A 57671-nucleotide genomic window follows, 5' to 3' on the forward strand; every position below is an offset into this window, starting at 1 on the left:
GTTACGGCACAACTTGCCAAAGCCAATACGGTTCTGGTTACAACTATAATAACGGTTATGCGCAAACTTGCAGCGGTCTTATGTACGGCGCAGGTGGAACACCAGTTCTTTGTACTCCAACGATGACTTGTGGTCAGATCTCTTATGCGAACTACGGTTATCAACAAGTCACTCAAATGAATTGCTCTGGTATGACTCTGAGCCAGATGCAATACGGTACTTCAGGCGTTTACTGCCAATAATTTCCGATCGTTCACTTCCCATTTAAATACTCGGCGTACCCCAGAAAGGTGCGCCGTTTATATTTTTGAAATGCTCATCCCCTAAGCAAACGCGTCACATCTCAAACGCGTCGCAATAAATACGCTCGAAACTTTGCCTTCTTTTTAAGCTTCTGTACTTCTTTTTAGACCCTACAGTTGACATAGTCTCGGACTCCTTGGACAGTGAAATGGGCTTTTGTCTAGCTAGACCAAGGACGGGTGAGGCGCAGGCTGCGCAAGCGAAAGACGTTATTTCGGCAGGGTCGAAATAAAGCAAGCCGAGGGGATTGTACTTTGAGAATTAAGAAAATTGAACTCATTGGTTTTAAGTCTTTTAAAGATCGCACCGTCATTCATTTCGACGCCGGCATTACGGGTATCGTAGGGCCTAACGGTTGTGGTAAGTCCAATATCGTCGACGCCCTTATGTGGGTTATGGGCGAGATGTCCGCGAAAGATCTGCGCGGCTCGCAAATGACCGACGTTATCTTTGGCGGTGCCGAAGGTTACGCCCCCTTGGGGATGTGCGAAGTTTCGTTGACGCTTGAAAACGACGGCGGAGCTTTTCCGGCAAAGTATATTAAACATTCTGAAATCATGGTCACGCGTCGTCTTCACCGAAATGGTGAGGGGGAGTACTTCATCAATAAAGAACCAGCGCGTTTAAAAGACGTGCAAGAGATCTTTATGGATACGGGTGCGGGCTCTAAAGGTTTCTCGATCATCGCTCAAGGTATGATCGGTAAAATCATCACGGCTAAAGCTGAAGATCGTCGTATGTTGATCGAAGAAGCGGCCGGGATTACGAAGTTCAAAGCTCGTAAAAAAGAATCGCAAAGAAAACTTATTTCTACGGACCAAAATTTGGTGCGTTTGCAAGACATCATCGGCGAGTTAAAGCGCCAAATTGATTCTTTGCAAAGACAAGCCCAACGTGCGGAACGTTATCGTAACATCAAAAACCAAATCGAAGATTTGGACCTCTGGTTGTCTTCAGCTCAGTACGTAGAGTTGAAACGTGCGGCGGACGAAGCGCAAAATATCTTCAACGAAGCACAAAGCATGGAAGTGGAAGGTGAAACAAACCTTTCCACTCTTCAGGGGCAATTAGAAGTTTTGAAGCTTCAAATCTTGGAAAAAGAAAAGCTGGTTGAATCGCAACAAACTGAGTTTTTTGCAAAACAATCAACAGTTCAGAAAAAAGAAATGGAAATCCAAGAGCTTCGTTTTGAAATCGAACAGGCTCGTCGTAATGAACAGATGACCGGCACGATCTTGCAAGAACAGCAAGCCCGTCAAGAGTTGTTGGCTCGTGATAAAGCGACTTTGGATTCTCAGGTCGCAGAGCTTAAAGAAGAAGCCGAAACTTTAACGGCTCAATTCACAGAAAAAAATGAAATCTTCCAAAACTCGAACAACCGCATTTCACAAGTCGATGAAGAATTGACGGTGAAACGCCGTGATCTATTCGCGGTCGGTCAGTCTGAGTCTTCCTTGGATGCGCGTGTAAACTCTTTACGTTCGCAAATCTCTGATTTGACGGACCGTCAAGATAACGAGCAATTGGTCCTAAACGAACTTCGTGAAAAACACGTTGAGTTTGAGGGCCGCCGTAAAAAAGTTTTCAACGAGCTAGAAAAAGAACGTCAAATGCAATTGGATTTGGCGAATGATTTCGAATCGTTTGAAGCGAATAAAAAAATCCTGACGGAAAGTGCCGCTACTAAACGTGCTGAGATGGAACAGTTCAAAGACAGCTTGAATGAGGTTGCTTCTCGTTTGTACGGTTTAGAAAACTTGCAAAACAACTTCGAAGGTTTCCAAGAAGGCGTGAAACAAGTCATGCTTTGGCAGAAAACCAAAACACAAGAGTTGATGGCTGATGGTTCGGTGGTCACTCATTTTCAACCGGTATCCGAGGTTGTTGAAGTTCCGGCGCAGTACGAAGTCGCGATGGAAGCGGCCCTGGGCTCACGCCTGCAAATGCTTCTTTCTTCCGACTCTGACGTGGCGTTGGAAGCTGTTGATCATTTGAAAGAACAAAAAACCGGTCGTTCTAGCTTCTTGTCAGCGCAAAGCAGTTCGCAAAGCTTGCACCGTGCTTCGGCGCCTGAAAATGAAACCGGCGTTCAAGCTATTTTGAAAGACGTAGTTCAAGCGGCGGATAAGTTTAAAGGCACTGTGGCTTACTTGCTTGATGGCGTAGCCATCGTGGATTCTATCCGCACGGCGTTGGCTCTTCGCCCACGTTATGAAGGTTGGACATTTGTTACCCTTGACGGTGACACGCTCACAGCTGACGGAGTTTTGACAGGTGGATCGACGGAATCAGCAGATTCAGGCGTTTTAAAACGTCGTCGTGAAATCAAAGAACTTTCTGATCGTAAAGATGAGTACGCGGGTAAATTAGCGCTGGCTCAAGCCGCTTTGAAAAAAACGGAAGAACAATTAACTAACGTCGTTAACGACTTTGAAGGCGCGCAAAAACGTAAGGTTGAGCAAGAAATCAAAGTCACCGAACTTCGTAAAGACCTAGAACGTGCGGAAAACGAACTAGTCAACGCCCAAACGGCCGTTGAACGCCAAGAGCGCGAAGTTAAAAAATTGACTGAACAAGTGGAAGTTCAAGAGCAAAAGATGGAAGAGCTGACAATCGCTCTTCAAGAAGCTCGTGAAAAGAAAACTGTTCTTGAAATGGAAGTTGAGACTTTAAACAAAGAACTTAGCTTCACGCGCACGGGCTTTGATGGCATGCAGGCGGAAGTCACTGATTTACAGGTTAAATCGGCTTCGAAGACTCAAGAATACCAAGGGGTTCTTCGTCAGCTTGAAATGGTGACGAAGTCTTTGAATGACTTAGACGGTCAGTTGACTCGTATGAACGAGGAAGCTCAAGGCTACAGTTCGCAAATGACTGAAAGCCAGATGACTCTGGAAGAAAAGAAAATCGAATTTGAACGTTTGTTAGACGAAGTCGAGACAATGAAATTGTCAGTGGCTCGCACTAAAGACGAATACGAAGTGATGTCTGAAACCGTTCGCCAGTTGGAAGATGAAGCCATGTCTTCACAACGCGCGCGCAACGAAAGACAACACAAAATGAATGACTCTCAATTGAAGCTTGAACAAGCGAAGATGAAAGAGCAGTACTTGATTGATCAAGTGCGTGAACGTTACATGCTCAACCTTCCAGACGTTGTTGAAAAATACGCGGGCCGCGAAGGTGACTTCTTAACCGCAGAAGGTGAACTGAAAGAGCTTCGTGAGAAATTGGCGAAGATCGGCGAAGTGAACTTGTCAGCAATCGAAGAATACGAAGAGACCGCTCAACGTTATGAGTTCTTAACGAAACAACATGCGGACTTAACCGAAGCTAAAGAACAATTGCGTAAAGTGATCGATCGTATCAACCGCATCTGTTCTAAACGTTTCAAAGAGACCTTTGACTTGGTTAACGATCGTTTCACTCGTGTATTCCCAGTCCTTTTCGGTGGCGGGGAAGCATGGCTTGAAATGGTTGAAGAAACAGAGAAGAATGAGGCGGGTATTGAAATCATCGCTCGCCCTCCGGGAAAGAAAACTCAAAACGTCTCATTGATGTCGGGGGGCGAAAAAGCCCTGACGGCGGTGGCGCTTGTGTTCTCGATCTTCTTGGTGAAGCCTTCTCCGTATTGCTTACTGGATGAGGTTGATGCGCCACTTGATGATGCCAACGTATTCCGATTCAACGACTTGGTTCGTGAAATGGCCAAACGTTCGCAAATCATCGTAGTGACGCATAATAAACATACGATGGAAGTTGCTAAAAAATTGTACGGCGTGACCATGCAAGAGCGTGGTGTGTCGACAATGGTGTCTGTATCTCTTCAAGATATTCACTAATCGATGTATTGAAGGACGACGTAAAAAGCCGCTGAGAAATCAGCGGCTTTTTTCTTTTTTAATCTGGGCTAAAATTTGATCGTACATAAGTTTCAGGCCGTTGCGTTCACGCACGGTGAGAACGGGCCAATAGGCTCTTTGGTCCGACAAATACTTGATATCGGACTCCAACTCCATGGATGGTAAAGAGGAGATTTTTAAGGGCGACAGATATTTCTTTTCTAAAATTGTTTGTTGGAATGATTTACCTAAAACAAAATTCGCCCATTCCATCGCTAAAGTCGTAGCAAAGGGATTGCGGCGCACGTTTTTAGTCACCGCTAAATAATCCACCCACATGCTCACTCCCTCTTTCGGTTGGGCCATCCGCCATTTTTGGGCATCAGGACCTGAGATCGAAGTGGAAAGTCCCCAGCTCGTGGTCAGGACAGATTTTTTCAAAGCATCGGAGTGAGGTGTGCCCTGCCAGAAGTTCGCATTGGTTAAGAGCTGTGTGAGCTTGAGGCGGAATTTCTTTGTGTTTAACAAAGAAATGTCGTGCAGTTGATCGTTTTTATATCCCATCGCCAAGGCCGTTAAATAAATATTGGCTTCGTAAAAATCCAATGAAAGCGAATAGCGGCCCTTCATCTCTGGCGCCCATAAAATATTCCAGCTTGTGGGCGCCGTGGCGATTTGGTCGACATTATAAAGAAGCCCGTAAGGCCCGGCGGCCAGTGGCACACCGTAAAGTTTTCCTTTGCTAGTGACGAAATCGTTTTCGATAAAGTGAGTTTGTACGTCTTTAAGATTGGTGACGATTTCTGGATCAATCGGAATGATCAGATTGTTTTTGATAAAATGTGTGCGCTCGTCTTTCAAAAAGTTATGCGACGGTGAAATAATATCCGAAATGCCGGCGCGCACGCGATCATAAAAATCCTCTGGCTTTAAAGTGCGGCGAACATGCAGATCCACGTTTTTGCCATATTTCTTACGGATAAAATCTTTAAACTCATTGATGGGGGCCGAGGGGCCATACGAAGTCCATACGTCCATCGTAAGGACCTCGTCGTAATGGCAGGTGATGACAGTTTCTTGTTTACTTTGTGTGGTGAATTGGGCTGATGCGATATATGTGAAAGAAATCAGTGCTACAGAAATAAAATATTTCAGCATAGGTCCCCGTACTACCTTGATAGCTTAGGTCTTTTCACATAGGAAGGTTTTTCTTTCAATGCTTGTTACATGTGGTCCAAAGAAAAGCCCTCGCCGGGAGGAACGGCAAGGGCTTTAAAAACGCCGATCGGCGTAAATAGTCGAGGGAGGGAGTTCGTTACTTCACGTACTCAATGACTGAGTCCTCTGCGAAACGAACTTTTTTGAGATTCTGAAAGGCATCATCCGTATGACGATAACCAAGGGCTACACTCGCGACGGTCTTCCAACCTGAACCTTCCAATCCTAAGATGTTGTCGTAGGCTGCGGGATCGAAGCCTTCCATGGGGGTGGCGTCAACTTTTAGTAAGGCGGCGGTTTCAAGAAGGAAGCCCATCGCTATGTATGCTTGTCGTTGGGCCCACACCCGAGTTTTTTCTTCTGGGGCCTGGGCGATATTTTGAACCATCATGGCTTTAAAACCTTCCAATGATTCTGGGGTCGCTCCGCGCACTTCGGCGATGCGATCCACGTATTTTTGAATGAAGCGTTCATCCACATTGTCTTTGTATAAGAAGACGACGTAGTGACTGGCATCGGTGACTTGTGTTTGATTCCAAGACACTGTCTTCAACTTTTCTCGCACCGCTGGATTTTCAACCACGATGAATTTATACGGCTGCAGTCCGTAAGAAGAGGGCGCTAGAAGAAGACTTTGCGTTAAGGCCTTCCAGTCCGTCGCCGAAATTTTAGCGTCGGGGTTGTATTTCTTAACGGCATAACGCCAGGTTAAAGCGTCACTCACTGAAGTTTGGCTCATGGAGCTCTCCATTCTTATTAAAGTCTGTTACCAGTCCATTAGGACTTAACGTAACAGACATACGCACAATATACCGATCCTGGATTTTAAATGCAACAGTAAAAAGCACATTTAAAATAAGACCCCCTTACATTTGTCATAAATGCCTCAAAAAACGTCAGCATTGTGTCTGGGGCTTGGCTGTAGTACAGTGGATTCATGGTCGACCAAAGGTTTTCAGTCTCAGTCCATCTCATGACAGTTCTGGCTTATCACAAGCCGGATTTAATGACGTCTGAAGAGCTGGCCTCTAGCATTCGTACTAATCCCACCGTCATTCGCCGGTTGGTTTCTAAGCTTGTTGAGGCGGGCCTTCTTGAAACCTTCAAAGGCAAGGCGGGCGGCATTCGTATGACAAAGTCGCCCAAAGAGATCACGCTGAAAGATATCTATGAAGCCGTGCTTGATAAAAAGTTGATGGCGACTCCATGTAAAGAGCCTTACAAGCAGTGTGTGGTCAGCTGTAATATGGGAACGCTGCTGTCTGAGGTGGCCGAAGGTATTGAACAGAACTCTATGCATTATCTTTCGGGAATCAAATTATCTGATCTTGCTTCTCAAATTAAATAGTTTTTCGCGGACATTTCGACCGCTTCTTAACTGACTCGTCAAAACATTCTGCACTTTCTTGGAACTCTCTTGTCTCAATACGGGATTGAAAAAAAATTGTTCAATTCTCTCGAAACAAACCCAAATTAGTCCTCTCTTAAGACACCGACTCTTCCGAAACTGTTGATAAGATCTTCAAAGGTGGGGTGTTTCGCTATGTCTTTTAATTATAGTAAGAATAAGGAACATGCGTCCAACGACAGCTTCTGGACATCATATTCCGACTTATTCCTTGGATTAAGTTGCATCTTTCTATTGCTTTACGTGACCTCCTCTTTGCGCGCGGGGACGGATGGTCTGCGCACTCAAATAGAAAATGAAAAGCTTTCGATGAAAGTGGAAGAGATGGAAAACCAACTCAAAATGTATGAGTCGGTAAAAAACGAATACATGCAACAACAAGCTTCTAAAAGCGAAGTGCAAGAATACGAAGAGCTGATGGATAAGCTCACTTTGCTTCAAGAAGACGCGAAATCAGAAAAAGAGAAGTTGTTGATGCAGGCTTCGGAAAACGAAGCGAAAGTCAAAGCATTGAACAAATACCAGCAAATGGTTCGTAACGTTTTAAACTCAAACAAGATGGCTAAGACTAAAATTGCCACTCGTGAAGACTTCATCGCTGAACAAGATGTGGAGATCGACGTTAAAGAAGGCCAAATCAACACGCTTAACAAAGACATCAAAAATAAAGAGCAGTTGATTGCGCAAGGTGAAGCCCGTATTGCCCAAACGGAAAAAGCTTTGGACAAACACGTGAAAGACCTGCGCATGGCTTATAAAGCCAATAAGCTTTCTAAAAAAGCTTACGAAGCTAAAATGGCGCAGGCCAAAGCCGAAAGCCAGGCGAAGTTGGATCAGCTGCGTAATATGAATTCCCAATACGAAAACCAGATCCAATCGGCGACACGCCAGTTAGGGCAGGTGCAAAGCGAGCTTGCCAATACTCAAGCTCATCTAGAAAACACCAAAGGGACTTTATCTAAAACCCAAGGGGCTTTGGCTTCAACCCAAGGTCTGTTGAAACAAAAAGAAGGCGAAGTGGTTGGCCTAAGTGGCCAATTGGCTAGCACTAAGGGAGCGTTGGGGCAGACGCAAGGAGAATTGGCCGCCACTCGAGGACGCTTGCAACAAAAAGAAGGTGAAGTCGAGGGTCTCAGTGGTGAGCTTGCCAGCACCAAAGGTGCTTTAGGGCAAACGGTGGGAGAGTTGCAAGCCACCAAAGGTCGACTTCAGCAAAAAGAAGGTGAGCTTCAAGGCATGGGCGGAAAGCTTGCGGGCTTAGCCGCGGAAAAAGCCGCTTTGGCCGGAAAACTTAATAGCACCCAAGGTGAGTTAGCAAAAGCAAAAGCAGAAATCGAAGCACGTAAGCAAGTGGCCCACGAAATTCAAAAAGGTTTTGCGAAGGCCGGGGTTAAAGCCGACATTGATTTACAAACGGGCGACGTGGTTCTGGATTTTGGTCAAACTTACTTTGACAGTGACTCGGATCGCTTAAAACGCGAAATGAAGTCGGTCTTAGAAAAAGCGATGCCAGTGTATTCAAAATCACTTTTTGGTAATCCAAAAATTTCAGATAAAGTTTCCGCGGTGGAAATCATTGGTTTTGCATCGCCCACTTATCAAGGTCGTTTCGTAGATCCGCACAGTTCTAAAGCGGAAGATAAAGCGGCATTAAAATACAACATGGATCTGAGCTACCGCCGTGCGAACTCGATCTTTAGTTATCTATTAGATGAAAAACAAAGCGGGAGCTTCGACCATCAACGCGAATTGTTGGCTTTGATGAAAGTTTCGGGACGAAGCTTCTTAGAAGTGATGAAAGTACAAAATCGCAACATTGCGACGGCAGCCGAATTCTGTAAGCAGAACGACTGTAAAAAAGCGCAACGTGTGATTATCCGATTTAGCATGGATCAAAAGAAATAAAAGAGGTGGGATGTGACAACTAAAGCTTTGGCAGAATATTTTGTAGTAACGCTGCCTTACATAATGTTAAGCGTGTTTTGCTTTGGCCTTTTCTTCCGCTCAATCATTTATTATACGGTTCGCCGTCATGAATGGTTCGCGAAAGAATTCGAAAAACGAGTGAATCGTTTTATCGATGCCGAAGTACCAGGCAAAGTGCAAGATGTGTCTTTTTATTCGCTTTCAAAAAAGCTTTTAGAAAGAACCTATTACGAAGTATTTGAAATTCGTGATCGCATGAAGCGTCGTCGCCCCGACAATATCATGTCGGCCAGCGATCGCTTTTTCTTGGTGCGCCAAGGTTGTGCGTGGTTGGTGAAAGACATTCTTAAACAAGTCAAATTCCTTAAATGGAATGACAACAATCCGAAGCTTTTGAATATCACCAAAGCAACATTGCAACATAATCCTTGTTTCAATCGCGTGTTCGGTGTGATTCCGATGGTGGGGATGAATGACCTGATTTCTATATTGCCGGGTCTTTTCGTTGTCGCGGGGATCTTGGGTACCTTTATTGGTATCGCGGGCGGTCTTGAAGGTTTAGGAACAATGAACTTGCAAGATCTTGAAGGCAGCAAAAATATCATGGACCGTTTCCTTCATGAAATCTCGTTTGCGATGAAGTCTTCAATCATCGGTATTATCTTTTCTTTAGCATCACATGTATTCAACGTGATCCTTTCACCAGAGCGTTCTTATGTGTCGATGGTAGATCGCTTTGAAAGTGCTTTAGATTTATTATGGTATCGCAGTGACAATAACAACTATCCTGCTAACGAGCGTCCGTTTGACGAACACCGTGATGCAGTCGAAGCCTTGGCGGAAGATTCTTTGAATAAAGAAATCAGCAAAACGCCGGTGGCGCGAGGAGCGTAGAGTTTGAGTCATTTTAAGATCGCCATTCAGCGCAAGGACCAGGCGCTCAGCCGAGAGGTGAACAGAGATTCGTTCACCATCGGCCGTTCTGTCGATTGCGACATTACGCTGAATGACAATCACGTCAGCCGGGTGCATCTTGTGGTCACCCGTCGCTGGAATCAGATTTGGATTGAAGATAAAAATTCCTCTAACGGGACTTTTATCAACGGGACACGTATTGTCCAAGGCTCTCCCGTCAATGTGGTGGGGAGTGATAAGATTCAATTTGGTAAGTCCGAATACATCCTGCACATTGATATCGAGCACCCGCTTCCTGCCGAAGAACCGGTGATTGAATCTCCTGCCGCACCTGTTTACGAAGACGAAGATGCCGAGATCGCGGAAACTGTGGCTATGCCCGCTCCACATTTTGCGCAATCTGTGCCTGCATCTGCTTCACCAGCGGCCCAAGCCGCGGCTCAGAATTCATTCCAAGCCGAAAAGCTTTTGCACGATGCTAAACGTCGGGCTGCGCAAATCGTGCTTGAAGGTGAAACTCAAGCTGAAAAACGCGTTCAAGCCATCTATCAAAAAGCCCGTGAAGCGCAAGCTCAAGCGGAAGCCTTTTACCAAACACGTTTAAGCGAGGCCCATAAAGAGGCCGACGCTATTTTGGCGGACTTCCAAAATCAGGGTCGCGAGCTTTTGCAAAGCGCACGCAACATGGCTCAAGAGCTGCGTGAAGAAGTCGACGTCTATGTCCAAGGCTTGCGCGAAAAGGCTCGCCAAGATGCAGAAAACCTGATCGCGGAAAGCACTCTTGAAGGTGAAAAACAAAAGGCGGAGGCTCTCCGTCAAGCCCGAGAAACGGCTGAATACGAAGGCCGCATGTTGATGGAAACCTCGCGTGAAGAGGTCAACCGTGTCTTAGAATTCACCCGTCTGCAGGTTCAAGAAGTGCAAGGCAAGCTTGAAGCGGGTCAAGTGAACTTGGAATACGTTCAAAAAAACTTAGCCGACACCGAAGACCGCTTAAAACATGCGGTCGAAGAGCTAGAAAAAAACAATCAAGCGAATTTGGATCTTCAGCAGGAAATGGCGATTTTGCGCCAGACTGAAGAAGAAAAACTTAAAGCATCGCTAGAGGCTGAAGAAACGCGGGTGAAAACGTGGGCCGAACAAGAAGAAACGCGTGTCAAAACCCTTGTTGATTCCGAAGAATCGCGAATCAAAACGTGGGTGGCCGATGAAGAAAATAAATTAAAACAGAAGATCGAGGCGGAGGAAGTTCGCTTAAAGAACTTTATCCAAGTCGAAGAAGAAAATCTCGCAAAATTGCAGGCCGCTAACAAGGACCTTGAAGGCAATAAAGAGCTTTTAGAAAAAGCGGTCCGAGTCTTAGCGCAAAAGCAGGCAGAGCTTTCTATGGATGTGAACGGGATTGAATCCCGTAAAGATCATTTATTTAAAGAATACGAATCACAAAAAGTTTTTTTAAATGAAAAGTTAGAAAAAGATAAGTCTCAGATGGCAAAATCGGAGGAGCAACGCTTAGAGGAAATGCGTGTCGAAACCTCCAAACGTCTAAAGAAATTAGAGCAAGATCTCATCGAAGATGTGATCCGCCGTAAGGAAAGCATCGTGAAAGAGCTTTTCAATGTGGTGGAAAAAGAAGTCGTGCGCCATATGCAAGCTCCTCAATGGAGAGAAATTTCTAAAGAGCTTGAATTTAAGATGATGGATGCCTTAGAAGGTAAGGTGGCAAATATCTCGCAAAATACGGCGACCATGGCGCAGCCTCAGGATTTAATGAAGCGTCGTAAAAAAGAAAAATTGCAGTGGGCATTTTCAGGTGTTGCGGCCGGTTTAGCTTTATTTTTTGTCGTTCAAGTCGCTTATCAAAAAGTCATCTCTGATAACACGCCGATGCAAACTCTTGTGCAGCGTGAAGTGCAAAGTCGAAAAGATGATCTTGAGCGTCGTCGCTTCAACCCCCCTCAAAGCGAAGAGCTTAAAGAAACGTACACCGACGCTGTCATTTACACACGCAACTTTCCAGAAGTATACGCAGATCAAGAATTTCAACAAAAGCTCTATAAAAGTGTGTCGCAATACATGTATAAGACTTGGCGTGTAGAAGAAGAAAAATCCATCCAGGTTTTGGCGGCCTCAAAAGCGATTGTTAAAGAGCTGCAAGATCGTCGCGGACAAATTCATCCGGACTTCGTGAAAGAAGGCATTCAAAAAATGCGTGATCTTGAACTTGAGAGCTTAGAGCGCATGAAAACGATCTTAGGAACCGAAGTTCGTGTGGACTCCTACCGCCGCTTCGAAAGAAATTTCTATAAAGAAGAAATGCAGCGCCGTCGCATGGCCAGCCATTGACATAATTTAATGATCCCTAAACCTCGACCAATAGACGGTATAAATACACCACTGGTACAATAGCACCGTATATATAGACTTCGGGTGTGGGATCATTGGATTTGAAGTACGATAAACTTCTCATTAGAATTGCAGCTAACATTAAGTCGCTCCGAAAGGCGCAAGGCCTTTCGCAACGTAATATGGAAGCCTTTGGCTTTGATCTCCGCAACTACCAAAGGCTTGAAGCCGGTCATCATTCTCCCAGTCTTTATACACTTCATAAATTGGCCCTCGCATTTCGCGTGGATATTTCAGAAATTATTAAATAAAAGTGTTCCTCGACTCTAGAATCTAAGACTTCCTCCGATAATTGAAGCTCTGTTTACGGTATAAAAACACCACTAGGGGGAAAATTAAGATGTTTGCTAGTTTGAGTTTGAAAACGAAGATGCTGTCCGCTTTTATTTGCTTGTCAGCACTATTAATAGTCGTTGGCGGTATCGGATGGTATTCAAATCGCCAAGTGGTTGGTATCTTCTCTGTTATTTCTAATCAAAACCTTCCGAATGTTCAAGCGGTAGGTCGTTTGCGGTATCGTGCGCAAGAAGCAAACCGTGTGATGCTTCGCTCGACAATGGCGAAAACGCCGGACGAAATCGCGCGTTATTCCCGCGAATTCGACGAGTCTTTGGCTCGTTATGAGGAGTTCACAAAAAAATATCTAGAAACTCCTTTTTTACCGGGAGAAGAAGCGTATTTCAAAAAAACCGAAACGACATGGAATCAGTTCACGGATGTCGCCAAAGAAGTTATCAAATTGGCAGGCCAGCCTGATCATCAAGCTAAACTTGATAAGTTGATTGACGAAGAGATTCCGAAAGTCCGTCGTCCCCATGATGAGGCTCTTTCCGATCTTTTGGCTTTCCATGATGCGCGTGTCAGCGAGTCAAAATTGCAAGCGGCCGCGGCTTCTAGTCGAGCAGAAACTTTGGTGGGCATCGTAATCGGTTTTGGATTTATCGTGGCAACGGCCATTGGATATATGTTCGCAAGCAGTTTGGCGAAATCCTTAGGTCGCATCAGTGGCGATATTTCAAGTGCTGCAGATCAAACTTCAGCGTCGGGTAATGAATTGTCGGCGGCCAGCCAACAGCTTTCTGCCGGATCTTCAGAGGCCGCAGCCTCACTTGAAGAAACCGTAGCTTCTTTAGAAGAGCTTTCAAGCATGGTCAAATTAAATGCCGATCATGCCAAGGAGGCCAACGCTTTATCACAAAAATCTCGTGAATCTGCCGAACAAGGTGAAAGCGAGATCAATAAGCTGATCTCTGCCATGGAAGAGATTGCCAAAGGTTCTAAAAAAATCGAAGAAATCATTAACGTGATTGACGATATCGCGTTCCAGACAAATCTTTTGGCTCTGAATGCTGCCGTCGAGGCCGCTCGCGCTGGGGAGCAAGGAAAAGGTTTTGCGGTTGTCGCTGAAGCCGTTCGTAATTTAGCGCAAAGAAGTGCGGCCGCGGCTAAAGACATCACTTCATTAATTCAAGATAACGTATCTAAGAGTGAAAGTGGCGCTCACATTGCAAGTCAAAGTGGCGTGGTTTTGAAGGATATCGTGACCTCAGTTAAAAAGGTTTCAGACCTCAACAGCGAAATCTCTGTGGCCAGCCAAGAACAATCAAGCGGCTTAGAACAAATCTCTAAGGCGATGAATCAGTTGGACCAAGCGACGCAAGGTAATGCGGCTTCATCTGAAGAAGTGGCCGCGTCCTCAGAGGAAATGTCAGCCCAAGCGGTTCTTCTGGCGGATTTGGTTGTAGATCTTCGCAGTATCGTGAATGGTGTTGGCGCTGTTGAGCCAAAATCAGAAAAGCATTTGAATAAAAAAGTTTTTACTCCGAAAGCCGTGGCGACACGTAAGGAAGTGAAAAAAGAAGCGGCAACATTATTGCCGCTAGATGAAAAAGATTTTGAAGAAGGACAGACCAGAAAAATTGGAAATGTCTCAGGGTTTTAAAAAAAGTTACCGATAAATAGGTAAGTTCAAGTCAGTGATAAATCTCCAGTAAGAGTCCTGCGAGTCCGCAAAAACTTTGTTCGAAAATAGATAGGCATTGAGTTTGCGGGCTCGCACGGAATCTTCTTCCCCGAGTTTATAGAGGTGTTCGTAAATCACCTCATGCATGATAAGACCCGCTTGTCCTCGCGGCGACAACTGATTCCACAAAGTTTCATCCACAATAAAGCGTTTGCCTTCAAGACCTTTTTCTTTACGACGAATCGCAATTTGTTGGACCGAGCAGTCCTTTTCTTTCGGTGTGAAAAGATGCTTTGAGTCTTTGATGTCCGTTAAGGCCACATCTTTTTTAAACTCCGTATCGTCCATAAATTCAGACGCGCGTGTCTTGTATTGTTTGGCTTGTCGTGGGCTTAGACGTTCTAAGTTGCGAAAAACTTCTTCTAAGACTTTCTCGCGCGTGCCCTCGGTTTTAAATGCACGGACGGCACCCGCATTTTCGTAAAAATCCAAGATGTCTTGAGACTTCGGGCACACCACGATGTCGCCGCCATTGCCCACGCGTTCTCCGTTAGCAAAAGCGGTTATGCCAAAAAAGCTCAAGGATGTTAGCGTCAGTATTAGTTTTATCATTTGCCCGCCAAATAAATATTGTAGGTCAATGTTTCACCCTCGACGGTCTTAAGACGTAAAATCGCTTTACGATTAACTCGTCCTGAAGGGGAGTTAATTAAGATCCAGCGCTTTACTAAGCTCATAGAAGGAATTGTAAACGGCACATACAAATGGGTCTCTGGAATCCACTTGGCATGTTGAGCTGCCGCTTTATTGCGACGAATTTCATTCGACATCAGATAAGAGCTGGCGCCGCCGACCGCTAAGCCACCTGCTGCCAAAGTGCCATTGTTATTTTGAGTGGCTCCTAAAGTGGCCAGCACCATGCCTGCTGATATTAGACCTAAAGAGGTGATATCGGCATTTTGTTCACGGATCATTTTTTCTTCGGCCTTGGCTTGTAGCCATGCATTCAGGTCTTTACCGATAATAATATTCTGAACGATGCCATCCGTGTTTGTGAGATCTAATTCTGCAGAATCCACGCGGATCCATTGTCCGTCTTTGCTTTCAAGATTGATTTGCATCACGACGTTGTAAGGGTCTGTGTATTCGTGAATGATCTCAGAGCTGATTTCTAAGTTCACTTGGGTTGAGGCCGAAACGAGGTCCGCCGGTTGGCTTAACTTTCGGCTGGCGCAAGCAGTTAGCAATAAAGTAGAAGCAAGAAGAATTCTAAGCATTACTTATTCCTTTCCAAAGAAAAAAACTGACATGAAAATACAAAGACCTCTTGGGGATTTCCGGGCTCGGCAAAGGCCGCAAGGCGATCTTGAAACTCTTCGATCATTTTTCGAATCTCTGGCAGTTTAGCCGGGTCGGTGGCCACCGTCATCGCCGAAAAATCGCGTCGTTCGGGAGGAGTGTCGCGTAATTTTTCCTGCGCCATATTCAATAGCGAATGATGATAGGACTGGATCGCGGCCGAAGGAATCTCACTGGAAATGTTGAGGGAGGGGGTTTTCCGTTTAAAGATTTTACCTTCTTCAATAATTTGCAAACGAACTAGTCGTGCTAAAGCTTCGCGGGCTTGAGCCGGCGTGATGCCCAAGCGATCCGCCATCCAAAAAGCATCGGCGTTGGCGCCGCGAATTTTACCCAAGCACAAAATGGCTAGGTGATACCAATCAGCGATGGTGCGAAACTCATCTTCGGCCAATTTTTTGCGTTTTTGTTCTTCGGGGCTGCCTGCGGGTTGAGGCATGAGGGTCCGTGAAAAAAGAGTCGCCACTTGTTCGGGGGAAAGATGCAGCTGCTCTGAAACTTGACGTAAACTTTCAGGACTGAACTTTCTTTTGCCAGAAATCAGCTGGGATAGCTGGGCGGGGCTCATGCCTAAATTTTTAGCGAAAGAGCGCAAAGAGTAACGAGGATTCTTTTGTTTTCTAAGCTCCAGTTCACGTTTCAACAAACCTGAAGCATAGTTTTGGACGCTTGATTCTGTTTCCATGTTTCAAACATATCGAGGCGGTGTTTCAGGCGTCAAAGATTCCTTGAAACAGTGTTTCACCCCTTGAAACAATTCCAATTTAAGCTGGTCTAAGGGGGTTCCATAGGGTAAAAAAGCCACAAAAACGAGGGTTTAATATGATGTCACCCGGCCATGGCCAACAGATCGAACTTCTACTACTTTTCGTAGCACTCTTGTTTACGGTGATTATCGGCGTAATTATGTACGCGGGTTATCGCAGCTTTAAGCGCAGCGAAGCCAAAGATAAGGCGGCAGAGCTTGCCCACACGGCCAAAAAAGATTTGATTCCTCCCGAAACTGTCGCGCAAGAAGAACAAGTACTAGCCCACGTGGATTCCACGGGCCAAATTGTTTCCGATATCGAAGCACCCAGTTTTGAAAAAGCGGTGGATCTGAAAGAGGCTTTAAAGAAAACCGAAGAAAATCTTTTCGGACGCATTCGCAGTTTGTTCAAATCTTCAGGCCCAGCACCTCACTTAGAAGAGATCGAAGAAGTTCTTTATACCAGTGATCTGGGTCCTAAAACTGTTCAGCGCTTAATGGGTGCGGTGGAAGATCGCCTTTCAAAAAAAGAAAAAGGCGACTACGAAACAGTGCGCGTCGCTTTAAAAGAAGAAATTAAAAACATCTTTGCCGATTCTCATTCGGCGGCGAGTGATGAAAACATTCTTTCTAAAATTAAATTTGCCGCTGAAGGTCCGACTGTTTTGATGATTGTTGGCGTGAACGGCGCAGGCAAAACCACATCAATTGGTAAAATTTCGGCTCAACTTGCAAAAGAAGGCAAAAAAGTTTTAGTCGCTGCGGGCGACACCTTCCGTGCGGCAGCTGGGGGACAGCTTAAGGTTTGGACGGACCGCGCGGCGGTTGAAATCTTCTCTCCAGAGGGAGTCACCGATCCAAGTGCCGTGGCTTTTGATGCCGTTTCTAAAGGCAAAGCTCAAGGGTATGATGTTGTTATCGTTGATACGGCAGGACGTTTGCACACGCAGGCAAACTTGATGGAAGAAATCAAAAAAATGAAACGCGTGATGACCAAGGTCATCCCTGAGGCGCCCCATGAAACGTTGATCGTGCTTGATGCCAACTCGGGCCAAAATGCTTTGATGCAGGCTAAAGAGTTTCATACAGCTCTAGGCTTAACGGGCGCTGTTCTAACCAAAATGGATGGCACCGCCAAAGGGGGCGTGGCTGTGGGGTTAGCGCAAGAACTGCAAATTCCCATCAAGCTTATTGGGGTGGGCGAGCGCATCCAAGACTTGCGCCCTTTTTCTTCCCAAGAGTTCGTCGACTCTTTATTTCAATAGAAACTATTTCGGGCGAAGCTTTGCGGTTTCGTCCACGATATTCTGGATTTTGTCGGAACGATAAGTGTGCCTGCCGGGATGGAAGTCCAAGATCGCAATCGTCATGGCTTTCGCGATAGTCGTCGCTTCAATCGCTCGGTATTTTTTTAAAGGCCCCACAAGCAGTGGATTTAGGAGTGGTGATAATTTCTGGGCGAAGGCTTCACCGGAACGATGTTCCTTTCTGTCTCCCAAAATCAAAGAAGGCTGAAAGATTTCAATTTGCGGAATATTCAGAGCTTTCAGGTCGCGCTCCATTTCACCTTTGGTTCGGTTGTAAAAGATGCTGGAATTTGCATCGGCGCCCATCGCCGAAACCACTAAGAATTTTTTTGCGCCCACTTTTTCTGCCACGCGGGCAAAGCTCATGACGTACTCATAATCCACTTTGCGAAAGGCCTCTTGGGATCCGGCGGTTTTGATCGTGGTGCCCAGGCAGCACACGAAAACTTCAGCCTTTAAGGCGTCCACCTGTCCTTCCATCTGATCTAAGTTCATTACAATATTTTCGGTGCGCGCAGGGATTTTCCCCAAGGGACGGCGAGTGACGGCTTTGATATTTTTCACCTCTGCGATTTGCGAAAGGATGGAAAGAAGCTCGCCGCCGACAAGGCCGGTGGCACCAATAAGTGTGATAGTGGTTGGATAGGTCATCATGGAGGGAATTGTCCCATGTCGTTTATATTCAGGCAAGGGAAGGCTTTGAACGGCTCAAGTGACGATATGGGGCACCGGTTTTGTAAGAACCGGTTCATAGTTTTTTGACAGTTTTTGAGGATAAGGACAGTCTGGTAAAGTGCCAGCTTTCAAGGAGTGTTTCGATGAAAGTTCGTGCTGGTTATATATTAGTCTTAGCGGCTTTATCTTTGGCGGCATGTTCAAAAAAAGAAGGCGGTGGGGCTGACAATCGCCGTATGGACGTCACGCGTTTTCAAGTGGAAGCATTAAACGATGAAGCAGCAATCACGGACAGTGATTATGCTGCGCGCTTAAAGTCTTTAAATGTGAAATCCAAAGCCTGTCGGACAAGTTCATTTGGAACTTTGGCAAAAGGCGATCGTTTCGTTGAAAACTTCCGTGGAGGAAGAATGTCCGACGGTCAGTTGAACACCGTTGAGTTCACCATGAATACCCAGTTGGTTTCCATCGGGAAAGACGCGGTATTTTCGTCTACTATTGAAAGTGCGAAAAGCTCGGATGCAAATATTGAAGCACTTTTAAAAAAGGACAGTCGATTCACATCCAAATGCAAAACCGGTAAGTCTTGTGTGACGTCTAAATCCACATGGGCGAACGAACTGCAAAAATTTATGAACTTCGGTACGGGTTGCAAGTATAACAACGAACGCGAAGTCACGACGAAATATGCGACAGGAACGTACCTGTTGCAGGACGGTCGTAAAGTTCCTGTTTTGGTTTCTCGCACTCAGGCTACTTACGATAGAGCTTGTAACGAAGGTACTAGTACGGTGATTTTAAGTTCCGTGAAATTAAAAACCGATCGCCTTAAAAAACTCAATGGCAAAGAGTGCGTTGATACTGAACAAGGCATGCCTTACGAATACAATCTTCTGCAAAAAACAAACGGCGAATTGATCGTTGAATTCAATCTCCGCACGTTGCTTGCTCCGGCTAAATAGTACCAGGTCCTGTTTCAGGGCCCGGCGCTTTGTTATGGGCCGGGGTCGTTGGGGTTGTGTTCGTGCTGCCTGCCCTCGGCCTGTCTTTCTTGAAATCGTCTGGTGTCTAGATAAGATGGTTCTGGCACCAACGAGACTTCCGAAGTGTGAATAACATTATATTCATCTTGGATTTTCTCATTTTGTTCAACCAACTTCATCTCGTAGTACATTTTTTCCTCTGGTATTTCAATGACGATACACCTTCTTTGAGACGAAGAATTTAGGGTGACTTCAAACCGTTCATTAAGCCAATTCGGACTATGGCATCTATATACATTAACTGACTTAGTTCTTGCCAGTTTGTACGCTAACCGGTGTTCGTCGGAGCAGCCATCAATTGTATAGAGATCGCATGTTTTTAGGCTTGCCGTTTTGGTCATCGGGTCAATCTCTGTTTTGTGGCCACTTAGAGCCGCGGAAAGCATGGTCTCAATCTTGCCGCGATAATATTCCTCGTCGAAGTAATCCGTTCTTGTGCGAAAATCTGAGTACTGGAACTGAAAGGGTACTTTGTCATCACCTGCGCGGACGGGAGATCCTTTCAGAATGTTATTTTCTGGTTGAGAAGCAAAGACAGTCGAACCTGAGTAGCAGGTGAGTTCGAAATAGATATTTTCATTACCCTTTTCGCCTTTCGCTATACCCTGTATGGAGTACGTATCTTCTGAATATCTTTTATCATCTTCAAATAAACTTTCGAGTTCTTGTTCTGATATAAGTTCCGTTCTGTATTTGTAAAGTAGCATTGGCAATTCGATCACAACTTTACGGAAATTTAAAGTTCCTCTTAATTTTTCATCTTTCTGGCTATTTATTAGGTTGTATAATTCGGAGTGCCAACTCAGGAATGCCTTTGGATATTCTCCCTTTTGAATAAATGTATCAATTTCTGCATTGAGGTGTATGTAGGCTCGCATCAATAGTTCATTTTCCAAAAAACTCGGTTCATTTTTAAAGACCGTTTCGATCAAATGATCTTTTATTTTACCAAAAATCTTCATGCGCACATCCGATTTTGTAATAACACGCTCCCTTGCCTTCTTAATTACGAAGGGATTTTCTATGGAGATTCGAATATTCGTTGATGCGGAGTTAAAGTACCCAGCCCATCCTTTGGGCGAGGAATCGGGGCTTATTTTATTTGAGAATTCCTTTTTTGACATCGAAGAAATATCTTCTAAAGCTTTCTGCACACGATCATCTGGAAGTCGGAAAGATTGACCTTTTAGGGAACTTATCGAAATATTTGAGGATCTGAAATAGGGGATTACTAAGTATCGCGCGCCAAGAGTCGAAGCAGTATAAAGGTGAATCACCGAGTGGGGATCCGCCTGGTTGGTTCCCTTGCAATATCCGTTCAGCTGACTTCCCTCTGGGAAAAGAGGCTTTATATTAGAATTTGAAAATATCTGAGCTAATTGACTACGGACCAAGTCTGAATTTTTGTATCCTGCGATGCGAGCTTCTTTAAAAAAATACTCGTGTGCAAGCAATGCAACCTTGTTTAAAGAATCCAGCTTTTTCCATTGCGCTCTATCTATGTAAAGTGTGCCATTTTCTCCGCGTCCTGTAGAGTCATCCCAATATGCAATTTGCACGATTTTGCAGCCGTTGGGTAAAGCGATTGGGGAGTTGGCGTCTTGGCTTGGGTAAAGACGAACGTCTTCATCTAAGAAGGAGATTCTAGATACGAATTCTTGCCAGAACTCTTCGCGGCCAATTTCTAGTTGTTGCATCGCGGGCCCATAGAATGACTTCAATGTAGAAATTAAAAACTTAATCGATTCCGGGCCGACCTTTTCAGAGCCCTCGCCAAAAGGGCCGCTCATGGTTTTCATTTTCAATTTTGAGTTATAAATGCCTTCAAAAATATCGCGAACGAAAAGCTTAGATCGGTACTCAGGATTTTTGACATCAGCGGAACACAAGATTCCTTGACCGCCGCCACCGTCTCCGGTTCCGCCGGATCCTGTATAGCCGTCATCATCAGGCAACTTTTTATCTGAACCATAATTGGTAATGTACTGTGTAGGCCCTTGGCTTCCGCCAGGTCCGCAAGAAACCATTGATAAGATTAATAACGAAGAGAGCGCGACACGGGCTGAAGACTGCAAAATTGTTTTACAGACGGATAGGGTATCTACAACGAGACTGTGTTTAATGGCTTTCGCGCGATGTTTCCTCATCATATAAATGGAGAGTTCAATGAGCATTCCATACAACAGTCTCATTTTGAGACGAACGAAATCGTCTATCTATATTATATGTATCGGGGTTCTAAGTGTTTACTGAAAAAGGTGACGATTTAGGTTTCCTGTCAAAACCTTGTTACTTGAAATGGGGCTCAGGCCATTTCGATCTGGCACCTTCCTTGAACTATAAAACCTCGGAAGAGGTATTGCTATGCTTAAAACATGGATAAAGCGGTCTTTAATTGTCGGAATGGGCTTCGGTTTGCTCGCCCCCGTGGTATCGCATGCTTACGGTGAAGCATCCGTTATTCAAAACTACGTAGGCCGTCAGGCTTTGGTTCCTCTCATTAAGCCCTCTTGGGGCAATTTCATCCTACATTCAGACACTTTAAATAAACTTTATTCTTTGCGTGGATACGAAGCTATTTGGGTGGATTCAAATGGTGCTCCCACGGCAATGGCGCAGGCTCTCCGTAGCATTCTTTTAACGGCGGATCGCCATGGCCTCAATGTCTCTGATTATTGGGATGGCGATGTTGAGAATTTGTATAAAGCGGCGCTTTCTAATCCTCGCAACTGGATCACTTTTGAGTTGGCGGCTTCTGAAGCACTGATTCGTTATGTGACTCACTTATCAGTGGGAAGATTCGATCCAATGCAAATTGATGATGATATTAAATTTTCGGCGAAAATATTTAAAGAATTTGCAGAATTGAATACGGCGGTCTCTTATGGTCCGCAATCAATGCCCGATGCCTTGGAGAACTTTGCACCTAAATACCACTATCATTATGCCAATTTGATGGGAATGTTAGCAAAACTAAGAACGGTGAAAGCACAGGGTTCTTGGGCACAAATTCCTCAATCGAAGGTGACCTTAGAAAAAAATGTCAAAAATCCTTTGGTGCTAACTCTGCGCACTCGCCTAACTGAGTTGGGATATAAGGGTGGTAATCTTACGAGTGACATTTATGACAGTGAGCTTGAGGCCGTCGTTTTTGAATTTCAGGAGTATAATGGACTATTTGCTGATGGAAAAATATCGGCGGGAAGTTCTGGTACTATCAATGCTCTTAATACAGATGTGAATGAGTTAATTAATAAAGTAATCATCAATATGGAGAAGCTTCGTTGGTTACCACGCGACATGGAAGCCCGACATATTTTCGTTAACTTGGCGATGACTGAAGTCGGTGTTTATGATGTTGGTCGCGATATCGAAGATCCCATACTAACATTTAACTCAGTAAATGGTCAGCCATTCCGTAGAACACCTTCAATGAGAGACGTAATCAAGCATGTGAATATCAATCCATACTGGACCGCTCCTCGAAGCATTACCATTAAAGATAAGCTTCAAGAGTTGCGCACTTACGGGAAAAGATATCTAGATGAACATGACATGGTTCTTATGTCGGAAAACACAGGAGCTCCAGTTCCGGAAAGAGATTTGTACTATATTGACTGGAAGAATCTCACCCCGAAAAATTTCAATTATTACATTAAACAGAATCCATCTGTTAAGAATGCCTTGGGTGTCGTGAAGTTCCCTTTACAAAATCCTTGGGCAATTTACTTGCATGACACTAATGATCCAGATCTTTTTAGAAACAAATATCAAGACAGACATAAAAGCTCGGGTTGCGTGCGTTTAGAGGAGGCTGTGAACCTCGCTGACTATTTAATCTCGGGGAAAATTTACGGAGAAGGCAAAGAACCAAAAATTAGATGGGAAGATCTTGATAAAACAGACTGGAGCCAAAAAAGCGTTCGCTCATTTATTCCTCGCGATGGATATAATGTTGCCGATTACAAATATTGGGACATGTCTGTATATCTGAAAAATCCTATGCCAGTTTATATGTTGTATTTATCTGCAATGTCTAGTGGAACAAAAATGAGATTTGTTGATGACCCCTACGGCCAAGATAAACGCATCGAACTGGCAATCAAAAACTACCGCGCCAAGGGCGAGCTTTTCTAAGGAGAAAATTATGAAAAATATCTGGATTATTTTCTCTAGTTTATTGTTTGCCGGGATTGCGCAGGCCCAAGCCACCGGTTCATTGCAGGTGAATGGTCAGGCGGGTAAATTTCAGATCATGCAAAAAGTGAAAGCGGTACGTTGTGATACTTCGAAGCGCGGCGCGTGTGATGATCCTGTTTTCTTTAACTTAAATACGCCGCAAGCCGTTCCTGAAGGGTCTTACATTGTTGGGTTTGAAAACTCGATCAACCCTGAAATGGTGCGCGTGACTGCCGGGCAAACGACGAATTTGAATTTGGAACGCGTGGCCGTTCCCGCGACGGTGAAGGGGCAAAAGATTCGCGTGTATCGCGATTTCTCTAGCACTGTTGAACAGAATAAAATTCTTATGAGCATGTACTATATGAAGCGCCATTTTTTCCGTTTGGATAAGGAAAACTTCGGTGATCTTTATTTAACGGGTGCGTGGGAGCGCGACTTTGTTCAGCGCTTTAGTTACAATGTATGTTCTCGCTTAAAAGATTTTTATAATGCTTCCGATGAGGCTAAAGAAGTCTGCGCCTCTGTAACCCAAGCAAAATCCCCGGCAGGCCTTGCTGCCATGTACGTTTTTAATAACGACGGCACATTCACCGAAAACTGGGTCACTGAACCTGGTGATGTCATTCCATCAAAACATCCGCGTTATTTGGTATCAGCCCCAATGACGGATCAAGATTTTGTGGCTGTTTTCCCAGGCGTTTACAAAGTTCAAGCCGATGGGGGCAAAGCGGTCATCGTTAAAACGGGCGGCGGACTTTATTAAGATCTAAAACACGGGTTCAAAGAAAAAGCATTGAACCCGTTCGTGTCTTTCATTACCCTGAATCACGATGATGACACGGATGTTTGCATTTCCATTTTTATTTGCCCTTACGGGCGCAATCGCGTTTGCGCAAACCGCGCCCAAAAAACCCGTGTCGGTCTCTTACGAAAATCTGATTAAATGTTTTCCTGAACTAGAAAATGAATCGCTCAGCTTTAAGGTAGACTTAAATCTGCTTAAAGAAGTGGCGGACAAAACGTTTCCGACCCGTGACTCTGTTTTGCGTCAAAGAAAGGTCCAGTACCTGGACTCGGAGCGACAACTTACCAACTTGATTCTGCGAACCAAGACGCCGCCCGGAAGAAAGAAAGAGACTGAGCTGATTTTGCAGCAAGTCGACGCCAAGGGTGTCGTCACCGACATCAAGTTGACCAAGAACCAGAGTCAAAACCCAAAACAAGAGGTGATCAATAATTTCCTCTTAAATTCGACCATTAAATCGGATGAGTCCTTGTATAATGACACGAAGCTTAACAATGTGAGCGCCACTTACTCGCGCAACTTTAATGAAGTCCAAGAGTACGATCTGATGGACCGTCTGTATCAGCGCTCCATTTCCTGCGAAAAGAGGAGTGATCTCGGCATTATATGCACTTGTTCTAAGAAATAAATCTGTTGAACAAGGGTTTTGAAAAAGGCTATACTTTTTAAAGTGTTGATCTAGGAATTTTCTAGAGTTTTAAAAGGTTTAGGAACACTTTTAGGATTACTTTGATTTGTGCAGCTGAGGTGACGGTGAACTCTGACAAAAAGACCTTCGATTTTCTTATCGCGGGTGTCCCTTACAAATTAAAAACCTCTCATGACGATGCCACGGTGGATGAGCTCGTCCAATTTGTAAACAGCAAAATGAATCAAGCCCTGTCTGTAACCAAGAACGGTTCTTACCAGAATGCCGCAGTTTTAACTGCGATGAATTTGGCCGAAGAACTGATCCTCCTTAAAAGAAAAGCGCATCGCGAGCTTGAAAAGCTTGAAGAGAAAGCTTTGCGTATTTCTTTAGAACTCGAAAATTCCAAGAACAACAGCAATAAGGTTTTGAACAACTAACTTGTTGTAAGCTCTTGGAGTGTCCTTTGAATCGAAATTGGAACTCTAAAAAGGAATGTCGTTCCTTCTTTAAGTCTTTGTGTGCTCAAGAATTTGCACAAGGCCTTGCTCAAAACCAACAACAACTCAACCAGGCTTTGCAGGGCTTTATGCTCAAGCAAAGTGGAACTTGGGGCGCTTATCGAGCACTCAAGGAAGAAGCCAGTGTTGAAGAGGTTTTTAAAATCTCGCGCGTAACATGGGCTTTTCCCAAAATGATCGAGGGAGCTTTAGAGTTTTACCTGGGGCAGGATTTCACGCCCGGATTTTATGGAGTGATGGAGCCGTCGGCTCAATCCCCGAAAGTCGCGGTGACGGATCTTCAAGGAGTGTTGGTTCCCGGATTAGTTTTTAATAAGAATGGCAATCGCCTGGGTAAGGGAAAAGGGTTTTACGACAAGACTCTTGAAACCTACCGGGGGATCAAAGTCGGTATCTGTTTTGATTTTCAGATCAGTCCCGACACTTTGCCCACAGAGGCTCATGATGTGAAGGTGGATTACCTGATCACAGAATCTGGGGTTGTCGCATGCAGGGATTTTCATAAGGAAGATCAGGAGTAAGAAAATGGAAATTGTAATTACCGCCATTATTGCGCTTATCTTGGGTGGTGCGGTTGTCTTTATCATTAAAAAGATTCAAGACGAAAATTCTAAAAAATCAGCTCGCGTTGAAGCTGAAAGAATCGTCAACAAAGCGAAATCAGAAGCCGCTAAAATTAAAAAAGATTCTGAAACTAAAGCGAAGGATTTTGAATCCCGCGCCCGTAAAAATGTTGAAGCGGACATTCACAAGCAAAAATCCACAGTTAAAAACAAAGAGGCTCAGTTAGAGCGTCGTTTGAAAGAGATCGATGATCAATTCAAACAAAAAATGGAAGAAAACGATCGTTATTTAAATACTCTTAAGGACCGTGAAGAAAAAATTGCGATCTCTGAAAATCGTATCAAAGATCTCGAGAAAAAAGGCGAAGCGCATATCGATCAGCTTAAAAATAAGCTTGAGTCTGTGGCGGCGATGACTCAAGAAGAAGCCCGTCGACAATTGCTTTCCGCGCTTGAAGATGAAGCAAAGCAAGAAGCCGCAAAAAAGATCGCCCAAATTGAAGACGAAGCCAATAAAGAGTCTGAGAAAAAAGCCAAACGTATTTTGGCGACCGCACTTTCAAGATTTGCGTCTGAATACACTTCTGAGCGCACGGTGAGTGTCCTTGCTCTTCCAAGTGACGAGATGAAGGGTAAAATCATCGGTCGTGAGGGACGTAATATCAGAACGTTGGAAGCACACTGTGGTGTGGATTTGATCGTTGATGATACGCCAGAAGCGGTGGTTATTTCTGGATTTGATCCCGTTCGCCGTGAACTTGCTCGCCGTACAATTGAAAAATTGATGGAAGATGGACGCGTGCATCCGGCGCGTATTGAAGAAGTCGTTGAAAAGCAACGCAATGAATTGATGAAATCGATCAAAGAAGAAGGCGAACGCCACGTGATCGAGCTGGGTATCCCGAACATGCATCCCGAGTTAGTGAAAATCATCGGTGGCCTGAAATACCGTTCCTACCAAGGGCAGAATGCTTTGAACCAAGCTTTAGAAGTGGCCAACATCGCGGGGTTGTTAGCCGGGGAGCTAGGCGTGAATGTAAAAATCGCGCGTCGTGCGGGTCTGCTTCACAACATCGGTAAAGCCATTGATCACACTGTTGAGGGCAGCTATGCGACAGTGGGTGCTGAGATGGCCAAAAAATACAACGAATCTGAAGATGTGTGTCACGCGATCCGTGCTCATGATGAAGAAGAAAAACCTCATTCGATCTTGGCGTGGATTGTTCATGCCGCTTATATCTTGTCTTCGTCTCGTCCGGGCGCACGTCGTCCGCAAATGGATTCATTTGTTCACCGTTTGGAAGATCTTGAAAGCATCGGGAACAGCTTTGACGGGGTTCTTAAAACATTGGCTCTGCAAGCAGGTAAAGACGTTCGCGTTTTAGTTGAAAGCAGCAAAGTCACGGATGATCAAGCCGTGATGTTGTCTCGTGATATCGCTCGTAAGATTGAGCGTGAGATGCCACAAGTAGGCGCCATCAAGATCACGGTTGTTCGTGAAACTCGTTCTGTTGAACACGCACGATAGTTTAAGCAAAGGATTTGTTTAAGATGTTGAGTCCTCAAGAGCAGTTAGAAAGAATTAAGTTTGGTGTCGCTGAATTCATCAGTGATGAAGACATGCTTAAAAAACTTAAAAAAGGAAAACCTTTAAATATCAAACTGGGTGCAGATCCTACGCGCCCGGATATTCATATCGGGCACACTGTTGTTTTGAACAAACTAAAAACCTTTCAAGATCTTGGGCACAAAGTTCAGTTCCTAATCGGGGATTTTACGGCGGCTATTGGCGATCCGACCGGAAAAAGCACAACGCGTCCGATGTTGACTCGCGAAGAGATCGAAGAAAACGGCCGCACCTATGCCAAGCAAATCTTTAAAATTCTGGATCCAGAAAAGACCGAGATTGTTTACAACTCTCACTGGATGAATAAGCTGACGCCGGCAGAGTTTATTAAGATGGCGGCGCAATACACGGTTGCGCAAATGCTAGAGCGTGATGACTTTACCAAGCGTTACCGTTCCGGCACACCGATTGCGATTCATGAGTTCCTTTACCCCCTGACCCAAGGTTATGACTCTGTTCATTTAAAGTCAGATGTTGAATTGGGTGGAACCGATCAAAAGTTCAATCTCTTGGTAGGTCGTCAGATGCAATCATCCTATGGACAAGAATCGCAATGTGTGTTGACGATGCCGATCCTTGAAGGGATTGATGGCGTTAACAAAATGTCTAAGTCATTAGATAACTATATTTCGGTGGTTGATACTCCTAAAGATATGTTTGGTAAAACCATGCGTATTTCAGATGATTTGATGTACCGCTGGTATGAGCTTTTAACTGATATCGGGGCTCAAGGTTTGTCACAGCTGCGCACAGATGTTTCAGAAAAACGCAAACATCCCCGTGAAGTGAAAGTGAACTTAGCAAAATTCTTGATCAAACGTTTCCATTCAGAAGCAGCCGCCCAAGCTGCCGAAGATGAATTCAATCGTATCTTTGTCGAAAAGGGTTTGCCGGACGATGTGCCGGAGTTCGCGGTAAACGCCCAAGAAATTGGTTTGCCCGCCCTGATGGTGGCGGCCGGCTTGTGTGCTTCTAACGGTGAGGGCTCAAGGCTTATCACTGGTGGGGGCGTGCAGATTGATGGTGAAAAAGTATCTGATCCGAAATTGAAAATGAACCTGAAGTCTGGCGAAAGCTTTGTCGTGAAAGCCGGAAAGAAGAAGTTCGTAAAGATCGTAGTGAAATAACGATCTAGTTTAGGAATAACTATGAAGATTAAATTCTTGCCGCAAAATATCGTCGTTGAAGGTACGCCTGATAAGACGCTTTTAAAAATTGCGACGGAAAATCAGTTAGAGATTCGTTCGATTTGCAAAGGTGTTCCGTCGTGTGCGGAATGCCGGGTGAAAATCGTGGAAGGTGAGTCTAACATTCTTCCTCCGAGCAAAGCGGAACTAAGCCTGATCGGCACCAGCCACTTTATCGATGGACGTCGTCTTAGCTGCCAGGTTCGTTGTTTCGGGGATGTCACGGTCGATCTTTCGGAACAAGTGGATCGTTCCGAGAATCAGGTCAAAAAAATCCGAGGCTTCCGCTCTCAAAAACAGCAGGAATCTCACGCGGTGAACGACACGATGTTGTTATCAGAAAAACCAGAGAAGCCTGAAAAACACGAAAAGTCGGAAAAACCGCAGCAACACGATCACAAAAATAAGAAGTAAGTCTTAAGTCCAGTTATACTCCCTCTGTCAAAGACCGATAAATGAGGGAATGTCTCACAAGATCACTTACCGCGAACGCGGCCAAGGGCCACTACTTTTGCTTCTTCATGGTTACGGAGGAAGTGTTCAGCATTGGGAGACGATCGCTGAAAACTTGTCGGCAAGCTATCGCGTGGTCACCTTGAATTTAAGCCATATCTACATGTCCACTGATAAACTGTTTTTCAGCGTGCAAATCGAAGCGGTGTCAAAATTCATTCGTGATACTTTCCCCCAAGAAAAAGTCAGTTTGGCGGGATTAAGTTACGGGGGCGCTTTATCTTGGGGATTGGCATGTCAGCACCGAGATATCATTGATAAGATCATCCTGATCAATCCTATGGTGACGGATCCCGTAAAACACTTCTTACCCATGGAGTTGCGTTTCTTTTTTTCTTTGCCGTTAAACTTAAAATCCGTGTATGTGATGTTAGCCACACCCATGGGTCGTCGCTTTTTAAAGCGAGCGGCGCAAATTTTTCGCGATGAACGCAGCGAAGGCAACGTGGCGGTGGAAAATCTGAAAGGTCGCAAGTTGCAATTTGTGGCTCACATGATTCATCATTTTTCTTGGATCTTACGTTCTGAAGATTGGAATTTTTGGCAGCAAAAGCTGACTTCTTACGACGGTTCTTGCCGCCTGATCTTTGATAAAGAAGATATGTTATTTAGCCACGTGGCGTATTCAAAATTTGCCCATATGATGGGATGCCGAGATGTTATTTCTATCACCGGTGCGGGACACTTGGCGATTAAAACTCAACCTGAAAAAATTTGTTCTTTGATCTTAGAACATCTGGAATCTTCACGAATCGCGTCTTAAGATTATGGCCCGATAAAGGTCAGGCCTAAAAATCCGGTGGGGTCATACATTCCGACGCCGGTGATGCCGACTCCTATTTGACAGGTGGTCGTGGTTTTGTTGGACGGGGGGCCCGCGTGACTAGAGGATTGGATATAAACATCAGCGTCTCCGGATAAAGACGCTAGCATTGAATAGTTCGTATTTGGCATTGGTGTTGAGAATGTAATCGTGTAAAGACCTGTACCATCCCTCACGACCGATGATACGTTTACGCTTGAGTCGATGACAACGGCACTTCCCGTCCAGTGAAAAGCGACGTAAGCTCTTGCGGGAATCGAAATTCCGGTTGCGGCAGTCGTCTGAGTACTTCCGTCAGGGAACTTAATCCCCCCTGATTTCGATTCGATGGTTCCGTTTACCGTCAGAGGGGATGAGGGAGAGGTCGTTCCGATACCTACGTTACCGCTCGTCTTGACGACATTCGATCCTGTTTCGACCCACGATGACGATCCGCCCTGACCAATGGCCACATAATAATAAGTAGATCCGTTTGTGTTAAAGACACTGTCATTACCATTTCCTTCGGCGTCGAACCCTGTCGCGGTGATATTAACATGAAACTCATCACCGATATTCCCATTAGATATGTAAGAACGAAGATGCTTGGCATTGTCTGGAATTCCATCAATCATGATCGTTTGACCGTCATAGGTTCCATTGATGTTTTTTACGATCACAGCCTTAGGACGGAACCCAAGATTAATACTTTGGCTGGCGTTACCGTTTCCGGTATATGTTCCTGACACAACTGTACTTGTGGCGGCGCCAATCGTGGTCCAACCGCTGCCCGTACAGAGCTCAATGCTTGATCCACTAACATATCTAAGAGTCCCGACTTTAATGTTGGAAGTTCCCGGGCAAGATCCGGTGTCATTTCCAATTTGAATTCCGCCATCCACTTGAAGTTTGGAAGCCGGGCTGTTTGTTCCTATGCCGACATTGCCACTGGTTCGATAAGCATTTCCTGAGGCGGAGGACCAAAGACTGTCCGTCACTGAAGATGGCAAGCGCGCTACATCAATGGTTCCTGCCGTAATCGCCGAAGCATTTAAAGATCCAATATTTTGACAGGTGAAAGAATCGGTGAGGGAAGACCAAGCGACCGTTTGATTAGCGGCACACGAAGCGACATTGAATGCGGAACCGCCAACAGAATTTTTAATATCGCTAAAAAGAATATTTTGACCGGCCCAAATCGATCCATCGGATTTCAAAAATTTACCATTAGCGCTACTAGCAGCCGGAAGTCCGGTGATGGAACTTGTTGAAATGGCAGTCACCCTCCCTTTAGCATCGACGGTTACTGAGGGAATCGCACTCGCACTTCCGTAAGAACCTGCCGTTAACCCGGAGACAGTTTCAAGCTTTGCTTGAGTGACAGCACCATCGGCTATTTGCGTCGTATTAACTCCGCCGTTAGCAATGCTGATCGTGCCAGATCCGGTAATGGGTCCCCCTGTTAGACCCGTTCCGGTTGCAATGTCAGTGACGGTTCCTGAGCCTGATCCTCCGGTGGGTGAGCTGCTTCCGCCGATTCCACTGATGACCCCGGGATCCATCGCGACCCAGTGAAGCTTTCCGCGGCTGTAACCTCCGTTAAACTGCACCATGCGAGCGCAAAATCCTGTGGTGGAAGGCGTGCAGGCAGCACCCATCGTAGATCCAAAAGACTCCGCATATCCAGATTGAGAGACCGCGCCGAAAACAAGGACCGGAGTTGTAGAAAAAGGTTTCGAATATGTCACCGTGAAGTCGGCGCTCGCATTGATGTCAATGGTCCCGGATTCAATGTGCGAACCGCTTCCGCCGCTAGCCACGTTGGTCCAAGCACTTGATCCGCAAATTTGTAAATTTCCGCCATTAAATCTCATCGTCCCCACTTTGGCGTTGGACGTGCCGGGGCAAGAGTCAGAATCATCACCGATCTTGATGCCTCCAACTACATCAAGGGATGCTTGCGGTGTGGACGTTCCGATCCCGATCTTACCGGTATTTCGATAAACATTTCCCGAAGCGGCAGACCAAGCGCCGTCTGTGATCGAAGAAGGCAATCGCGCCGCATCCAGGGTGCCCGCTGTGATAGTCGAAGCATTTAAAGATCCATTAATATCGCTAAATAAAATGTTCTGGCCTGTCCACGATGAGCCGTCGGATTTTAAAAACTTGCCATTCGCGCCGCTGGCCGCGGGCAGCAGTCCCGTGATGGAGTTTGTGGAAACAGCGGTGATGCGTCCTTTGGCATCAACGGTTATTGAGGGAACGGCCGTGGCACTGCCGTAACTTCCCGCACTCAGCCCGGAAACTGTTTCCAATTTGGCAGAGGTGACGGCGCCATCGGCAATCTCCGTGGTGCCAACCCCGGAGCTGGCAATGCTGATCGTGCCTGATGACGTGATCGGGCCACCTGTCAGTCCGGTGCCGGTCGCAATGTTCGTGACTGTTCCGGTCCCGGTGGCGGGCCAATTTGTGCGGCAATCTGCACCTAGGCAAATTTCAAGGGCTTTGGCTTTACCATTGACCTCCAGCAAGGCCCCGGGGGACATCGTGCCTATACCAACATTGCCTCCAGAGAAAATGGCGGCATAATTCGTCGTGCCTCCGGTAGCATTTACGTTCAACGCTGTGTTGGTCGCATTGGAGCCTGTCCATGTCCCAGTGCTTTGAATATCTAAACCGATTTTAGAGGCGTTTGTTGTACTATTTGTTGTTTCCGTCGCGCTGATTTTTGAGTTTGTATAACTCGCGGTATAGGCGCCAGAGCCCGTAATTTTAAAAACTGGATTAAAGCCGTTAGGTCCAGAACTGACTTCTAACTTCGAAGTGGGAGAGGTCACCCCAATACCAACTTTTCCAGTGGAGCGATAAATGCTTCCTGAAGCTGAGGACCAAAGGCCATCGGTCACCGAAGATGGCAGCCGAGCTGCATCTAGAGTCCCCGCGGTGATGACCGAAGCATCTAAAGATCCAATATTTTGACAAGTGAATGAGTCCGTGAGCGAAGACCACGCGACGGTTTGGTTGGCATCGCATGACGACACGTTAAATGCCGAAGCGCCTGCCGAATTTTTAATATCGCTAAATAAAATGTTCTGGCCTGTCCACGACGAGCCGTCGGATTTTAAAAACTTACCATTTACACCGCTAGCCGCCGGCAGCAGTCCTGTGATGGAGTTTGTAGAAATAGCAGTGACGCGTCCTTTAGCATCAACGGTCACTGACGGAATGGCTGTGGCACCGCCGTAACTTCCGGCACTCAACCCAGAAACCGTTTCAAGTTTTGCCGCCGTAACGGAACCATCTGCCAGTTGAGTGGTGCCCACGCCCCCGTTGGCGATACTGATAGTTCCGGTGGTGGTGATCGGACCTCCGGTGAGTCCGGTTCCGGTAGCAATATTAGTCACGCTGCCACCGGTGCCTGAGGATGCGTCGGCCACGCAGCTTAAAATTCCACTGCTGCTGGAGGTTAGCACCTCGCCTGAAGCACAAGTAGGAATTGAAGATTTTAAAACCAGATCAGCCACCGACTTATTCCCGATTGTGTCGGCCGACGCAGCCTTGGAAGCGTAACTGGAATAGGGGACGGAGCGAATAATATTATCAGGCGAAATACTTTTCCAGCCTCGCCCATCGTGAAACTGCACACGCAAAAGACGACCGTCATTGGCGATCGGAGAATAAGTGGCGCCGCCCTCACACTGATGCACCACAGAGTTATCAAAAGAATCCGGAAGCGTAAAAGTGGAATTTGAGGGGAATAGTTTTGTGCCCGATCCAATGGGCGTGTCAAAAACGCCTTTGGAGTGAGTCATGTCGACGCCATTTTTTTGCTCGCGATAAATCACGCAAGACCCTGAGGGATTCATGATGCGGAATTCGAAAGAAACCGAAGGGTATTCTAACGGAATACCATCGCTTGCAATAATGCGACCCTGGTAAGTTAAAGACGTGGGGGCGGCCCAAGAAGGGCTGCTTAAGAGGAACGTACCAGAAAGAACAAACGCCACCGAAAATCTCATGTATAAAACATATCGGATATTTTTTGTTTATTATAAAGAGTTCGTGAACTTAGCGTTCACAATAACTGTATCTAATGTAAACAGTGGCGAAGGCCATGCCCACTTTACGAAACCTAGGCAAGGCTCAATATGAATTATACGAACTTTTCAGTTTAGACATTAAAACTTGAACCGCACCCGCATTGCTTGGCGGCGTTGGGGTTATTAAATACAAAGCCCTTGCCGTTAAGGCCGCCCGAATATTCTAACGTCATGCCTAAAAGATACATCATGCTGTTAGGGGCCACGGCAATTTTTTGACCGTGAGATTCAAAATATTTATCGCCATCACGGGGGACAGATTCAAAATTCATTTTGTAAGACAAGCCAGAACATCCGCCCTTTTTGACTTCGACACGCAAGAAAGCGCTGTCGTCTTTGCCGTCTTCTTTTTTTAAAGCGCCAATTTTAGCGGCGGCTTCTGGAGAAATCTGAATCATAAAAACACCTCGAATCAAATCAAATGAATCGCTAAGAGTATACCACAGCTGTCAATAGCTCTCGACGGGGATTTAGAAACTTTGCGGGGCCGCTAAGGAGTGCCATCTTTTTATTCTAAATAATCGAAATTATTTAGATATTCCTTCTTTGAGGATATCTACGGCACGTGAAATCTCCTCGCGCGTGGTCCATCGTCCCAGGCTTAAGCGCAAAGAGCACTGAACCTCTTCGGGGCTTAAACCAATCCCGGTCAGGACGTGGCTAATAACCATGGCCCCCGTTCCGCAGGCAGAACCGGTGCTAACGCCGAGCTTTTGTAAGTGGCTCATCAGTTTTTCCGTTTTTGCTCCGGGAAGGGTGATATTTAAATTATTCGCGGCTCGTTCCGTGGGATGGCCATTTAATTTCACTCCGGGAATGGCAGCTTGCAGTTCTTTCCATAAAGTTTGCGAAAGCTCTCTGAGCTTTGCCGATTCTTGCGCCTGATTCTTTTTGCAGAGTTCTGCGGCCTTCCCAAAGCCGACGACTCCCGGCACATTCACCGTGCCAGAACGTAAGCCGCGTTCTTGCCCGCCGCCATAAATCAAAGGATCTAATTGAACCTTAGGATCTTTGCCTCGGATATAAAGTGCGCCGACCCCTTTGGGGCCGTAAATTTTATGTGCGGAAAATGACATAAGATCGATACCCATGTCCGTCACATTCATCGGAATTTTTCCGGCGGCTTGAGTCGCGTCCGTGTGAAAATAGATTTTATTTTCTTTTGCTAAGGCTGCAAGCTCTGCAATTGGATTGATGGTGCCGATTTCGTTATTCACCCAAATAAAACTCATCATACGAGTGTGGGGACGAAGAGCTTTTTTAACTTGTTCAACTTGAACTTGGCCATTGTGATCGACAGGCAAAAATGTGACGTCGACATTCCAGCGAGTTAATGCGGCCATGCCCTTCATGATCGAACTGTGTTCGACGTTAGAAGTGATAAAATGCACAGGTTCTTGCGGATTGTTTTCGCGCAATTTTGAAAGCAGACCAAAGATCGCCCAGTTGTTTGATTCTGTGGCGCCACTTGTAAAAATCACTTCTTGGGATTTTGCTCCGATAAGTTGAGCGACTTGCTCGCGCCCTTTCACAACGGCGGCTTCGGCGGCCCAACCCCAGGTGTGTCCGGCGCTAGCAGGATTGCCAAAGTGTTGTTTGAAATAGGGTTCCATCGCCGCAAAAACTTCCGGATCCACGGGGGTGGTGGCGTTGTAATCAAAATAAATTGGAGCCGTGCTGTTTTCCATGCTCTTAAGAGCTAACTCTGGCCTGCTTTGGGGTCAACTTAAAAATCAAGACTAAAGGCGGGGTGCTTTACAAGCGTGGCCAGCGAAGATAATCAGATCTACAATAACTGCATGAAAAATAAAACTTTGCACAGCACTGCTTATTTTGTTCCTGCCGGTAAAAATCCTGAAGACATGTTTACGTGGAAAAAGGTGGATTGCGAGATTCGCAACCGCACCGGAGAGATCTTTTTTGAAATGAAAAAAGTGGAGGCGCCCGAAGCCTGGTCGCAGTTAGCAATCGATATTGCTGCGAGTAAGTATTTTCGCAAATTGGGCGTGCCCAAAACGGAACATGAAACTTCAGTGCGCCAGCTAGTGCAAAGATTGGTAAAAGCTTTTTCGACCGCCGCAACTTCACAAAAAGGATATTTCGCGACTAAAAAAGAAGTCGACACTTTCGTTAAAGAGCTGCAGTACATCTTACTGTCGCAAGCCGGGGCTTTTAACAGTCCCGTGTGGTTTAACGCCGGTCTTTGGGAGTCATACAAAATCGTCTCCCCTAGCGAACACTTTGCTTGGGATGAAAAGAAAAAGAAAATCTTACCGACCAAAAATGCTTATGAACGCCCGCAGTGTTCGGCCTGTTTTATTCAAAGTGTAGATGATTCGATCGAAGGTATTTTTGATTTAGCAAAGACCGAAGCTAAATTATTTAAATATGGTTCAGGCACGGGCAGTAATTTTTCAAGCCTGCGCAGCCGTTACGAAATGACCGGGGCGGGTGGGAAAAGTTCTGGCTTGATTTCATTCTTAGAAGTTTTGGATAAAGGGGCCGGGGCGATTAAGTCTGGGGGCACGACCCGACGGGCGGCTAAGATGGTGGTGGTAGATATCGATCATCCGGAAGTTTTAGATTTTATCGACTGGAAAATGCGTGAAGAGCAAAAAGCGCATATGCTGATTGCCGCAGGCTTAAGCGAGGATTTTGAGGGTGAAGCGTATCGGACAGTGTCAGGGCAAAATGCCAATAACTCTGTTCGCCTGGATGACGCCTTTATGAAAGCGGTGGAACAAAATAAACCGTGGAAATTAAAAGCCCGTAAAACCGGAAAAACTTTGCGTGAACTTCCGGCAACCGAAGTTTGGAATAAGATCACGAAAGCGGCCTGGACGTGTGCGGATCCCGGAGTGCAGTTTCATACCACGATCAACAAATGGCACACGTGTGCGAACACGGCGCCGATCCACTCAAGCAATCCATGTTCGGAATACATGTTCTTAGATGATTCAGCTTGTAATTTAGCTTCAATTAACTTGGTTAAGTTTTTGCGCACCGATGGCAGCTTTGATTTTGAAGCTTTCATTCATACGGCAAGGACCTTGTTTGTCGCGCAAGAAATTCTGGTGGATTACTCTAGTTATCCCACGCAAAAGATTGCTCAAAATTCCCATGACTATCGTCCTTTGGGATTGGGTTTTGCCAACTTAGGCAGCTTGCTCATGCGTATGGGAATTGCTTACGATAGCGACGAGGGACGCGCGTGGGCGGGGGCCATCAGTTCTTTGATGAGTGGTGTCGCTTATATGACAAGTGCTGAAATGGCGCGGGCGCGAGGCCCTTTTGCGGGATTTAAGAAAAATAAAACGGCGATGATCAAAGTGATGAAAATGCACGAAAAGGCCGTGAGTGGTGTGGCGTGGTCGCATTTACCTCAAGGCCTAGAAAAAGCCGTGAAAAATCTATGGAAGGGTGTTGTTTATAACGGCACAAAATACGGATTTAGAAATGCGCAAAGTACGGTGATTGCACCGACCGGAACTATTGGCCTATTGATGGACTGTGACACGACCGGCATTGAGCCTGAATTTTCATTGTTAAAGTTTAAAAAATTAGCCGGTGGCGGCGAGGTTCAAATCGTCAATCAGTCTGTGCGTCAGAGTTTAGAAACCCTGCAGTACTCAAGTGAAGAGATCGCGGACATTTTAAATTTTATCGAAAAAAATAATTCCGTGGTGGGGGCTCCGCATCTGCGCGATGAGGATTTAGCTGTTTTTGATTGTGCTAACGGGGCTGCCGGACAACGAATTTTATCCCCTGAAAGCCATGTGAAAATGATGGCAGCGGTGCAGCCCTTTATTAGCGGAGCGATCTCTAAAACCGTGAATCTCCCGTCAACGGCGACCGAAGAAGATATTGGTGGAATTTATGACCTGGCGTGGAAGCTGGGGATTAAGGCGGTGGCCGTGTACCGTGATGGTTCTAAGCAGAGTCAGCCTTTAAATCGCGTGATGAAAACGCCCCAAACAACCACGGTTGTCCCTACGGCGGAATTCACCATGAAATGCCCGGATTGTGGCAGTGACACAGTGCTAACTAGTGGTTGTTACCGCTGTCCTAACTGCGGGACCACGGTGGGCTGTTCTTGACGACCAGCGCCCGATCGGGCATCTTACGGGTTCTCTAAAAAAGGACCCTGTATGTCTAAAAAAGATATTTTTGGTGATGACGTTCAAGAAACAAAAGACTTCGCAAGTTTTGAGCAAATGTTTGCTCAATCTGAAAAAAACATGGATCGCAAACTTCGTGTGGGCGATACTTTCCGTGGCGAAATCCTTTCTATCGGTAAAGAAGAATCTTTTGTTTCCACGGGAACTCCGGCTGACGGCATGATGTTCACGCGTGACTTGATGGATGAAAACAAACAAGTCATGCACAGCGTGGGTGACGTGATTGATTGCGTGGTGACCGCCCTTAAAGGCGGTGAACTTCGCGTCGCTAAAAAAGGCGCTAAAGGGGTCGAAACCGACTCTTTAGAAGACGCTTTTGATATGGAGCTTCCGGTGGAAGGTCGTGTCACTGAAGTCGTTAACGGGGGTTTCCGTGTCAGCATCCAAGGCAAAACGGCTTTCTGTCCAATCAGCCAAATTGATTTGAAATTTGTGACGGATACCGCGGAATACGTAAATAAAAAATTCGAATTTCTTATTACTCAGTTTGACAGCAAGGGCCGCAATATCGTGGTGTCTCGCCGTAAAGCTTTGGAAATCCAAAAAGCGGAAAATGAAGGCGCCTTCATGCAAAAATATGAAGCCGGTGCTTTGATTGAAGGTCGCATTGTGCGCTTAGAGCGCTTTGGGGCCTTTGTCGAACTTGAAGCAGGCGTTGAGGGGTTGGTTCACGTTTCTGAACTAGCTTGGTCGCGCATTCATGATCCCAAAGAGGTGGTTTCGGTGGGACAAAACATCACTGTTAAACTTCTTAAAACAGAAGAAGTCGACGGCAAGCTTAAGATTTCTCTTTCATTAAAACAAGCCGGTGGCGAGAGCAATCCCTGGTCCACAATCACTGAGCGTTTCCCCGTAGGAACAGTTGTTAAGGGGACGGTAGAGAAAAAAGAAACTTATGGTTTATTCGTGAATTTGGCTCCGGGTATTACGGGTCTTTTGCCAAAATCAAAATACCGTGATTCGGTGGATGCGAATCAATTCGAAAATAAAAAACGGGGTGATGAGATCATGGTTCAAGTGGATCAAATCATGCTTGAAGATAAAAAGATTTCTTTGGGCGTTCCTGGCGAAGGTGAAGACAATAGCTGGAGACAACACCAAACGGGATCTAGCTCGGGCTTTGGATCTTTAGGTGATGCGCTTAAAGGTTTGAATCTGAATAAGAAAAACTAAAAGCCCTACCGGGGGCCTTTAGTTAAAGATTTTAATAAGACACAAGGCTGCTTAATTTCGGCCAAAGCGTTTTGATAAGAACTCGAGGTCATAGCCTCGAGTTTTTTTTCAAGCTCTGAACGAAGGCCCACGGCCATTTCTGTTAAGTCCGCGGGTATTTGCACGGCTCCTAAATACACTTCATAAACCGAACAACTGCCGCGGGCTTCGCACATTTTAATTTTTTCGGTGATCTCTAAAAGATCGCCTTTAGTCGCCGTATTTTTTTTCCAATCCGCGGCCGCATTGTCCGTCGCTAAAGCAAGTCGGCTTCCCGCCATGGTTCTTTTGTCAGCCGAAACACATTTCTTCACCCAAGGTTGATTCGGGTTATCCATCGCCGAACGAACGACGATGGTTTTGCGACGAAGGGCATCAAGCTCATTGTAAGGAACTTTTGCGTAAGAGAGGCTAGATGTACCAACAAGAAATGCCAAAGAAACCAATAAACGCATTATTTCTCCAAACCAGGAATTGAATCCAAGGTGACCGCCTTCACGCTGGGATTGCTTTTAAAATATTGCACCAAAAGCTCTGACGCTTTCAAGGACTGAGGGTGAATATCATGGAATAACACGATTCCTCTGCCAACGGTGTTCATTTGCGTAACGACACGGTTGCGAATAGAAACTGGATTTTTATCCTGCCAATCTAAGGAATCCACACGCCAAAAGAAGTGATCAACGTTCATTGCTTGGAAGTACTGCGCCACTACGTCGTTTCTTACGCCTGAACCATAAGGCAGACGAAAATAGCGAATTTTAGTGCCGATGATGTTTCCTAACGTGGCGGCCGCTTGAGGAATCTGTTTATCGAGCTCCTGTTTTTTCCACGTGGCAAAATTGGTGATACCCGGAATTTCATTGCGGTAAAAATCGCGGTTCACCGCACTTAAATCTCGCGTGGATTGAGCACGGGCTAAGTTTCCAATGTCAGGATGTCCGTCAGAGTGGGAACCAATAATGTAACCTTGATTGTGCAGCTCTTTAGCAATCTCTGGATATCGGAGGGCTTGCTTGGTCAGCCAAAAGAAAGCGGGCTTTGCCATTCCTGCATTGGCCCACACATCACGGATTCCGCGAGTGTATTGCGCGTGAGGTCCGTCATCGTAAGTGATGGCAAAAGAACCTTGCGGCAGGACCGAACCCACCCAATTGCGATTTTTCCAATCATAGGTGCTTGCTTGATTAGGCATACGGGATTCATTAAAACAATTCCCCGGATTTAGATCGTAAGAGCGGGGATTGCTGTATTTCGCAATCTCTTTGCGATTTTTAGCTACAAAGTCTGCGAAAGCTGGATCATCAAAAGGGGCCACCGCGAATTTCAAAGTGGCAATTTCTTTTTCTAAACAGTTTTCAGATCCGCAGAACGTTTTTTCACTAGTGCGCACCGTACGCAAAAGCTGAATCATCGCGGCTTGGTTTAAAGAACTCTTAGCGGCAAAAGCCTCCATGCGGGATAAAATCCAAGCACGGTCATTGGGGCGGTTCGTGGTAAACTCAAAAGCTTGGATCGCTTTTTCATCCACATGTTCTTGGATGGTGCGCAGATTTAAAACTTTGCAGTAAAGAGATGAGTTCATCAATCGATCAGAATCCGCTTTCGAAGACAAGTTGTAAAGGCGGTCGTCAAACGAAGCGATCAAAGATTGGGCGATCGCAGTTTTGCGCAGAAGCTCATTCAAACTCTTGGCATCTTTTTCTTCTAACATCTTAGAAAGATGCTGAACTTCTTCCGCCGACAAATGACTTTCGCGAGGTTCCGAGGCCGGAGTGCGTGGATCGGGAGTGGAGGTTTTCTGGTGAACACAAGCGGCAACGAACAAAACAGTGAGACAGCAAATCAAAAACCTCACGAAAAACTCCTTTTGTATGAGGTTTTATTTTACTGCGAGGTTTTTCGAGACGACAAGCCTAACCTAGACTCTGGTACCAGAAAAGCAGAGCTTTTTCGGCGATGAACTGCTTAGCGCGTTCCTGCATATTGGCCGTCGTGTACGGGCTTGTGATGGTCTCCTTAAGACTTCGGCCACCGTAATTTAGAGTCACGATGGCGCCAAATTCTCCGAGAGGCTCAAGATGCAATTCCATCTGGGCGGGATGCAAAATGAATTCGTTGCCAAAGTGCCAATTCTTTTTTTCCATGAAAGAGCGCAAAGGCAACGTCAGTCGTTGCCAAAGGTATGTTCCAGTCGCGGTGTCGGTCACTTTCAGTGATTCAATCAAGGTGAGTTTTTTTGCAAGCTCTGAGGCTACATCGGTGCCATCACGCAAAGCCGTGTAAGGGGCTAACGCCTTATCTAATTGATCCACCCATTTTTGCATTTCGGGGACTTGTGATTTTTTATAAGTTAATTTTACTTCCACGTAAGGCAAGTGCACGCGGTAACCTTTTTCAACCTCCGCGCCCTGTAAAGCGTCCTCGGCGATGGTTGCGATATCCGACTCGCCTCGCCCCAAGGTGTCCCAGCTGCGGGTGACGACCGGATCAAGATGCTGGGTGGCTTGTTGGACCCAAGCTGCAATATCACTTTTCCAAATGGCCTCGATTTCTCGTGGTGGACCTGGCAGGACAAAAACGGTTTTTCCCTGAGCATTGACAGTAAAGGCGTTGGCCGTGCCTTCAGAATTAAATAAAACTTTGGCAGTGCGAGGAAAGTAGCATTGCTGACGTTGAATTTCTTTAACGGCATACCCGCGAGAAGTTAAACGTGCGGTCAAATGATCCCAAGAGGGAGGATGAAATTCTAAAGGTTCGCCCAACCATTCGGCGATAATATCACGCGTGAAATCGTCGGTGGTGGGACCCAGGCCCCCCGTCACAAAGACGACGTCGGCCTCAGCAGTACAGAATTCAATTCCTTGTCGCATCAGTCCGCGTTCATCGGGAACTACCAGATGCAGGCGAGTAGAAACTCCGGATTTTTTTAATTGCTGTGAAATCCACGAAGCATTGCGATTGATAATTTGACCATCGGTGAGTTCCGTTCCGATGCCTAAAATGCTGACTTTCATACAGGACTTTCCTTTGCAAAATGAGTGTAGGCCAAAGTGAAGGGTTTTAACTCTAGTTTTTGTCAGACGCGCGACGCATCAATGGGGACTGAGCTTGATCCCGAAGCGCACAGTTCGTAGATTCACATTCATTAGCGCCCAAGGAGTTTTCTTTATGTCTTTCAACTGGAAAGAATTTGACCTCTACAATCCGACACCTGAACACGCGATGCTTCGCGAAACGATGAAGTCTTTCACGGATTCTGAAATCGAACCGCAAGCCCACAAATTCGATCGCGAAGAAAAATTCAATTTAGAACTTTTCCGTAAAGTGGGGGAGCTAGGCCTTTTAGGTATCACCGTGCCTGAACAATTTGGCGGTGCTGGGATGGATGCTTCTGCGGCCGTCATCGTGCATGAAGAAATGTCCGCCTCAGACCCTGGATTTTGTTTAGCGTATTTGGCTCACTCGATGCTTTGTGTGAATAACCTAGCCATCAACGGCAGTGATGAACAACGCCAAAAATTCTTACCCAAGCTTTGTTCGGGGGAATGGGTGGGTTCTATGTCGATGTCGGAACCTGCTGTGGGTACCGATGTTTTGGGTATGCAAACCACCGCTGTTAAAAAAGGCAATGACTACATCTTGAACGGCCGTAAAATGTGGATCACCAACGGCACGATTGATGAAAACAACACTCCCGGGGACTTAACACTGGTCTATGCTAAGACGGGTGAAAAAAATGGTCGTGCGCTCATTTCCACCTTTATCGTGGAAAAAAGCCATTCCGGGTTTTCGGTGGGTCAAAAAATCAAAGACAAACTAGGAATGCGTGGATCCAATACGGCCGAGCTTGTATTTGAAAATTGCGTCGTTCCTGCGGCAAACCTGATCGGCCATGAAGGTGATTCGGTTTTACACATGATGCGCAACTTGGAACTTGAGCGTCTGACCTTGGCCGCGATGAGTTTAGGTATTGCTCGCCGTTCTATTGAGATCATGAACCGTTATGCGGCTGAACGTGAAGCGTTTGGTAAGCCTTTGAATCACTTTGGTCAGGTTCAACGTTACATTGCGGATAGCTATGCGGAATACAAGTCCGCGCGTGCTTATGTTTATGAGACGGCTCGTCGTATGGACCTTAACCATGAAGGCAATCGTTTGGATTCTGATGGTGTAAAGCTTGTGGCAACAACCATGGGTAAAAATGTGGCCGACCGTGCGATCCAAGTTTTGGGTGGCTATGGTTACGTCGGTGAATATGTGGTGGAACGCCTGTGGAGAGATGCCAAGTTATTAGAAATCGGCGGCGGAACTTTAGAAGCTCACCAAAAAAATATCACGCGTGATTTAGCGCGTGCGCCTGAAATGTTAAATAAGTAATCGAGGTCGTAGTGTTCCCGTATGGTCCTGAGTTAGAAATCAATCCGCACCTGCGAGTGCACTACGAAAAAGTCTTACAGCACATCGGCCCCTTACTGACCGATGAGCGCCGCCAAAAAATCGAAAGAATTGTTTCCTTACGTAATTTCGATACGGCCGTGGTTTTAGAAAGTATCTATGACCGCGGCAATGTTTCAGCCGTCATGCGAAGTGCCGAAGGCCTAGGCTTTGGTAATTTTCACGTCATTGAAACCCAAGAGAAATTTAAAGAATCGGCGCGCGTGACCCAAGGAGCCGACAAATGGGTCGAAGTAAAAAAATGGAAACAAACCGTCGACTGTGTAAAGAGTCTTAAACAACAGGGCTATAAAATCTGTGTCACGCACTTAGATGAAAAATCCAAGCCTTTGCACGATATTGATTTTTCCGGAAAAGTGGCCCTGGTTTTGGGAAATGAAAAAGACGGTGTCTCGCCCGAGATGATTGCCGCCGCTGATGAGCGCATCATCATTCCGATGACAGGTTTTGTGCAAAGTTTTAATATCTCCGTGGCCGGGGCATTAAGCCTGTACCACATCTCTCAAGATCGCCTCAAAAAACTCGGATCGAATGCTTCCCTAAATGAAACGGAGCAAGGAATTTTAAGAGCCCTTTATTACTTGCGCACGCAAGATTCCGCTCATCAGTACCTTGAAGAGTTATTTGCCAGAGGCGCATTAAAGGCATAAGCTTCTTTTAAGGAGCTTTTATGCAAAAGATGATTTGGCTATTGCCGATTTTAGTTCTGGCCGCTTGTGCTGAAAAGAATGTCGCCTCCGAAACTGAGGGTCGTTCCGTCTCTGAAAATGTGGCGAACTCCCAGTTTTTTATGACTCGTCCCAAACCCACAGAACCGGTGGAATTGGTTTTTGACACAAAATACAACGGCAAAAAACCTTTAAACTATCGCGCCGACAATCAGTTGCGGATGTCGGGCAGTGCTTCTTATCAACCGCAGGCTTTGCGCGAAATTGCTAAGCCCGTGAAAAAGAAAAAAAATCTTCTGTATATTTTTGATCTGCGCCAAGAATCCCATGGCTACATTAACGACCAGCCGGTGACCTGGCAGGCAGATCGTGATTGGGCCAATGCCGATTTGAGCCATGATGAAGTGATTCGTCGCGAGCGTCGTCTATTAGGTGATATGAAGGTCGGTGAAAAAGTAAATGGCACCGAAATTAAAAGTATTGAAACTGAAGAAAGCTCGGTGCGCAGTGCGGGACATAACTATGTTCGTATCACGGTGACCGATCACGTGCGTCCGACGGATGTGGAAGTAGATCGGTTTGTCGAAACCGTGCGCCACTTGCCCGAAGACGCGTGGGTTCATTTTCACTGCCGTGCTGGCAAGGGTCGCACCACGACCTTTATGGTGATGTATGACATTTTAAAAAACGCACAAAAAAACTCCCTGGCTGAAATCAACGAGCGTGTGATGAAGCTAAGTGATGACTATGATGCGATGGCCATCCCGGCACAGACAGACTGGAAATACGTTTATCAGAAAGAGCGCGCAGAGTTCTTGGCGAATTTTTATGCCTACGCCAAAGAAAATCCCAAAATCGAAAAGCTATGGACGGAGTGGACTAAAAAATGATGAAGTTTTTATTAATCGGGATGGTGAGCCTCGTAATCGGAGCTTGCGCGACTCATGAATCTCGTCCCATGCCTTGGGCGGACGTCGCTAAAGATGGCAAAGAAACTTCTGTCTCGCCATCTAAGACCACGTCTAAAACGACGTCGACATCTTCGATGACCACGGTCAAAACCAGTATCAGTGTCGGACCTAACGACCTGCGGACGTTAGAAAAAATGGATAAAGCGCTTGAGGGTTTTGTTTTAAGAAATGAAACCAAAATCTTTACGTCACTCTGTAAAGAAAAACGTTTTGATTGTTATGTGGGTGACGTGCTTTATCCGAAAACGAAAAAAAAGGTCAGCCGCAAAGTGCCACCTTACGCGAGCGGTTCTAAGATGGGCTTGCAAGGTGAAAACCGCATTCAGGCGCGTTACGATTTTTATCCTTAGTTTTTTCTTAGAATAATAGATTTCATCAACGGCTCTTGATCAGGCAATTCAAAATCAAGTCCTTGATTTGGAGCCGGTAAAATCTTAAATGAAAATTCGCGCTTAAGTTTATTTAAGCGCAAATGCAGATCGCCCGTCGTCCATTTTTCATAGTTGGTGCAAAACAAGAGCAATCCATTTTTTTCTAGGCAGTATAGGGCATTGATCATCAGCTCATCAAAGTTTTTGCTGATCGAAAACACGCCGTTTTTAGAGCGTCCAAAAGACGGTGGATCGCAGACGATCAAACCAAATTTGCGTTTGCGACGAATCGTGCCTTTTAAGAACAGTAAACAATCTTGGGCCCAGAATTCATACTTTTCATCTTCCGGATCTAACCCATTCAGTTTGAAATTGTCTTTGCTCCATTCAATAAAATTCGGTGACACATCGACGGTGCAAACTTCACTGGCGCCGGCTAAGGCGGAAACCACGCTAAAGCCACTGGTGTAAGAAAAAAGATTTAAAACCCGGCGATCTTGCGCGTGCTCACGCACCCAAAGACGATTTTCACGCTGATCTAGAAAAAGGCCTGGAGAAAGTCCGCTGTCAGATCGCAAGTCGTACTTAACACCATTTTCTTCGGCCACCCAGCGGCTAGATGTATTGCCAATGCGCCAAAGAATCTCGGCGTTGGGATTTTCGCCGCGATTAAGCATCTTACGGATAAAGATTTTTTTAAGATGACGTTTTGCCACCTGCTCAAAACGCAAAAGATCTTGAACCGTGGGATCAGTTTCTTTATACCAGTACACCCACAAGATATCGCCGTATTGATCAATACGAAAGGTGTCAAACTCACGATGAACCAGTCGCAAAGACTCTAAACGTAAATGGGATGCATGAAAAAGTCGTTCCCGACGTTGAAAGGCCTCACTTAACATGGCGTCTTCTTGGTGCTCAAAAGTCCAATCTTGAGTCCACTCTGGCAAGTCGGTGGTGAAAGACACAGTTTGCCCACCCAGTTCAAATTGCAAAGATAACGAGTGCAGACAAAGTCTAAAGAAAGGACTGCCGTTGTGATCCGTGTCACCTAAAATAGGCATGCCATTGGCTTCCGCATGCAAGCGAATTTGGTGAGGTTTTCCAGTGTGAGGAACGGCTTCCCACAGCTGATAGGGCCCGACAGCTTTAAGCCATTTAAACGCAGTGGTTGAATTGGCTTCTTGAGCTGTTGAACTGACGAACTGATTGCGTTCTTTAGAGATATGAGAGCTGTAAGTGAAATCGGTACGATCAATGCTTTTATCCGTCAGGAAGAGGTATTTTTTTGCGACTTTGTGTTGTTCAAACTGACGTGAAATTTCGGCAGCCATTTCAGGCGAAGTCGCAAATGCTAAGGCGCCTGAGGTGGCTTTATCCAAACGATGAACCACGTAAAGCTTGCGATTCAGCTCTTCTTCATAAAGTTCTACGCACCCACGCTGGCCATGTTCTGGCGTATGCGTGTTAAGCCCGGCGATCTTGTCAATAAAGATGCAGCCGGCTGTCTCGGTGTGACGAAGTTTAATAATCCGTGTCATGCGACTAATATAGTCCGGTTTTGATTGAGGGTCACCCGGAGATTAGCTACAAATAGACCGTCGGGACCTTATTGTTCCTTTGGAGGATTTTTCATGAAGTCTATGTTGCTAATCGTTCTTATGGTTTTTCCTTTTTTGGTGGGTTGTGGGATTCAGTCTATTCCGCAGGCTAAGAATGATACTGAGGCTGCTTTAGCTGAAGTAAATAACCAATACAAACGTCGAGCTGATTTGATTCCGAACTTGGTGAATGTGGTCAAAGGTTATGCTTCCCATGAACAGCAAACTCTAACAGCCGTCACGGAAGCTCGCGCCAAAGCAACGGCGATCACGATTGATCCGTCCAAGGCGACACCGGAGCAATTGGCGAAATACCAAGAAGCGCAAGGCAGCCTTTCACAAGCTTTGGGTCGTTTGATGATGGTGACAGAGCAATACCCGAACTTGAAAGCCGATGCGAACTTCCGCGACCTGCAAGCGCAGCTTGAAGGGACTGAAAATCGCATTACGATCGCACGTCAGCGTTATATTGAGACCATCAATATCTTTAACAAACTTGTGACTGTTCCGCCGACAAGCTGGACCAACGCCATCATGTACCACAACGAAAAACTTCCTCAGTGGGATATGGGTGCCGAAGAAAAAGCAAAAGCAGAACAAGCTCCCGAAGTAAAATTCTAACGGCGAAGATCTAGATTTAGATGCGCACGTTTTCGCTTCTTCTTTCTTTTGTATGGGTCCTACTAGGGGTCAGTGCTCGGGCTGAATTTCAAGTCCCAAGGCTGACAGGCCCGGTTATGGATGAAGCCGGTTATCTGACTCGCGATGACCGCCAAGCTTTGATGCAGCTTCTGTATGATTTTAATCGTCGTGGTAAAGCGCAAGTGCAGGTTCTTATTTTACCGAACTTGCAAGGCGAGCCGATTGAATCAGCGTCCATTAAGATCACCGATGCTTGGAAGTTGGGCGACGCAAAAAAAGATAATGGCGTGCTGTTCCTCGTTTCGGCTGAAGATCGCAAGCTGCGCATTGAGGTCGGTCAGGGCTTAGAAGGCGCGATCCCGGACGTGATCGCTAAGCGAATAATCAGCGATCAAGTCATTCCGCTTTTCAGATCCAAACGTTTTTCCGATGGCATTGTCTTAGGCACGCACGAAATCCTGCGCTATGCCGATAAAGAATTCGCCGATGAGAACATCGCCCCTGAAGAAAGCGGCGGTAAAATTCCGATCGGTGTGATCGTTCTTCTTTTGATCATCATCTCTGTCTTAAGTCGCTTCGGCGGCGGGGGTGGCAGACGTTTCCGCGGCGGAGGCTGGGGAGGCGGCGGTTACTACGGTGGTGGTGGTTGGTCCGGCGGCGGTGGCAGCAGCGGTGGCGGATGGTCCGGAGGAGGCGGCGGCTTTAGTGGCGGCGGTGCCTCAGGAAGTTGGTAGGGAATAATATGTCGTGGATTCAGAAATATCTTTCCGAAGAAGATTTCAAAAAAATTGAAGACACTATTTCTCGCGTGGAAGAAGACACCCGCGGTGAAATTGTTCCCGTGATCGTGCGCCGATCCTCGGCCGTAGGGCATGTGCCTTTGGTGCTGACTTTGCTTTTAACTCTGATTGTTTTGGTGGCCGAGTTCCCATTTAGTGATTGGTTGTGGGTGACCCCGTGGGTTTACTTATGGCCCGCGCTGGTTGTTGTTTTTTATTTGATCTCGTTGGCACTTTCATCGAGCAAATGGATTCAAAAACTTTTGGTTTCAGAAAAAGATGAGCTTTTCCAAGTGCACCAACGGGCGGAACTTGAATTCCATAAAAACACCGTTCATCGCACTCAAGAAGGCACCGGGGTTTTAATCTTTGTTTCGGTCATGGAGAAAAAAGCCGTCATTTTAGCGGATGAAGGTATTTCCAAAAAACTGCCACCAGAAACGTGGAACGAAGTTTTGCACCCCTTCCGGGAGCGCCTTCGCAAGGGCGAATGGGGGGACGGTTTCGTTCAAGCCATCGAAAACTGCGGCAAACATCTTAAGACGCACTTTCCCATTACGTCCGAAGCTAAAAACGAGCTTAAAAACCACCTGGTTGTGAAGGATTAATCTTTCAAGGAAGTTGATTTTTAGCCAAGTTAGGATAGTCTGGGTCTTCCTTTTGTGCAGTCGTAGTTCAACGGATAGAATATTTGGCTTCGAACCAAAGGGTTGCAGGTTCGAGTCCTGCCGACTGCACCATTTTCCCTTTCCCAAAATCTTCGGACACCTCCTCGCGGACGCGCACGCTTTGCGTGCAGCTGCTGCGGAACTTGCTTTTGGGAAAGGGAAAATGGTCAGCCTTGTGGCTCTCGCGTTTTCTTACTTGTGCCTTCGGCGCTCGCCGGTTTTATTAAAAGTTATGATTTTTTATTGATTCATGCTAAATAGGTATGAATGAATCTTCTGCACTTAGAATACTTTTATACAGTCGCTAAAGAGGGTGGTTATCTTCGCGCTTCCGAAAAGCTGCGCATTCAGCAGCCCGCTATCAGCCGTATGGTGGCGCAGCTAGAAGATTACTTTGGCTTTAAGCTTTTTGAACGCTTGGGTCGTAATGTGCGTCTGACGGAAAAAGGCCAAGAAGTCTTTGAATCTTGTAAAAGAATTTTTGGTGAAGTCGAAGGCCTTCAGATGTCTCTAGGTAAAATCAGTGGCGAAGCCAAAGGACCCTTGATGATCGCCGCTGCTGAGGCCATTTCTAGCCACTTGCTGCCGGGGATTCTTTCCACATTTCTTGCACAAAGACCTAAGCTCTATCCCAATATTTTTTCAGGCCCCGCGTCGATGCTCATGAAAAAAATGGAAGAGGGGGATATCGAGCTCGGGCTCTTTTTTCACATTCCTGACATTTCAGATAAGCTGGTGATTGAAAAAAAAATCGCGCTGCCGTTTCGATTGGTGGTGCGAAAAGACCTCAAAAAAGATCTTAGCGTCCTCAGTAGTTTTATAGGTTCGCGGGAAATTGATGATATCGGAACACGCCGTTTTCCGACGATTGAAAAAATGAAGGCCCGTTATCCTGATGTTAAGATTAAAATTTCTAGTAATAACCTGACTGCGCATAAAGAACTTGTGATGCAAGGTTTGGGTGTGTCGATTTTGCCAGAGTTTCTGGTCCACACAGAGCTAAAAAATAAAGAGCTTGTCGACGTACTACCGGGGGAGGAGTTTCAATTCAGTTTGAAGGTGTTACGCCGTAAAAATGCCATTCTTTCGTTAGGATCCACCCAGTTTTTAGAGTCTTTGCACAGTCATTTAAGGGCCTAAGCCAGAGATCGCCTGTGTGATTCAACATACGTGAGTCTATTTTTATTCCTATTTCTCTTTGACTCCGTCATGGGGGTCCATTAAACCGCAGCTTCCATGATGGAATTCTATTCTCTCCAAGATCTTGTTTTAAAAACGCTCTACGTGATAGGGATCTTGGCTTTTGTGTTTCTTGTTGGGGCCAGTCTTGAATATCGCCGCCAAAGAGCCGTTAAAATTTTCTTGATACTGATGAGTGTTTCGGGCCTCTGGCTGTTTTTTAATTTGATGGTGCTATTATCGCCATCGCTTGAAACGGCCGAGATGTTTGTTCGGTTGCGTTTTATTCCGCTGTCTCTTCTGCCGGTCTTGTGGCTTCACTTCTGCTTAGAACTTTTTCGTAAACCCAGTGATCGCCCGGCAAATGTAGGATTTCAAATTTTTGCGTTTGTCCCGTTAGTCGTGACGGTCGCTTGTTTTACGCCGGCTTTGCATCCATTATTGGTTTATGACGTCCGCCCCTTTGTTGCTTTAGAAATCCCCGGCGTTGAATGGCGAGTAGGCCCCATCATTCAACTGCATATCTTTTGCGCGTACATGGTTTTGTTTGTAACTATTGCGGTGTGTTTGCGAGGTTTGCGTGGACAGGTCTCAAGTCATCGTCGTTATGCGGGGTTGTTGATTGCCGCGATTTCCATGTATGTTGTGCCAGAACTCTTGGGATTTTTCTTTTATGCGCCCGTAAGATTTTGGAGTTTGCCTTCGCTCACGCAGATTCCTTCGATTTTATTTATCTATTCGATTTTGCATAAACAGCAAGTGGTGCGTACTTTTTCTCGGGCCAACGATAAACTTTTTGAATCTTTGCCTGTGCCGGTATTACTTTTTAACGGCGACAATCAGCTCTGCCTTTTTAACTCTCGCGCGGAAGAGCTTTTTGATATCAGTGTTTCCAGTGCAGGATCCCCTATGGAAGCCATTGTGCCTCGGGGCCTTGAGGGAGAGTGGCCTTCTTTTGAAAGCCTGAGTGCTTCTTATCTTTGTGAAGTTGTTGATCCCAAGACCAATGACGCCCGCTACTTTGAGACCAATGCCGCGATCATTGATGTTCAAGGGCTCTTTGGCGAAAAGATGATTCTGGTCAGCTTTGCCGAAGTGACCGAATTAAAACGACACACGCTTATGAACCAAAGATTGATGTCCGTGTTGTCGCATGATCTTTTGGGGAATCTTTCAGGCCTGGTCACCTTAAGCAACCATCGCCACCCTCAGCATTGGGATCTGATTGCCGACACCTCGCGCTCTTCAGTGGATCTTTTAAAGAACGTTTTGCTTTGGACAAGCTCGCGCGGTGGGTTTTACAACTGCCATAAAGAGCCTTTTGATTTGCAGGAATTAGCGCAAAACGTGATCAATCAGTCTGCATCTTTTTTAGCTCCCAAAGAAATAAAAATCCAAGGGTCCCTTTTGCAAGAGCCTTTGATTGCGTTTGTTGATTTAAAAATGTTTAGCGCGATCTTGCGCAATCTGCTTTCTAATGCCGCTAGGTTTTCTCCAAGTCGCGGCATCATCGAAGTAAATGGATTTTTAAACGGCGATGATATTGAATTGACCGTCAGTGACCAAGGGCCCGGCATGAGTCCCGAGGTGGCAAAAACTGTTTTAGCGGCGCAAGATCGTCCCGTGCAGGCGGCCAATCAAGGTTACGGGATCGGATTGTTCTTGGTTCAGCAGTTCGTCAAGATGCATGCAGGGCAATTAGAAGTTTGTGGGAACAAGTATGGTGGTTGCAGCATGAAAATCACTTTTCCCGCCGTACCACCACCGATGAATTAGTCTCATCAATAAATTTAGCGACCCCAGCGACGTTGCATTTGCAGCGTCACTCCGCGACCCAGGCTTGTGTTAATGGGCTCGCCAAAAACCGTTTGATCGACATACGTCATCGTGCCGGTCCATTCGTCATTGGGGATATAGCTTGCAGAAAGACTGGCGGTGGCGTAGCGCTCGACACTGCCATCGGAATATCCCGCCGGCTCAATCATCACCGCGTCTTCGTAGGACCATAAGACCGACCCCCCAAAGCGCCACGCCGCTGTGTTGTAACCCCAGCCACCCCCAAAGGTGCTGCCGTATCCGGGTTTTAGTTTCCCCTTCATGTGGGAATTTTCAAATTCTTTTTCAAATGAGCGATGGGCTTCAAAACTGACAAACCCATCCCAGCGCAACCAAGATTTTGTCAGCAAAGTGCCCACACCCGCGGCCCAGAAACCTTGACCACGACTGTCCATACCGTTTTCAGATTCCGCACGAGACTTTCCCGTCGGTAAAGTGATTTGCAGATATCCCAAGCCTTTCGGGCGATAAGGATTATAATCCCAGTCGGGCAGATATTCATAACCCAGGGTCGTCGCGACGTCGCCCACGCCACTTGAGCTTTCCCCCGCATAGGTTCTTTGAATTATGGGTAGGGCCAAACCCATTTGCCAGCGATCGGCAATCAGGGTGGCGGCTTCGACACGCAAAGTTTGAACTTTTTGATGTTCATCGCGCGCGCGCCACTGGCCTTGGGTATCGACATTATCGACCACGACATCGGTAAATCCAAAGGAACTTGTGAATTGAGCCTTGTCATCGCCCACGATCAGGGCCGGGGCGGCAAATCCGCCCCCACAGCAGGCGGCGGCCACTCCTTGCGAAGGCGCAGCCACAGCCACGAGGAAAAGACTACTCCAGGATAAGAGAGTCGACAGCTTCATCGATCACCTTAGCGCCATCTTTGTTTTGGAAATGAAGATCCCACGCGCCGGGCATAACAAAGTAAACACGAGTTGCGCGGTAAGTACCCGCATCAATACGAGTCACGGTCGTTGGCGAAGAACCGTGCCCCATACTTGGCATCCATAAAACTAAAGCGGCAGTCCCAGAAAGATCTTGGGGAATGGCTTCGCCGTTTTCTAATGTGTATGTTTTAAAAACCAAAGATCCGAATTCAGAATCAACGGGTTGCTTTTCCCAAGCCCAGTCTAAGCAAAGACCGGATTTAAATTTCAACTCGCAAGACGCTGTTTGACCAGGTTCGGGTTTTTGCGCATCCGGAGGTGTCGCCAGCGGAGTTTGAGCCCAACGAGGTTTAGCGCAAGCCACGCAAGAAATTAATAGAACTGCGGTAAGTACTTTACCAAACATTTTTTTCTCCTCGGGAAATAGTGCAGCCTAAGGTACGACCTTCAGGAGTTTGCACCGAACGATTTTCTTTTAAGTCAGTCAAAGCTTCGCGTAAAAATTTGCGATCAGCCTTGGTAATATCACGGCTACTAGAAACGCCCCCTTGATAAAGCATTTTTCCGTCACGCGATAAAACAAACGCGTGCGGAGTCTTTAGCGCTTTAAATTCGTCGGCGATTTTCGCTTCACCGTCCTGAATGACCGGGAACGATATCGCCACTTTTTTAAAGTACTCTTGGGTGGTTTTTGCATCCTCATCGGTGTTGGAATGAACGGCCACAAATGAAAACTGCGGGAATTCTTTAGAAAGATTTTTTAACTCTTCAACGTGGCTGTTTGAACACGGGCACACGGCAGACAAAAATACCACCACCGTGCCTTGCTCTTTCGGAGTGACTTCTAAAACTTTTCCGGAAAAGACGTCAGCGCCTTTAATGGTCGGAGCAGGTGTGGCCCCAGCAAACACGGAAAATAGCGGGATCAGGACGAGGATAAAAATGTTTTTCTTCATGCCCACGTCTTAGCACAAAGGCCCCGGACTAACAGCGCATTAAAGTGTTGCGTGGGATGTTACACGAAAATAATGCGGCCCATAAAAAAGAAATACCCCGGGGTTTTATGCCGGGGTTTTCCACCTAAACGTTCCTCATACACATGCAGTAAAACAAATAATTCCAAGGTCTTAAATACACTAGGCCCGGATTCTAGCCCTAGCGCTTGTTTTTTTGAACTTATTGAGTCGACTCCAGTCGGGTTTATTACACCTTGAAAGCAAAATGTTCGAAAAAAGCGGCCACCGACCCTAAAAGTTCACTGATGAATTTGCGCGGGTCTATCGGCGTAAAACCACCCTTAGCGGCCACATGCGTTTCAAAGTGCAAGTGGGCGGCAGTGCCAATGCCGGTATTACCCGAAAGAGCAATCAGTTGGCCTTGAGCCACTTCGGCGCCAGCCTCCGATTTAAACGCCGATAAATGAGCATACACGGTTTCCATATTGGCTTCCGGATGCACGACGATCACATAGTGACCATAGCCCGCGATCACTTTACTTCTTTGTTTCTTTTTCCCTTTACCGACTTTCTTCGAAGCGTACTCGGTACGGTTAGCTAAAACTTTTCCGGGAAGCGCGCTAACGACGGGACTGCCAATGGCGGCGCGTAAATCAATTCCTTTGTGCATGCGACGTTTTTTTAAAACGGGATGTTTGCGCATTCCGAAATTACTGGTGACCACAAGGCATCCTTGGCCACAGTTCGCTAGCGGGCTTTGTAATTTCGTTGGCAGATCCGCAATCGGAAATAACAAAGCGTTGCGTTCACGTTCTTCTTCGACGTGACTGATTTCTCGGGCTAAAGAATCAATTTTAGAGATATCTTGTTTTGACAGATAAGTTTCAAACGCCTCTTGCACAAGGACTGAATTCGTACTCATGGCTTTGAGGCCTTGCAAGCTTGCTAATGGCATACAGAAATCGAGGCGATCCATTTCTGCATCTTCACGCAGTTCTTCATCGGTGATATCCACCACCCGCAACCCACACATCCATGATTTTCCACGTTGTGGGGTTTGTTCAGAAAGATCATTTATGAACGGAAAATTCAAACTGCCCGGACTGTTGATGCTGGCGTTTAAAACGATGCTGAGATTACGAACATCAATAGTGATGATCGACTCTTCCGGTAATTCCATGGAGGGAGTAAGGACGCGAGCGCCGCTGGCAAGTTTTCCGGGAACAAAAAGCGGAAGCTCATCTTGAACCTCAAGATAAAGGCGTGGATTTAGTTTTTCAGCCGCCGTAGCGAGGGCCGGGGAAAGACCTAGGGCCAACGCCAGAGTCATGGCGCTAGAAATTAGATTTTTATTCACGAAGCCTCCGAACTAAAACAGTTTACTTTACGCAAATACTTTTTTGGTAAGATTGAAATCCCATCCACCAAGTCAAAGTTAAACCGCGGTCGAATTTATTGAGGCTGATCTTTTTGCCTTCGCGGCACGTGGTTGTGATAACGAGGTCCGGAGTGGGCTCAGAACAGTTGGTGGTTTCGATGGTACAGATATCTAGATCGTGCTCTTCAGCCACGCAGCTAGATTGTCGATCGATGGTTTGGCAACCCATTTTTTGTAAAGCTCCCAGAGAGCGTTCAATACAAGTTTTGTCGTTTTGAACGTCACAGAAGATATTCAAAGTTCCGGCTTGGGCTGAAGCACTCATCATCAGACCTATAAATAAACTTAATAAAGTTTGATTTTTCATAATATCTCCTAAGCTTTTGCATTCAGGGGCAATAATGCAAAGCGGAGACCCCCTCTAGACCCTTTAAAGCGATGAAGAAGGCCGTGAGTCTGTCTAATAACTGACAGAGGCCCTTTTTTGGCGCGGGGAATTCAATCCCCGGATTATGAGAAATCTTACGACATCGGAGTCGGATTTACTTTAAGTTCCGGAGCATAAATATTATCGGGCTCTCCGGGAACTTGCGGAAAATCTTGAGCGATCCAGCGGTCATTGGCAGCGACGATTTTTTCTTTCGAAGAAGAAACATAATTCCAGAACATATGACGAGGTTCAGGGAAAGCCGTTCCCCCTAAGACCATAAACTGCGTTTCTTCGTCTGCGACGACTTTCAATTTTGAATCTGGTTCTAGCACCACAAAGTCATCGGGTGGAATGGTCTTGCCATCCATTTTTAAAGAGCCTTTGATGATGTAAAAAGCCAGCTCATCGGTGCCGGGATCAAACTCGAAAGTCTGTCCGGGTTTTAAGCGAACATCCATAAAGAAAAGTTTCGAATACACATCCACGGGCGACTTTTTCCCGAAGGCTTCTCCGGCCACTAAAACGACATCTGCGTCACCCACTTTAAAGCGCGGAATGGTGTTTTGCGGATGATGCTTAAACGACGGCTCGCGGTCTTCTTGATCCTTTGGCAGGGCGATCCAGAATTGCAATAGGTTTAAACGGTGAGGCTTGCCACGCAAGTGTTCCGGGACTCTTTCAGAGTGCGAGATCCCACTGCCGGCGGTCATCCAATTCACATCCCCGGGGGAAAGGATTTGTTTGCTGCCCAACGAATCATGATGCAAAACTTGTCCTTCTAAAAGATAACTTAAAGTCGAAAGCCCGATATGGGGATGAGGTCTGACATCCATACCTTGGCTTTCGTTAAAGTCGGTGGCAGGCAGGTAATCGAAAAATGTGAAGGGGCCTACCATGCGTTTTTTTGCGTAGGGAATCAGGCGGTGCACGGTGGGACCATTGGCCGCACCCAGGGTGATCATGCGCGGTTCGATTTCCATAAGGATGTGGTTTTGTGTAGAACTCATAATAGTCGCCCTTTCATTCTTAACAAGAGCATGTTAGCCTAAATCATTTAATGCTCACGTCGAGTTTAGAGGATGAAACATGAAAACGAAAAAGGAAATTGTAGAGAATTGGTTGCCGCGTTACACGGGGGTTCCCATGGAGGAATTTGGGCAATACATTCTGCTTACGAATTTCGGTAACTATGTCCGCATGTTCGCAGAGCGCATGAATGTGCCGGTGAAGGGCGGCGATCGCCCCATGCAATCAGCCACAGCTGAAAACATCACGATCTTAAATTTTGGTATGGGCAGTGCTTTAGCTGCGACCTGCATGGACTTGTTAACGGCCATCAATCCCAAGGCGGTTTTATTCTTAGGAAAATGCGGGGGTTTAAAAAAGAAAAACCAATTGGGGGATTTCATTTTACCT

Annotated in this window: 51 protein-coding genes and 1 tRNA gene (2 of these 52 running past the window's edge); 32 read left to right on the top strand and 20 right to left on the bottom strand. The window is 46.1% G+C overall.

Annotation, left to right across the window (positions count from 1 at the left end):
* Together AZI86_RS18080 and smc are read left to right on the top strand one after the other, a co-directional pair.
* A protein-coding gene (locus AZI86_RS18080) for a hypothetical protein (RefSeq protein ID WP_061836696.1) crosses the window boundary here: on the top strand, positions 1–242 show its final stretch. 382 nt of this gene lie to the left of the window's left edge; 242 of the gene's 624 nt are visible here — the last part of the coding sequence; its start codon lies beyond the left edge, outside the window; the stop codon is at positions 240–242.
* Positions 243–557: 315 nt separating this feature from the next.
* On the top strand, positions 558–4145 hold the full coding sequence (smc, locus tag AZI86_RS18085) for a chromosome segregation protein SMC (protein ID WP_061836697.1): 3588 nt from the start codon (positions 558–560) through the stop codon (positions 4143–4145).
* A 39-nt stretch (positions 4146–4184) separates the two neighbouring features.
* Here the strand turns inward: smc and AZI86_RS18090 are convergent, their stop codons facing one another.
* Together AZI86_RS18090 and AZI86_RS18095 are read right to left on the bottom strand one after the other, a co-directional pair.
* Complete coding sequence (locus tag AZI86_RS18090; protein WP_061836698.1) at positions 4185–5303, bottom strand: ABC transporter substrate-binding protein; 1119 nt, start codon at positions 5301–5303, stop codon at positions 4185–4187.
* A 157-nt stretch (positions 5304–5460) separates the two neighbouring features.
* Entirely contained in the window at positions 5461–6102 is a 642-nt protein-coding gene (locus AZI86_RS18095) for an NAD(P)H-dependent oxidoreductase (protein WP_061836699.1), read from the bottom strand.
* Between the two features lie 198 nt (positions 6103–6300).
* On the opposite strand from AZI86_RS18095, the gene AZI86_RS18100 reads away from it, so the two are divergent.
* The 6 genes from AZI86_RS18100 (at position 6301) to AZI86_RS18120 (ending at position 13960) form a co-directional block, all read left to right on the top strand.
* Positions 6301–6711, top strand: a complete 411-nt coding sequence (locus AZI86_RS18100) for an RrF2 family transcriptional regulator (RefSeq protein ID WP_061836700.1) — start codon at positions 6301–6303, stop codon at positions 6709–6711.
* 195 nt (positions 6712–6906) lie between these two features.
* Positions 6907–8676, top strand: a complete 1770-nt coding sequence (locus AZI86_RS18105; protein ID WP_061836701.1) for a microtubule-binding protein — start codon at positions 6907–6909, stop codon at positions 8674–8676.
* Positions 8677–8688: 12 nt separating this feature from the next.
* Positions 8689–9591: a hypothetical protein gene (locus AZI86_RS18110; RefSeq protein WP_253716016.1), complete on the top strand. Its 903-nt coding sequence runs from the start codon at positions 8689–8691 to the stop codon at positions 9589–9591.
* Positions 9592–9594: 3 nt separating this feature from the next.
* Positions 9595–11958: an FHA domain-containing protein gene (locus AZI86_RS18115; protein WP_061836702.1), complete on the top strand. Its 2364-nt coding sequence runs from the start codon at positions 9595–9597 to the stop codon at positions 11956–11958.
* A gap of 86 nt (positions 11959–12044) precedes the next feature.
* Positions 12045–12269 carry a helix-turn-helix domain-containing protein gene (locus tag AZI86_RS19295; RefSeq protein ID WP_157684765.1) on the top strand — a complete coding sequence of 75 codons (225 nt, stop codon included), beginning with the start codon at positions 12045–12047 and terminating at the stop codon, positions 12267–12269.
* A gap of 89 nt (positions 12270–12358) precedes the next feature.
* Entirely contained in the window at positions 12359–13960 is a 1602-nt protein-coding gene (locus AZI86_RS18120) for a HAMP domain-containing methyl-accepting chemotaxis protein (RefSeq protein ID WP_061836703.1), read from the top strand.
* Positions 13961–13966: 6 nt separating this feature from the next.
* On the opposite strand, the gene AZI86_RS18125 is transcribed toward AZI86_RS18120, so the two are convergent.
* The 3 genes from AZI86_RS18125 to AZI86_RS18135 are packed head-to-tail and all read right to left on the bottom strand — an operon-like array spanning position 13967 to position 16025.
* Positions 13967–14563, bottom strand: coding sequence for a hypothetical protein (locus AZI86_RS18125; RefSeq protein WP_157684766.1), 597 nt, complete (start codon positions 14561–14563; stop codon positions 13967–13969).
* Positions 14564–14589: 26 nt separating this feature from the next.
* Complete coding sequence (locus AZI86_RS18130) at positions 14590–15258, bottom strand: hypothetical protein (protein WP_061836705.1); 669 nt, start codon at positions 15256–15258, stop codon at positions 14590–14592.
* Positions 15258–16025, bottom strand: coding sequence for a TIGR02147 family protein (locus AZI86_RS18135; protein WP_061836706.1), 768 nt, complete (start codon positions 16023–16025; stop codon positions 15258–15260). Before AZI86_RS18135 ends, AZI86_RS18130 begins: the two co-directional genes overlap by 1 nt.
* A 137-nt stretch (positions 16026–16162) precedes the next feature.
* Between AZI86_RS18135 and ftsY the strand changes: the two genes are divergently transcribed.
* Complete coding sequence (ftsY, locus tag AZI86_RS18140; RefSeq protein ID WP_061836707.1) at positions 16163–17353, top strand: signal recognition particle-docking protein FtsY; 1191 nt, start codon at positions 16163–16165, stop codon at positions 17351–17353.
* Between the two features lie 3 nt (positions 17354–17356).
* On the opposite strand, the gene AZI86_RS18145 is transcribed toward ftsY, so the two are convergent.
* Positions 17357–18049: an oxidoreductase gene (locus AZI86_RS18145; protein ID WP_253716017.1), complete on the bottom strand. Its 693-nt coding sequence runs from the start codon at positions 18047–18049 to the stop codon at positions 17357–17359.
* A 164-nt stretch (positions 18050–18213) separates the two neighbouring features.
* Between AZI86_RS18145 and AZI86_RS18150 the strand changes: the two genes are divergently transcribed.
* Positions 18214–19032, top strand: coding sequence for a hypothetical protein (locus AZI86_RS18150; RefSeq protein WP_061836708.1), 819 nt, complete (start codon positions 18214–18216; stop codon positions 19030–19032).
* 32 nt (positions 19033–19064) lie between these two features.
* Here AZI86_RS18150 and AZI86_RS18155 read toward each other — a convergent pair whose 3' ends face one another.
* Positions 19065–21305 carry a hypothetical protein gene (locus AZI86_RS18155; RefSeq protein WP_157684767.1) on the bottom strand — a complete coding sequence of 747 codons (2241 nt, stop codon included), beginning with the start codon at positions 21303–21305 and terminating at the stop codon, positions 19065–19067.
* Positions 21306–21477: 172 nt separating this feature from the next.
* Here AZI86_RS18155 and AZI86_RS18160 point away from each other — a divergent pair, with 172 nt between their 5' ends.
* The 9 genes from AZI86_RS18160 to AZI86_RS18200 all read left to right on the top strand — a co-directional run bounded on the left by AZI86_RS18160 (position 21478) and on the right by AZI86_RS18200 (position 29902).
* The gene (locus AZI86_RS18160) at positions 21478–23250 is read left to right on the top strand and encodes a L,D-transpeptidase family protein (RefSeq protein WP_061836710.1); all 1773 of its coding nucleotides are present in this window, start codon (positions 21478–21480) and stop codon (positions 23248–23250) included.
* A 10-nt stretch (positions 23251–23260) separates the two neighbouring features.
* Positions 23261–24058: a hypothetical protein gene (locus tag AZI86_RS18165; RefSeq protein WP_061836711.1), complete on the top strand. Its 798-nt coding sequence runs from the start codon at positions 23261–23263 to the stop codon at positions 24056–24058.
* Between the two features lie 67 nt (positions 24059–24125).
* Positions 24126–24728 carry a hypothetical protein gene (locus AZI86_RS18170; protein WP_253716018.1) on the top strand — a complete coding sequence of 201 codons (603 nt, stop codon included), beginning with the start codon at positions 24126–24128 and terminating at the stop codon, positions 24726–24728.
* Positions 24729–24853: 125 nt separating this feature from the next.
* On the top strand, positions 24854–25168 hold the full coding sequence (locus tag AZI86_RS18175) for a cell division protein ZapA (RefSeq protein WP_061836810.1): 315 nt from the start codon (positions 24854–24856) through the stop codon (positions 25166–25168).
* A gap of 26 nt (positions 25169–25194) precedes the next feature.
* Positions 25195–25770 carry a 5-formyltetrahydrofolate cyclo-ligase gene (locus AZI86_RS18180; protein WP_253716019.1) on the top strand — a complete coding sequence of 192 codons (576 nt, stop codon included), beginning with the start codon at positions 25195–25197 and terminating at the stop codon, positions 25768–25770.
* Between the two features lie 4 nt (positions 25771–25774).
* Positions 25775–27340: a ribonuclease Y gene (rny, locus tag AZI86_RS18185; RefSeq protein WP_061836713.1), complete on the top strand. Its 1566-nt coding sequence runs from the start codon at positions 25775–25777 to the stop codon at positions 27338–27340.
* A gap of 23 nt (positions 27341–27363) precedes the next feature.
* A complete protein-coding gene (gene tyrS / locus AZI86_RS18190; RefSeq protein ID WP_061836714.1) occupies positions 27364–28566 on the top strand; it encodes a tyrosine--tRNA ligase in 1203 nt (400 codons plus the stop codon).
* 21 nt (positions 28567–28587) lie between these two features.
* Positions 28588–29040: a 2Fe-2S iron-sulfur cluster-binding protein gene (locus AZI86_RS18195; RefSeq protein WP_253716020.1), complete on the top strand. Its 453-nt coding sequence runs from the start codon at positions 28588–28590 to the stop codon at positions 29038–29040.
* 49 nt (positions 29041–29089) lie between these two features.
* Complete coding sequence (locus tag AZI86_RS18200; protein WP_061836715.1) at positions 29090–29902, top strand: alpha/beta fold hydrolase; 813 nt, start codon at positions 29090–29092, stop codon at positions 29900–29902.
* Between the two features lie 2 nt (positions 29903–29904).
* Here the strand turns inward: AZI86_RS18200 and AZI86_RS18205 are convergent, their stop codons facing one another.
* From AZI86_RS18205 to AZI86_RS18215, 3 genes are all read right to left on the bottom strand, one after another.
* Complete coding sequence (locus AZI86_RS18205; RefSeq protein WP_157684768.1) at positions 29905–33960, bottom strand: beta strand repeat-containing protein; 4056 nt, start codon at positions 33958–33960, stop codon at positions 29905–29907.
* Positions 33961–34112: 152 nt separating this feature from the next.
* A complete protein-coding gene (locus tag AZI86_RS18210) occupies positions 34113–34439 on the bottom strand; it encodes a HesB/IscA family protein (RefSeq protein WP_061836717.1) in 327 nt (108 codons plus the stop codon).
* Positions 34440–34568: 129 nt separating this feature from the next.
* On the bottom strand, positions 34569–35729 hold the full coding sequence (locus tag AZI86_RS18215) for a cysteine desulfurase family protein (RefSeq protein WP_061836718.1): 1161 nt from the start codon (positions 35727–35729) through the stop codon (positions 34569–34571).
* Positions 35730–35825: 96 nt separating this feature from the next.
* On the opposite strand from AZI86_RS18215, the gene AZI86_RS18220 reads away from it, so the two are divergent.
* Together AZI86_RS18220 and AZI86_RS18225 are read left to right on the top strand one after the other, a co-directional pair.
* Positions 35826–38138 (top strand): vitamin B12-dependent ribonucleotide reductase, encoded by a 2313-nt coding sequence (locus tag AZI86_RS18220; protein ID WP_301335753.1) that lies wholly within the window; start codon positions 35826–35828, stop codon positions 38136–38138.
* A 51-nt stretch (positions 38139–38189) separates the two neighbouring features.
* Complete coding sequence (locus tag AZI86_RS18225) at positions 38190–39392, top strand: S1 RNA-binding domain-containing protein (RefSeq protein WP_061836719.1); 1203 nt, start codon at positions 38190–38192, stop codon at positions 39390–39392.
* A gap of 5 nt (positions 39393–39397) precedes the next feature.
* Here the strand turns inward: AZI86_RS18225 and AZI86_RS18230 are convergent, their stop codons facing one another.
* From AZI86_RS18230 to AZI86_RS18240, 3 genes are read right to left on the bottom strand one after another with little or no spacing between them, the layout of a single operon-like run.
* Positions 39398–39886 (bottom strand): hypothetical protein, encoded by a 489-nt coding sequence (locus AZI86_RS18230; protein WP_061836720.1) that lies wholly within the window; start codon positions 39884–39886, stop codon positions 39398–39400.
* Positions 39886–41289, bottom strand: coding sequence for a polysaccharide deacetylase family protein (locus AZI86_RS18235; RefSeq protein WP_061836721.1), 1404 nt, complete (start codon positions 41287–41289; stop codon positions 39886–39888). The genes AZI86_RS18230 and AZI86_RS18235 overlap by 1 nt, the downstream gene beginning before the upstream one ends.
* 58 nt (positions 41290–41347) lie before the next feature.
* The gene (locus tag AZI86_RS18240; RefSeq protein WP_061836722.1) at positions 41348–42448 is read right to left on the bottom strand and encodes a competence/damage-inducible protein A; all 1101 of its coding nucleotides are present in this window, start codon (positions 42446–42448) and stop codon (positions 41348–41350) included.
* Between the two features lie 154 nt (positions 42449–42602).
* On the opposite strand from AZI86_RS18240, the gene AZI86_RS18245 reads away from it, so the two are divergent.
* From AZI86_RS18245 to AZI86_RS18260, 4 genes are read left to right on the top strand one after another with little or no spacing between them, the layout of a single operon-like run.
* Positions 42603–43811 (top strand): acyl-CoA dehydrogenase family protein, encoded by a 1209-nt coding sequence (locus tag AZI86_RS18245; RefSeq protein WP_061836723.1) that lies wholly within the window; start codon positions 42603–42605, stop codon positions 43809–43811.
* Between the two features lie 11 nt (positions 43812–43822).
* A complete protein-coding gene (locus tag AZI86_RS18250; RefSeq protein ID WP_061836724.1) occupies positions 43823–44539 on the top strand; it encodes a TrmH family RNA methyltransferase in 717 nt (238 codons plus the stop codon).
* Between the two features lie 20 nt (positions 44540–44559).
* Positions 44560–45447 carry a phosphatase domain-containing putative toxin gene (locus AZI86_RS18255; RefSeq protein WP_061836725.1) on the top strand — a complete coding sequence of 296 codons (888 nt, stop codon included), beginning with the start codon at positions 44560–44562 and terminating at the stop codon, positions 45445–45447.
* Positions 45444–45878 carry a hypothetical protein gene (locus AZI86_RS18260; RefSeq protein WP_061836726.1) on the top strand — a complete coding sequence of 145 codons (435 nt, stop codon included), beginning with the start codon at positions 45444–45446 and terminating at the stop codon, positions 45876–45878. The genes AZI86_RS18255 and AZI86_RS18260 overlap by 4 nt, the downstream gene beginning before the upstream one ends.
* Here AZI86_RS18260 and AZI86_RS18265 read toward each other — a convergent pair.
* A complete protein-coding gene (locus AZI86_RS18265) occupies positions 45875–47440 on the bottom strand; it encodes a class I SAM-dependent methyltransferase (RefSeq protein WP_061836727.1) in 1566 nt (521 codons plus the stop codon). The genes AZI86_RS18260 and AZI86_RS18265 overlap by 4 nt on opposite strands.
* 93 nt (positions 47441–47533) lie before the next feature.
* Here AZI86_RS18265 and AZI86_RS18270 point away from each other — a divergent pair, with 93 nt between their 5' ends.
* From AZI86_RS18270 to AZI86_RS18295, 6 genes are all read left to right on the top strand, one after another.
* On the top strand, positions 47534–48121 hold the full coding sequence (locus AZI86_RS18270) for a LemA family protein (protein WP_061836728.1): 588 nt from the start codon (positions 47534–47536) through the stop codon (positions 48119–48121).
* A gap of 20 nt (positions 48122–48141) precedes the next feature.
* Positions 48142–48876 (top strand): TPM domain-containing protein, encoded by a 735-nt coding sequence (locus AZI86_RS18275; protein ID WP_061836729.1) that lies wholly within the window; start codon positions 48142–48144, stop codon positions 48874–48876.
* A gap of 8 nt (positions 48877–48884) precedes the next feature.
* On the top strand, positions 48885–49529 hold the full coding sequence (locus AZI86_RS18280; protein ID WP_061836730.1) for a TPM domain-containing protein: 645 nt from the start codon (positions 48885–48887) through the stop codon (positions 49527–49529).
* A 56-nt stretch (positions 49530–49585) separates the two neighbouring features.
* Positions 49586–49661, top strand: a tRNA-Arg gene (locus AZI86_RS18285).
* Positions 49662–49856: 195 nt separating this feature from the next.
* Positions 49857–50729: a LysR family transcriptional regulator gene (locus AZI86_RS18290; RefSeq protein ID WP_061836731.1), complete on the top strand. Its 873-nt coding sequence runs from the start codon at positions 49857–49859 to the stop codon at positions 50727–50729.
* A 96-nt stretch (positions 50730–50825) separates the two neighbouring features.
* The gene (locus tag AZI86_RS18295) at positions 50826–52544 is read left to right on the top strand and encodes a histidine kinase N-terminal 7TM domain-containing protein (protein ID WP_061836732.1); all 1719 of its coding nucleotides are present in this window, start codon (positions 50826–50828) and stop codon (positions 52542–52544) included.
* Between the two features lie 14 nt (positions 52545–52558).
* Here AZI86_RS18295 and AZI86_RS18300 read toward each other — a convergent pair whose 3' ends face one another.
* The 6 genes from AZI86_RS18300 to AZI86_RS18325 all read right to left on the bottom strand — a co-directional run bounded on the left by AZI86_RS18300 (position 52559) and on the right by AZI86_RS18325 (position 57262).
* Positions 52559–53425 carry a hypothetical protein gene (locus tag AZI86_RS18300; RefSeq protein WP_061836733.1) on the bottom strand — a complete coding sequence of 289 codons (867 nt, stop codon included), beginning with the start codon at positions 53423–53425 and terminating at the stop codon, positions 52559–52561.
* A gap of 10 nt (positions 53426–53435) precedes the next feature.
* Complete coding sequence (locus AZI86_RS18305) at positions 53436–53897, bottom strand: FixH family protein (RefSeq protein ID WP_061836734.1); 462 nt, start codon at positions 53895–53897, stop codon at positions 53436–53438.
* Positions 53887–54447, bottom strand: coding sequence for a thioredoxin-like domain-containing protein (locus AZI86_RS18310; protein WP_061836735.1), 561 nt, complete (start codon positions 54445–54447; stop codon positions 53887–53889). Before AZI86_RS18310 ends, AZI86_RS18305 begins: the two co-directional genes overlap by 11 nt.
* Before the next feature lie 247 nt (positions 54448–54694).
* The gene (locus AZI86_RS18315; protein ID WP_061836736.1) at positions 54695–55804 is read right to left on the bottom strand and encodes a M23 family metallopeptidase; all 1110 of its coding nucleotides are present in this window, start codon (positions 55802–55804) and stop codon (positions 54695–54697) included.
* A gap of 22 nt (positions 55805–55826) precedes the next feature.
* A complete protein-coding gene (locus AZI86_RS18320; RefSeq protein WP_061836737.1) occupies positions 55827–56192 on the bottom strand; it encodes a hypothetical protein in 366 nt (121 codons plus the stop codon).
* Between the two features lie 155 nt (positions 56193–56347).
* Positions 56348–57262: a pirin family protein gene (locus AZI86_RS18325; protein WP_081111992.1), complete on the bottom strand. Its 915-nt coding sequence runs from the start codon at positions 57260–57262 to the stop codon at positions 56348–56350.
* 79 nt (positions 57263–57341) lie between these two features.
* Between AZI86_RS18325 and AZI86_RS18330 the strand changes: the two genes are divergently transcribed.
* On the top strand, positions 57342–57671 hold the 5' portion of the coding sequence (locus tag AZI86_RS18330) for an AMP nucleosidase (RefSeq protein WP_061836738.1). The gene runs 444 nt beyond the window's last position; only the first 330 of its 774 coding nucleotides appear in the window; its start codon is at positions 57342–57344; its stop codon lies beyond the right edge, outside the window.

It is taken from the genome of Bdellovibrio bacteriovorus, assembly GCF_001592735.1.
GTDB lineage: Bacteria > Bdellovibrionota > Bdellovibrionia > Bdellovibrionales > Bdellovibrionaceae > Bdellovibrio > Bdellovibrio bacteriovorus_D.

What these genes read in the sequence shown, in the direction of transcription:
- AZI86_RS18245 (WP_061836723.1), top strand. Translation starts at nt 42,603, where the DNA reads ATGTCTTTCAACTGGAAAGAATTTGACCTCTACAATCCGACACCTGAA.
- tyrS (WP_061836714.1), top strand. Translation starts at nt 27,364, where the DNA reads ATGTTGAGTCCTCAAGAGCAGTTAGAAAGAATTAAGTTTGGTGTCGCT.
- AZI86_RS18120 (WP_061836703.1), top strand. Translation starts at nt 12,359, where the DNA reads ATGTTTGCTAGTTTGAGTTTGAAAACGAAGATGCTGTCCGCTTTTATT.
- AZI86_RS18215 (WP_061836718.1), bottom strand. Translation starts at nt 35,729, where the DNA reads ATGGAAAACAGCACGGCTCCAATTTATTTTGATTACAACGCCACCACC.
- AZI86_RS18100 (WP_061836700.1), top strand. Translation starts at nt 6,301, where the DNA reads ATGGTCGACCAAAGGTTTTCAGTCTCAGTCCATCTCATGACAGTTCTG.
- AZI86_RS18210 (WP_061836717.1), bottom strand. Translation starts at nt 34,439, where the DNA reads ATGATTCAGATTTCTCCAGAAGCCGCCGCTAAAATTGGCGCTTTAAAA.
- AZI86_RS18280 (WP_061836730.1), top strand. Translation starts at nt 48,885, where the DNA reads ATGTCGTGGATTCAGAAATATCTTTCCGAAGAAGATTTCAAAAAAATT.
- AZI86_RS18090 (WP_061836698.1), bottom strand. Translation starts at nt 5,303, where the DNA reads ATGCTGAAATATTTTATTTCTGTAGCACTGATTTCTTTCACATATATC.
- AZI86_RS18270 (WP_061836728.1), top strand. Translation starts at nt 47,534, where the DNA reads ATGAAGTCTATGTTGCTAATCGTTCTTATGGTTTTTCCTTTTTTGGTG.
- AZI86_RS18095 (WP_061836699.1), bottom strand. Translation starts at nt 6,102, where the DNA reads ATGAGCCAAACTTCAGTGAGTGACGCTTTAACCTGGCGTTATGCCGTT.
- AZI86_RS18295 (WP_061836732.1), top strand. Translation starts at nt 50,826, where the DNA reads ATGATGGAATTCTATTCTCTCCAAGATCTTGTTTTAAAAACGCTCTAC.
- AZI86_RS18145 (WP_253716017.1), bottom strand. Translation starts at nt 18,049, where the DNA reads ATGATGACCTATCCAACCACTATCACACTTATTGGTGCCACCGGCCTT.
- AZI86_RS18230 (WP_061836720.1), bottom strand. Translation starts at nt 39,886, where the DNA reads ATGCGTTTATTGGTTTCTTTGGCATTTCTTGTTGGTACATCTAGCCTC.
- AZI86_RS18310 (WP_061836735.1), bottom strand. Translation starts at nt 54,447, where the DNA reads ATGAAGAAAAACATTTTTATCCTCGTCCTGATCCCGCTATTTTCCGTG.
- AZI86_RS18260 (WP_061836726.1), top strand. Translation starts at nt 45,444, where the DNA reads ATGATGAAGTTTTTATTAATCGGGATGGTGAGCCTCGTAATCGGAGCT.
- AZI86_RS18325 (WP_081111992.1), bottom strand. Translation starts at nt 57,262, where the DNA reads ATGAGTTCTACACAAAACCACATCCTTATGGAAATCGAACCGCGCATG.
- AZI86_RS18205 (WP_157684768.1), bottom strand. Translation starts at nt 33,960, where the DNA reads ATGAGATTTTCGGTGGCGTTTGTTCTTTCTGGTACGTTCCTCTTAAGC.
- AZI86_RS18320 (WP_061836737.1), bottom strand. Translation starts at nt 56,192, where the DNA reads ATGAAAAATCAAACTTTATTAAGTTTATTTATAGGTCTGATGATGAGT.
- AZI86_RS18275 (WP_061836729.1), top strand. Translation starts at nt 48,142, where the DNA reads ATGCGCACGTTTTCGCTTCTTCTTTCTTTTGTATGGGTCCTACTAGGG.
- AZI86_RS18225 (WP_061836719.1), top strand. Translation starts at nt 38,190, where the DNA reads ATGTCTAAAAAAGATATTTTTGGTGATGACGTTCAAGAAACAAAAGAC.
- ftsY (WP_061836707.1), top strand. Translation starts at nt 16,163, where the DNA reads ATGATGTCACCCGGCCATGGCCAACAGATCGAACTTCTACTACTTTTC.
- AZI86_RS18165 (WP_061836711.1), top strand. Translation starts at nt 23,261, where the DNA reads ATGAAAAATATCTGGATTATTTTCTCTAGTTTATTGTTTGCCGGGATT.
- AZI86_RS18200 (WP_061836715.1), top strand. Translation starts at nt 29,090, where the DNA reads ATGTCTCACAAGATCACTTACCGCGAACGCGGCCAAGGGCCACTACTT.
- AZI86_RS18255 (WP_061836725.1), top strand. Translation starts at nt 44,560, where the DNA reads ATGCAAAAGATGATTTGGCTATTGCCGATTTTAGTTCTGGCCGCTTGT.
- AZI86_RS18170 (WP_253716018.1), top strand. Translation starts at nt 24,126, where the DNA reads ATGATGACACGGATGTTTGCATTTCCATTTTTATTTGCCCTTACGGGC.
- AZI86_RS18155 (WP_157684767.1), bottom strand. Translation starts at nt 21,305, where the DNA reads ATGAGACTGTTGTATGGAATGCTCATTGAACTCTCCATTTATATGATG.
- AZI86_RS18160 (WP_061836710.1), top strand. Translation starts at nt 21,478, where the DNA reads ATGCTTAAAACATGGATAAAGCGGTCTTTAATTGTCGGAATGGGCTTC.
- AZI86_RS18150 (WP_061836708.1), top strand. Translation starts at nt 18,214, where the DNA reads ATGAAAGTTCGTGCTGGTTATATATTAGTCTTAGCGGCTTTATCTTTG.
- AZI86_RS18305 (WP_061836734.1), bottom strand. Translation starts at nt 53,897, where the DNA reads ATGTTTGGTAAAGTACTTACCGCAGTTCTATTAATTTCTTGCGTGGCT.
- AZI86_RS18195 (WP_253716020.1), top strand. Translation starts at nt 28,588, where the DNA reads ATGAAGATTAAATTCTTGCCGCAAAATATCGTCGTTGAAGGTACGCCT.
- AZI86_RS18290 (WP_061836731.1), top strand. Translation starts at nt 49,857, where the DNA reads ATGAATCTTCTGCACTTAGAATACTTTTATACAGTCGCTAAAGAGGGT.
- AZI86_RS18135 (WP_061836706.1), bottom strand. Translation starts at nt 16,025, where the DNA reads ATGGAAACAGAATCAAGCGTCCAAAACTATGCTTCAGGTTTGTTGAAA.
- AZI86_RS18130 (WP_061836705.1), bottom strand. Translation starts at nt 15,258, where the DNA reads ATGCTTAGAATTCTTCTTGCTTCTACTTTATTGCTAACTGCTTGCGCC.
- AZI86_RS18105 (WP_061836701.1), top strand. Translation starts at nt 6,907, where the DNA reads ATGTCTTTTAATTATAGTAAGAATAAGGAACATGCGTCCAACGACAGC.
- AZI86_RS18265 (WP_061836727.1), bottom strand. Translation starts at nt 47,440, where the DNA reads ATGACACGGATTATTAAACTTCGTCACACCGAGACAGCCGGCTGCATC.
- AZI86_RS18240 (WP_061836722.1), bottom strand. Translation starts at nt 42,448, where the DNA reads ATGAAAGTCAGCATTTTAGGCATCGGAACGGAACTCACCGATGGTCAA.
- rny (WP_061836713.1), top strand. Translation starts at nt 25,775, where the DNA reads ATGGAAATTGTAATTACCGCCATTATTGCGCTTATCTTGGGTGGTGCG.